Source organism: Kitasatospora sp. NPDC059599 (assembly GCF_042735125.1).
In the GTDB taxonomy this organism is placed as follows: Bacteria; Actinomycetota; Actinomycetes; order Streptomycetales; family Streptomycetaceae; genus Kitasatospora.
The window spans coordinates 1-54113 of the sequence record NZ_JBHWCL010000051.1 but is presented as its reverse complement, the minus strand read 5'-3'; the positions used below and the strand labels follow the sequence as shown (position 1 = coordinate 54113).

General features: G+C 72.1%; 50 protein-coding genes and 1 pseudogene. 31 read left to right on the top strand and 20 right to left on the bottom strand.

Features of this window, described 5'->3' with window-relative positions; all coding sequences use genetic code 11:
- Positions 1–124: 124 nt before the first annotated feature.
- Both ACFV04_RS19505 and ACFV04_RS19500 read right to left on the bottom strand, forming a co-directional pair.
- A complete protein-coding gene (locus ACFV04_RS19505; protein WP_380530490.1) occupies positions 125–940 on the bottom strand; it encodes a relaxase/mobilization nuclease domain-containing protein in 816 nt (271 codons plus the stop codon).
- Positions 937–1275 carry a hypothetical protein gene (locus tag ACFV04_RS19500; protein ID WP_380530487.1) on the bottom strand — a complete coding sequence of 113 codons (339 nt, stop codon included), beginning with the start codon at positions 1273–1275 and terminating at the stop codon, positions 937–939. Before ACFV04_RS19500 ends, ACFV04_RS19505 begins: the two co-directional genes overlap by 4 nt.
- Before the next feature lie 1126 nt (positions 1276–2401).
- On the opposite strand from ACFV04_RS19500, the gene tap reads away from it, so the two are divergent.
- From tap to ACFV04_RS19475, 5 genes are all read left to right on the top strand, one after another.
- On the top strand, positions 2402–4885 hold the full coding sequence (gene tap / locus ACFV04_RS19495; RefSeq protein WP_380530484.1) for a telomere-associated protein Tap: 2484 nt from the start codon (positions 2402–2404) through the stop codon (positions 4883–4885).
- 77 nt (positions 4886–4962) lie between these two features.
- Complete coding sequence (gene tpg / locus ACFV04_RS19490) at positions 4963–5508, top strand: telomere-protecting terminal protein Tpg (protein ID WP_380347754.1); 546 nt, start codon at positions 4963–4965, stop codon at positions 5506–5508.
- Between the two features lie 510 nt (positions 5509–6018).
- On the top strand, positions 6019–7464 hold the full coding sequence (locus ACFV04_RS19485) for a hypothetical protein (protein WP_380530481.1): 1446 nt from the start codon (positions 6019–6021) through the stop codon (positions 7462–7464).
- A gap of 101 nt (positions 7465–7565) precedes the next feature.
- Positions 7566–8480 carry a hypothetical protein gene (locus ACFV04_RS19480; RefSeq protein ID WP_380530478.1) on the top strand — a complete coding sequence of 305 codons (915 nt, stop codon included), beginning with the start codon at positions 7566–7568 and terminating at the stop codon, positions 8478–8480.
- Between the two features lie 57 nt (positions 8481–8537).
- On the top strand, positions 8538–10556 hold the full coding sequence (locus ACFV04_RS19475) for a hypothetical protein (protein WP_380530475.1): 2019 nt from the start codon (positions 8538–8540) through the stop codon (positions 10554–10556).
- A gap of 66 nt (positions 10557–10622) precedes the next feature.
- On the opposite strand, the gene ACFV04_RS19470 is transcribed toward ACFV04_RS19475, so the two are convergent.
- From ACFV04_RS19470 to ACFV04_RS19440, 7 genes are all read right to left on the bottom strand, one after another.
- The gene (locus ACFV04_RS19470; protein ID WP_380347748.1) at positions 10623–11072 is read right to left on the bottom strand and encodes a DUF4913 domain-containing protein; all 450 of its coding nucleotides are present in this window, start codon (positions 11070–11072) and stop codon (positions 10623–10625) included.
- Entirely contained in the window at positions 11069–12805 is a 1737-nt protein-coding gene (locus ACFV04_RS19465) for a type IV secretory system conjugative DNA transfer family protein (RefSeq protein WP_380530471.1), read from the bottom strand. Before ACFV04_RS19465 ends, ACFV04_RS19470 begins: the two co-directional genes overlap by 4 nt.
- Positions 12802–14271 carry an ATP/GTP-binding protein gene (locus ACFV04_RS19460; protein ID WP_380347744.1) on the bottom strand — a complete coding sequence of 490 codons (1470 nt, stop codon included), beginning with the start codon at positions 14269–14271 and terminating at the stop codon, positions 12802–12804. The genes ACFV04_RS19465 and ACFV04_RS19460 overlap by 4 nt, the downstream gene beginning before the upstream one ends.
- On the bottom strand, positions 14268–15767 hold the full coding sequence (locus tag ACFV04_RS19455; protein ID WP_380347742.1) for an SCO6880 family protein: 1500 nt from the start codon (positions 15765–15767) through the stop codon (positions 14268–14270). Before ACFV04_RS19455 ends, ACFV04_RS19460 begins: the two co-directional genes overlap by 4 nt.
- On the bottom strand, positions 15754–17097 hold the full coding sequence (locus ACFV04_RS19450) for a hypothetical protein (RefSeq protein ID WP_380530467.1): 1344 nt from the start codon (positions 17095–17097) through the stop codon (positions 15754–15756). The genes ACFV04_RS19455 and ACFV04_RS19450 overlap by 14 nt, the downstream gene beginning before the upstream one ends.
- 1 nt (position 17098) lies before the next feature.
- The gene (locus ACFV04_RS19445; RefSeq protein ID WP_380530465.1) at positions 17099–17656 is read right to left on the bottom strand and encodes a hypothetical protein; all 558 of its coding nucleotides are present in this window, start codon (positions 17654–17656) and stop codon (positions 17099–17101) included.
- Between the two features lie 299 nt (positions 17657–17955).
- Positions 17956–18291: a hypothetical protein gene (locus ACFV04_RS19440; protein WP_380530462.1), complete on the bottom strand. Its 336-nt coding sequence runs from the start codon at positions 18289–18291 to the stop codon at positions 17956–17958.
- 226 nt (positions 18292–18517) lie between these two features.
- Here ACFV04_RS19440 and ACFV04_RS19435 point away from each other — a divergent pair, with 226 nt between their 5' ends.
- From ACFV04_RS19435 to ACFV04_RS19345, 19 genes are all read left to right on the top strand, one after another.
- Positions 18518–19534: an NlpC/P60 family protein gene (locus tag ACFV04_RS19435; protein WP_380530460.1), complete on the top strand. Its 1017-nt coding sequence runs from the start codon at positions 18518–18520 to the stop codon at positions 19532–19534.
- Positions 19531–20133 carry a hypothetical protein gene (locus ACFV04_RS19430; RefSeq protein WP_380530457.1) on the top strand — a complete coding sequence of 201 codons (603 nt, stop codon included), beginning with the start codon at positions 19531–19533 and terminating at the stop codon, positions 20131–20133. The genes ACFV04_RS19435 and ACFV04_RS19430 overlap by 4 nt, the downstream gene beginning before the upstream one ends.
- A gap of 22 nt (positions 20134–20155) precedes the next feature.
- Entirely contained in the window at positions 20156–21004 is an 849-nt protein-coding gene (locus tag ACFV04_RS19425; protein ID WP_380530454.1) for a hypothetical protein, read from the top strand.
- 95 nt (positions 21005–21099) lie between these two features.
- On the top strand, positions 21100–22314 hold the full coding sequence (locus tag ACFV04_RS19420; protein ID WP_380347728.1) for a hypothetical protein: 1215 nt from the start codon (positions 21100–21102) through the stop codon (positions 22312–22314).
- A 535-nt stretch (positions 22315–22849) separates the two neighbouring features.
- A complete protein-coding gene (locus tag ACFV04_RS19415; RefSeq protein ID WP_380347726.1) occupies positions 22850–23491 on the top strand; it encodes a hypothetical protein in 642 nt (213 codons plus the stop codon).
- The gene (locus tag ACFV04_RS19410) at positions 23485–24396 is read left to right on the top strand and encodes a hypothetical protein (protein ID WP_380347724.1); all 912 of its coding nucleotides are present in this window, start codon (positions 23485–23487) and stop codon (positions 24394–24396) included. Before ACFV04_RS19415 ends, ACFV04_RS19410 begins: the two co-directional genes overlap by 7 nt.
- A 101-nt stretch (positions 24397–24497) precedes the next feature.
- Positions 24498–25208, top strand: a complete 711-nt coding sequence (locus ACFV04_RS19405; protein WP_380347722.1) for a flagella basal body P-ring formation protein FlgA — start codon at positions 24498–24500, stop codon at positions 25206–25208.
- Complete coding sequence (locus tag ACFV04_RS19400) at positions 25208–26044, top strand: hypothetical protein (RefSeq protein ID WP_380530449.1); 837 nt, start codon at positions 25208–25210, stop codon at positions 26042–26044. Before ACFV04_RS19405 ends, ACFV04_RS19400 begins: the two co-directional genes overlap by 1 nt.
- Before the next feature lie 22 nt (positions 26045–26066).
- Positions 26067–27662, top strand: a complete 1596-nt coding sequence (locus ACFV04_RS19395; protein WP_380530447.1) for a CpaF family protein — start codon at positions 26067–26069, stop codon at positions 27660–27662.
- A complete protein-coding gene (locus ACFV04_RS19390; protein WP_380347716.1) occupies positions 27659–28609 on the top strand; it encodes a type II secretion system F family protein in 951 nt (316 codons plus the stop codon). Before ACFV04_RS19395 ends, ACFV04_RS19390 begins: the two co-directional genes overlap by 4 nt.
- Complete coding sequence (locus tag ACFV04_RS19385) at positions 28606–29490, top strand: hypothetical protein (RefSeq protein WP_380347714.1); 885 nt, start codon at positions 28606–28608, stop codon at positions 29488–29490. The genes ACFV04_RS19390 and ACFV04_RS19385 overlap by 4 nt, the downstream gene beginning before the upstream one ends.
- A 52-nt stretch (positions 29491–29542) precedes the next feature.
- The gene (locus ACFV04_RS19380) at positions 29543–29797 is read left to right on the top strand and encodes a hypothetical protein (protein WP_380347712.1); all 255 of its coding nucleotides are present in this window, start codon (positions 29543–29545) and stop codon (positions 29795–29797) included.
- A 31-nt stretch (positions 29798–29828) separates the two neighbouring features.
- Positions 29829–30251, top strand: coding sequence for a TadE/TadG family type IV pilus assembly protein (locus ACFV04_RS19375; RefSeq protein WP_380530443.1), 423 nt, complete (start codon positions 29829–29831; stop codon positions 30249–30251).
- A complete protein-coding gene (locus ACFV04_RS19370; protein ID WP_380530441.1) occupies positions 30248–30682 on the top strand; it encodes a TadE family protein in 435 nt (144 codons plus the stop codon). Before ACFV04_RS19375 ends, ACFV04_RS19370 begins: the two co-directional genes overlap by 4 nt.
- Positions 30682–31155 carry a pilus assembly protein TadG-related protein gene (locus tag ACFV04_RS19365; protein ID WP_380530438.1) on the top strand — a complete coding sequence of 158 codons (474 nt, stop codon included), beginning with the start codon at positions 30682–30684 and terminating at the stop codon, positions 31153–31155. Before ACFV04_RS19370 ends, ACFV04_RS19365 begins: the two co-directional genes overlap by 1 nt.
- Positions 31155–34628, top strand: a complete 3474-nt coding sequence (locus ACFV04_RS19360; protein WP_380530435.1) for a LysM peptidoglycan-binding domain-containing protein — start codon at positions 31155–31157, stop codon at positions 34626–34628. Before ACFV04_RS19365 ends, ACFV04_RS19360 begins: the two co-directional genes overlap by 1 nt.
- Entirely contained in the window at positions 34625–35224 is a 600-nt protein-coding gene (locus tag ACFV04_RS19355; RefSeq protein ID WP_380347701.1) for a prepilin peptidase, read from the top strand. Before ACFV04_RS19360 ends, ACFV04_RS19355 begins: the two co-directional genes overlap by 4 nt.
- 181 nt (positions 35225–35405) lie before the next feature.
- Positions 35406–36002: a hypothetical protein gene (locus ACFV04_RS19350; RefSeq protein WP_380530432.1), complete on the top strand. Its 597-nt coding sequence runs from the start codon at positions 35406–35408 to the stop codon at positions 36000–36002.
- Positions 35996–36961, top strand: coding sequence for an ATP/GTP-binding protein (locus ACFV04_RS19345; RefSeq protein WP_380530429.1), 966 nt, complete (start codon positions 35996–35998; stop codon positions 36959–36961). The genes ACFV04_RS19350 and ACFV04_RS19345 overlap by 7 nt, the downstream gene beginning before the upstream one ends.
- A 28-nt stretch (positions 36962–36989) precedes the next feature.
- On the opposite strand, the gene cas6e is transcribed toward ACFV04_RS19345, so the two are convergent.
- From cas6e to casA, 4 genes are all read right to left on the bottom strand, one after another.
- A complete protein-coding gene (gene cas6e / locus ACFV04_RS19340) occupies positions 36990–37874 on the bottom strand; it encodes a type I-E CRISPR-associated protein Cas6/Cse3/CasE (protein ID WP_380530426.1) in 885 nt (294 codons plus the stop codon).
- Positions 37875–37878: 4 nt separating this feature from the next.
- On the bottom strand, positions 37879–38736 hold the full coding sequence (cas5e, locus tag ACFV04_RS19335; RefSeq protein ID WP_380530423.1) for a type I-E CRISPR-associated protein Cas5/CasD: 858 nt from the start codon (positions 38734–38736) through the stop codon (positions 37879–37881).
- Positions 38736–39875, bottom strand: a complete 1140-nt coding sequence (gene cas7e / locus ACFV04_RS19330; protein ID WP_380530420.1) for a type I-E CRISPR-associated protein Cas7/Cse4/CasC — start codon at positions 39873–39875, stop codon at positions 38736–38738. Before cas7e ends, cas5e begins: the two co-directional genes overlap by 1 nt.
- 70 nt (positions 39876–39945) lie before the next feature.
- Entirely contained in the window at positions 39946–42018 is a 2073-nt protein-coding gene (gene casA, locus ACFV04_RS19325) for a type I-E CRISPR-associated protein Cse1/CasA (protein WP_380530417.1), read from the bottom strand.
- A gap of 597 nt (positions 42019–42615) precedes the next feature.
- Between casA and ACFV04_RS19320 the strand changes: the two genes are divergently transcribed.
- From ACFV04_RS19320 to ACFV04_RS19310, 3 genes are all read left to right on the top strand, one after another.
- Positions 42616–43164 (top strand): hypothetical protein, encoded by a 549-nt coding sequence (locus ACFV04_RS19320; protein WP_380530414.1) that lies wholly within the window; start codon positions 42616–42618, stop codon positions 43162–43164.
- Positions 43165–44406: 1242 nt separating this feature from the next.
- Positions 44407–44916, top strand: coding sequence for a MarR family transcriptional regulator (locus tag ACFV04_RS19315; protein ID WP_380347685.1), 510 nt, complete (start codon positions 44407–44409; stop codon positions 44914–44916).
- Between the two features lie 11 nt (positions 44917–44927).
- Complete coding sequence (locus ACFV04_RS19310; RefSeq protein WP_380347683.1) at positions 44928–45335, top strand: hypothetical protein; 408 nt, start codon at positions 44928–44930, stop codon at positions 45333–45335.
- An 834-nt stretch (positions 45336–46169) separates the two neighbouring features.
- On the opposite strand, the gene ACFV04_RS19305 is transcribed toward ACFV04_RS19310, so the two are convergent.
- From ACFV04_RS19305 to ACFV04_RS19285, 5 genes are all read right to left on the bottom strand, one after another.
- On the bottom strand, positions 46170–46490 hold the full coding sequence (locus ACFV04_RS19305) for a hypothetical protein (RefSeq protein WP_380530410.1): 321 nt from the start codon (positions 46488–46490) through the stop codon (positions 46170–46172).
- 359 nt (positions 46491–46849) lie between these two features.
- A complete protein-coding gene (locus ACFV04_RS19300) occupies positions 46850–48067 on the bottom strand; it encodes a ParB/RepB/Spo0J family partition protein (protein ID WP_380530407.1) in 1218 nt (405 codons plus the stop codon).
- A complete protein-coding gene (locus tag ACFV04_RS19295) occupies positions 48064–49263 on the bottom strand; it encodes a ParA family protein (protein WP_380347675.1) in 1200 nt (399 codons plus the stop codon). Before ACFV04_RS19295 ends, ACFV04_RS19300 begins: the two co-directional genes overlap by 4 nt.
- Before the next feature lie 290 nt (positions 49264–49553).
- On the bottom strand, positions 49554–49724 hold the full coding sequence (locus ACFV04_RS19290; protein ID WP_380347673.1) for a hypothetical protein: 171 nt from the start codon (positions 49722–49724) through the stop codon (positions 49554–49556).
- A 220-nt stretch (positions 49725–49944) separates the two neighbouring features.
- A complete protein-coding gene (locus ACFV04_RS19285; RefSeq protein WP_380530403.1) occupies positions 49945–50100 on the bottom strand; it encodes a hypothetical protein in 156 nt (51 codons plus the stop codon).
- A gap of 133 nt (positions 50101–50233) precedes the next feature.
- On the opposite strand from ACFV04_RS19285, the gene ACFV04_RS19280 reads away from it, so the two are divergent.
- From ACFV04_RS19280 to ACFV04_RS19265, 4 genes are all read left to right on the top strand, one after another.
- Entirely contained in the window at positions 50234–50440 is a 207-nt protein-coding gene (locus ACFV04_RS19280; RefSeq protein WP_380347669.1) for a hypothetical protein, read from the top strand.
- Between the two features lie 1114 nt (positions 50441–51554).
- Positions 51555–52148 (top strand): replication/maintenance protein RepL, encoded by a 594-nt coding sequence (locus tag ACFV04_RS19275; protein ID WP_380530400.1) that lies wholly within the window; start codon positions 51555–51557, stop codon positions 52146–52148.
- Positions 52142–52522 (top strand): hypothetical protein, encoded by a 381-nt coding sequence (locus tag ACFV04_RS19270; RefSeq protein ID WP_380347666.1) that lies wholly within the window; start codon positions 52142–52144, stop codon positions 52520–52522. Before ACFV04_RS19275 ends, ACFV04_RS19270 begins: the two co-directional genes overlap by 7 nt.
- 435 nt (positions 52523–52957) lie before the next feature.
- Positions 52958–53170, top strand: coding sequence for a hypothetical protein (locus ACFV04_RS19265; RefSeq protein ID WP_380347664.1), 213 nt, complete (start codon positions 52958–52960; stop codon positions 53168–53170).
- Between the two features lie 267 nt (positions 53171–53437).
- Here ACFV04_RS19265 and ACFV04_RS19260 read toward each other — a convergent pair.
- Both ACFV04_RS19260 and ACFV04_RS19255 read right to left on the bottom strand, forming a co-directional pair.
- A pseudogene (locus ACFV04_RS19260) lies at positions 53438–53722 on the bottom strand (transposase); the annotation flags it as partial.
- Positions 53677–54057: a helicase associated domain-containing protein gene (locus ACFV04_RS19255; RefSeq protein ID WP_380530493.1), complete on the bottom strand. Its 381-nt coding sequence runs from the start codon at positions 54055–54057 to the stop codon at positions 53677–53679. The pseudogene ACFV04_RS19260 and the gene ACFV04_RS19255, both read right to left, overlap by 46 nt.
- Between the last annotated feature and the right edge of the window lie 56 nt (positions 54058–54113).

Sequence of the window (54113 nt, the reverse complement as noted above, 5' to 3'; positions counted from 1 at the left end):
CGCCCGGAGCGCCAGCGACGGGCCAGGGCCCGCCCGGAGCGCCAGCGACGGGCCAGGGCCCGCCCGGAGCGCCAGCGACGGGCCAGGGCCCGCCCGGAGCGCCAGCGACGGGCCAGGGCCCGCCCTATGAGTGTTCTGCCGTCTCCGGCCTGGCAGGTTCCCCATCGAGGGCGCCCCGCAGCTCGTTCCAGCTCAGGTCCTTGGCGACCTTGGAGGCCGCCACCCAGATCTGCACACCCACCGCGTCCAGCCATCCGGCGACACTGAAGGAGTAGCCGCGCATCTCGCCGGCGGGGGTGATGTGGGCTCTCCAGAGGACTCCGGCCTTCCCCAGCGCCTGCTCGAATGCGGGCCGACCGCCGGCCCCCGCAGTGTCGCGGGCAACCCTGACCAGGTACCGAACCTGCTCGCGCTCCGGATGCGTGCTGCCGCGCCGTTCGCTGGCGGTGCGTTCCTGCATGGTGATCTGCGGGGCGATCCGGTCGCTCCGCAGCTCCGCGTTGACGAGTCGGTGGCGGCGTTCGATGCCGCGGACGATCGGCCGGGACTTCCTGAAGTCGAAGCCGTCCGGCACGAGGGTGCCGTCCCAGCCGAGCCGGCTGATCGTCAGGTGGATGTGGTCCTCGCCGTGACGCACCGCCACCCATGGGCAGCGGCCGTAGCCCATGGCCTGGACGTAGTGCTCGGCGATCTTCCCCCACTCGGCGTCGTCCATGATCCGGTCCTCGGGGGCCGTCCGAAGGGCGCATCGCCAGATGGGCCTGGACAGGCCTTGGCGGTAGGCGGTGTGGCGGTCGATCATGTCCGCCACCTGGCTCGAGGTGCCGACCACATTTCCCGCCACCAGACGTGGGTCGACGTGTTCCTCACGCCGGCCCGGGCCGAAGTCGTAGCGCAGGGCCGACGATGCCCGGCGCCCTTTCGTGATCTTCGCGATCATATGGACCCCTGACGGGGCTTCCGCTCGACAGGCGCCATTCCGCGTACCGCCATCGCGGCCTCCCCTATACCGGCGATCGCCTGCTCGATGTCCGCGCCGGCCTGGCCGCTGCCGCGCAGCAGCCGCACGAGCTCGTTGAGCTGGGCCGCCGCCTGCACCAGCTGCGCGTACGCCGCCTCATTGACCTCCGGAACCCTGGGCACGTCGCCCGGAACCCCCGGATGGCCCTGTAGAGCCTCCTCCACGACCGCACGCGTCCACGCCCCCAGCTCCTTCCGCTCGGTCGCGTCCCGGGCCGCCTCCCAGCGCCCCAGCTCCTCCTCGTTGAGACGCACACTGACGCAGTGCTTGCGGGCACGACCAGGTGTCCCCCGAACCACTTCAGCTCCTTCCTCTCAGTCGAGACGGCCCACCCCCGCACACCGGTCGGCAGCGCGGCTCGGCCCTGCCGCAGACGCGGCCCGGCGACAAGCGTACGGACACGCGCATACACGGCCCGGCCCGGAATGACGACCCCTCAAAACGCCATAAGCGAAGCGCATTGCCATAGCTCGCTCTCTTTTGGTCGTACAGGGGGTGGGGCCAGGGGAGGACCGAGGTGGCTCCGCGCTGGGGGCGTCAGAGGTCACCGTGCGCGGGCCGGGTCACATCCCTCGCCTGCCCTGGATTCCGCGCTCCCGGCATGACCGGGCGGTTGCTGCCGGCCGACAGGCTGTCGGCATGGGTTCGGCGCCGCGGTTGCGAGGCCGTCGGCCCCTGGGGCCGGCGGGCTGTCCATGGAGCGCCGACAGCAGGCGTCACCGGACCTCCGCCGCAAGCGCCCTGGCGAAGACCGCTGGGTCACACGGCGAGACCGCCGCTACCCGCCGTCGGCACGGCCGGATGGCGGGAGTAGCCCCGGGACCCGGCTGTCGCCAGCGGCAGCGGCTCCCGGCCGGACGGCCCGGGGCGCGATGCGCGACGTGCTCCGGTGGCCCACGAGCAAGGGCGACGCCTGCCACATCAGGCTGCACCTCAGGGACGGCTGGCACCCGGCGGGCCTGGGGTGCGGATGGGCCGCCAGGCCCCGGCTCCCGGCCCGACCTCATCCGGGCGGCGTGGAATCCGAGCGGTCCGGTACCGCTTCGGGCGATGCCGCGAATCCGGTTCGGGACACCGCAGCCGCTCGAGGTGATGGCCGCCCGGAACTGGCTGGGGTCGATCTCGCGACCAGGGCCGTCAATGCACGCCTGGCTTCCAGGGCTCGGAATGGCCCTTTGGCCGCCTCGGGCTCCCGGCCCTGGCTGCCCCTCCAAGGTGCGGACCAGCTGCCCGGACACCATGTGGAACCTCGGGAGCGACCGGGCGGCCGCCTGAGCAAGGCATCCGCCCCTGAGACCACCAGGGACGTCTCGGTGCGCCTCCAGCGATGTGCGTTCCAGAAGTGACTTTCAGACTAGGGTGTGCGGTGGAGGTGTGGTCGTGGGTGATGACCTGTTCGCGTCGATCGACGCGCTGCTGGAGCGTCCGCGCCTGGTGGAGGACCTGCCGATGCCTGCGGAGCGGGAGCGGCTGCGCAAGCTCGGCGAGTACACGCAGGAGGAGCTGGCGGCCGCGCTGAAGACCCGCCGGGAGACGATCGTGCGGTGGGAGGCCGGGACGACGCAGCCCCGGCCGCCCAAGCGCGAGGTCTACATCCGGTTCCTCGCGACGCTGGCGCTGCGGCACGGCACCGTGGAGCCCACCGAATGGCTGCACCGGGCGCAGGCCACCGGCCTCGTCCTTTCTCCGCCCTCGAGCCCTGCGGATACGGCCGGTGCGGCTGAGCCCGCGCAGCCCGCCGCCACGGCGGAGCCTGCTGAGGCCCGGGTTTCCGTCTCCCCCGCTCCCGCCCCGGCCCCGGTGGTCCCGGCGGCGTTCGGCGGGCAGCAGGACCAGGCCGTGGAGCTCGACCGCTCCCCGTCCGGGGAGCTCGTCACCGAGCCGCCCGCGCCGTGCGTACGGTGCGGGCGCCCGACTCCGTACCGCTCCGGCGGCCGCCCGGTGCACATGGGCGGCCGGTGCACGGCCGTGCCGGCCTCAGCCCCACCGGCCGCCGACACGACCGTCCACCGGCCCGCTCCGCAGATCCCGGCACCCCCGGCCGGAGCGCCCCACCGGAGCGCGCCGGTGGCTGCGCCGCGCCCCACCGGCACGTCGCGGCCGGCCGCTCCCTCACAGCCCTCACGCGCCCGCAAGACCCCGGCGAAGACCGCCACGGCTGCGGGCCCGGCCGGCTGGGAAGCGGCGGCCGCCGCGCGCTTCCCGTCGGGACCGCTCGCCGTCGTGGACACCGCCGCAGACGGCCGGGGCCTGGCCGCGTACCTGGCCGACGGCGGCCCGGCGCCCACCGCGCCGGGTGGGCGGACACTCGCCGAGGTGGTCGAGTGGGCGCTGGAGACGAAGCTCGGTCAGGGCCGGCTGCACCGGCACGGCAAGGACGGCGACGCCCTGGTGGTGCTGACCGACGCCGCCCTCGCCGAGCTCGGCCTGCCGCCGATGGGCCGGGACGAGAAGACCGAGTTCGTGCCGCGCCTGGGCCGCCTGCCCGACTCCCACAAGCAGGTGAAGGCCCTGACCAAGGCCGGCTGGCTGCTCACCCAGCGCGGCCTCGGCCCCTGGGCCCGCGTCTACCGCACCCCCGAGGACGGCAAGCGCGTATGCGTCCAGCTGTGCGTCCCCGCCTGGGGCGCCCTCGCCTCCGGCGGCTGGCAGATCCCCGACGGCCTGGACGCCCCGGCCCTGGCCCGCCTGCTCGGCACCTACGCCACCCGCGTCCTCACCCCCCGCGGCTCCACCGCCGTCTGCGGCCTCGAACTCGTCACCGCGCTGCGCCCGCCGACTCGGGCGGTACGCACCGAGGCGGGCTGGGCCTCCGGCCCGGTGGAGGGCTCCCGGCCCAAGGAGGCGTTCGACCCCGCTCCGCCGGAGGTCCCAGATGTGCACCCGCTCGCCGAGGACCGCGAAGCGGACGGCGAGCTGGTCACGGAGGCCTGGGACTGGCACCGCCCCTTCGGCGAGAACGAGCAGGCCGCGCCGTACGCGGTCGGCCTCGATGTGAACATGGCCTTCCTCGCGGCCGCGGGCAGGCTGACGCTTCCTCTCAGCAAGCCGGTGCACGAGCTCAGCCCGGCCTTCGACAAGAAGATCCCCGGCAGCTGGCTGGTCGACCTCTCACACGTGGAGACCGACCCGCTGCTCCCGAGCCCGTTCACGCCGGACGGCTCCCGCCCGACCGGACCGGCCTGGTATTCGACGGTGAAGGTCGCCTACGCCGTCGAGCTCGGCGCCGAGGTGCGGCCGGCCGAGGGCTGGCTGCGCCACGAGTCCGGCCCGTACCTCGATCCGTGGCACAAGCGCCTGCGCCAGGCCTACCTGGACACGATGGCAGCCCTGGGTGTCCCGCTCGATCTCGCCGGCCACGACCCGTTCGCGTTCCTGGACGCCATGGCCGGCCTGCGTCAGGGCGACGCGGCGGAACTGGCGGTCCTGACCGCGATCAAGCAGACCGCGAAGGGCACCGTCGGCAAGTTCCGCGAGCGCCCCCGAGGACACGGCTACCGGCCCGGCCAGCGCTGGGCCGCCCTGGAACGCCCGACCTGGGACCCGCTGATGCGGGCCCTGGTCATCGACACCGCCACCGTCGACTTCCACCGCAAGCTGCGCAAGATGGCCGTCGAGACCGGCCTGCACGCCTTCGCCGTCCTCTCCGACTGCGCCGTCTTCGCCTCCCCCGGCCCGGACGCCCCGGACGTCCTCGCCCGCCCCGATGGCACCCTCACCACCGCGCTGCGCCTGGGTGTGTCGCCCGGGCACGTGAAGTTCGAGGGCTCCCGGCCGATGCCGGAAGTCCTGGAGCTGCTCGCGGACGGAGTCAATCCCGGTCGGCACATCAAGAGCGGTGGCCGGGTCTCCCACGACGAGTAGCCGGACCGGGGAACGGGCCCGCACCATGACCATCAGCCAGCAGTAGCCGCCGCTTCGGCGGCCGGGAAGGAAGCAGCGTGAGCCGGGAGATCGACGAGGGTCTGGAGCGCGCCGAGCGGACTCGTCCGATCCCGCAGTCCGTCCAGGCCCGGATGCGGTTCCTCCTCAGAGGGGCCAAGGGCTCGACCAAGCGGCTCGCGACCGACCTGGGTGTCTCCCAGCGCACCGTGCAGCGCTGGCTCAAAGGGCAGGCGGTCCCGAAGCCGGCTGCCGCCGAGGCCATCGAGAGAAAGGTCCGGGCGGCTTGGCAGCCGCGAGTGAGGCAGCGTGTGCGGCGTGCGGCCGAGCAGCGGGGGTTCATGCTGCACATCTCCGCGACGTTCGGTTTCAGCGCGGCCGGGGGCTCCACGGACGACCCCCGTCCCCGGGTGATCACGCAGCAGATGCCCGGTGAGGTGGCACGCCGTCTCTACGCGGCGCGGGATGCCGGGGCTCCGCAGGCGGAGCAGGAGGCGTTGCTCGCGGACGCCTTGCGGGAGCACTACTTCGGGGACGGCGGGCGTCGCGCCGCCGGGCTCGACGTCGAGCTGAACGACGTCGCCTGGATGGACGTGGAGCTGTAGGGCTGCGGGGTCGTGTCGCGGAGCCCCGGCCGAGCGGTTCCGTCGGACGTTGGGCGGTCGGGCGGCGGACGGTGTGGGAACTGGGAGACTGGCCGTCATGAGTTCTGGCCGGCGCCCGTTGTGGCTGCCTTCCTCCGAGCAAACCGACGCCACGACCGTTCCGGCGGACGGCCAGGCCCGTCGGCTCGCCGTCGAACGTGCCCCGGTCATGGAGCGGCCCGTCGTCGAGCGGCCCGCCGTACCCGCTTCGCGCCGTCGCCTCGGTCCCGGCGGTCTGGCCGCCTCGGCAGTACCGGATGACCGGGACTGACCCGTCGCACCCGTACCCGGGAATCCGCGGGTTCGGGCTCGGTCTGTCTCCGTGCGTGCTGGGTGCGCGTCTCTTCGCGGCCGTGCCGTCCTGACCCGCCGCCGGGCGAACCGCGGTCTCCGGACGGGCCGACGGCGTGTCAGGGCGCGGTCGTCAAACCGGTCGTGGCCTGTCGGGGCAGACGGCTACGATCCCGAACCATGGAACAGAGTTTCGACTCGCGCGGAATCGGCTCCATCGGGGGAATCGACGCACGGGGCTCCGGCCCCTCGGACGCAATCGACGCACGGGGCTCCGGCCTCTCACGCGGAATCGACGCGCGCGGAATCGACACCTCCGAGGAAAAGGACGCGCGGGCAATCGCCCCCGCCGGCCCCGGGCCGTCGTGCCCGGAGTGCGGCACCCCGTTGCGGGCCACAGGCCCCGGCCGCCGGCCCGTCTACTGCGGCCGCTCCTGCTCCTCGAAGGCCTACCGCCGACGCCGCGCCGAAGAGCAGCGCAACGCCGTCGCGGAAGCCCTCATTTCGTCGCGCGTCGAAATTCCGGACCCGGCGGAGGATGGTGACCAGGAGCTGCTGGGCCTGGCCGACGGCATACGGCGCAGCGCGGCCCGCTATCTGGAGCGGCTCGGCGAGGCCGGCCGGGGTGGGCCGGACGCGAGTGGCGACCGGGCGCTGGGCCTGTTGGAGAGCAGTGTCATCAGCGCGGCGCAGGCCCTGGTGCGCAGGGCTCACGTGCTGCGCCACGAGATGGTGGCCGCCCGCGTGGAGGGCGCTGCCGGGGAGGACTCCGCAGGCCCCTCGGCTGGCGGTGAGGGCGCTCCGGTGGAATCGACGCGCGTCGGATTGCCCGGTGCCGCGGCCCGCGGCGACGGCCTCCTCGAATCGACGCGCGGCGATTCGAGCCGCGCTCCGGCCACGGCCGTCCCGTCCCCCACGCCCGCCGGTGCCGACGGACCGGCTCCAGCGGAGGCCGGCCCCGTCTCCGCCCTGGACCTCGCCGCCGCGACCAGCGTCGACGAGGTCTCACCGGAATCGACGCGCGTCGATTCCGGTGGCCCCGCGGCCCCGACTTCCCCCACCCCCGCGCAGGCGGCGGGCGACGCACCGACACCACTGGCCTCCACTGCCCGGACCGTGCCGGCCAGTGTGTCCGATGGGATCGCGGTAGCCCCGGGCGGCTCCGCCCTGGAATCGACGCGCGTCGAATCGGGGGCCGGTTCAGGAGACACCTCGACCGCTCCCGACACCCCTTCCGATTCGACGCGCGTCGAATCGGGTGGAGCGTCTGTCGCGAAGCCGGACACCGCCGGTTCACCGGAGCGGCTGCGCCTCGCGCTCGCCACCGAGAGGACGTCGACCGCGCCGGTCCTGCGCGGCCTGGGTGCCCCGACCGCCACCTGGAGTGCGCAGAACGGCGCGTTCCTGATCGAGGGCTGGGACGACCGCACCGTGTTCGCCGTGCGCAGGCGGGACCGGCAGCTGGCCGGATGGGTCGAGACGTCCGGCGCCGGCTGGGCGTCGTTCATCGACGGCCGGGCGGTCATCGACTCCGACGACGGCCTGCCCTGGCTCGCCGAGGACGAGACGTACGCGGTCTCCTTGCTGGCGATGGCACTCGACCAGCACGGGGACCGGCCGGCTTGAGCGGAACAGGCCGTACCCGCTGATGCGGCGGCGCCCCGGAGCGGGACGCTGATTCGCCGTCACCATACGCTGGCCAGTGAGGATCACCGGAAGGAACCGCTGTGACAGATGCCAGGATCGAACCCCCGATAGACCGGCCCGGTACCGACGGGTCCGTCGCCGCCGAGGTACCGGAGGCGGTGTCCGCACCGGAGGCGGCGGACGAGCCGGGCGCCACGGACGAGCCGACCTCCGCCTTCGGCGACCTCGTCTACGACGACCTGCACAGCTCCTTCGGCGCGTTCCGGCTGTACCTCTCCGAACGCCTGTCACCCGACGCCGCCGACCTCGTGGCCCGGGAGTTCGACGCCCACATGACTGCCCTCGCGAAGACCCGGGCCGCCCTGGGCCTCGACGACGACGTCCCGGCCCCGTCCGAGCCGTCCCAGCCGCCGGTGCCCGAGCGGACGGACCTCGCGCGGGCGGACAAGGTGTTCCCCGAACTGGCCCGCCGGTACAAGGGCGCGTTCAAGCAGGCCCAGCAGCAGATGGCGCAGCACTACGCCAGGTCCGAGCCCGGGCGGGCCTGGCAGGATCTGAAGAAGGCCGTGGAGGGACCCGACCGGATCCAGGCGGTCGTCAAGGAGGTCGCCGGGGACCACTACCCGGAGATCTCCAAGGACGGGCGCTGGCGGGAGTTCTTCGGATCCGTGCTCCGGGACACCGCCGACGTGGCCTCCAAGGCGACGGCTCGACTGGCGCGGACCTTCGAGACCGACCGGGTGACCCAGCGGCTGCTGACCAGGTTCGCGACCGCGGCCGGCGAGTTCGCCGCCGGGCGTCAGGGCGAGGCGGCGGCGCAGCCCGCTCCGGCCGCGGCGGCCGAGAAGGCCGCGGGCCGTGCCCAGGTCGACCTCGCCTCCCTGGGGATGAAGCCGGTGGCCGGTGTGGCCGCGCCCGCGGCGGCGCCGCCCGATCCGGCCCGGCCCGCGCCGACGGCGGCCGCGCCCGCCCGGGGCAGTGGTGCGGAGATCTGATGGCGGCGCGCGGACGGGACGCCGTGGCGCGCCACAGCGACGAGGGAGGGGATTGACGTGATCGACCCGTACGAGCGGGTACACAGCGGTGAGGTCGAGATGGCCGTCGCCAACAGCGCCGACGCGATGGTCAAGCTGGCCCTGACGCTGGCCACCATGGCCGCCGAGAACGCCGCCCGGGCGCGCCACGAGCGGTGGGAGCGCGAACGGGAGGCGGCGGCCGAGAAGCACTGGCGCGAGCGCGCCGCCGCGGAGCCGTGGCTGCGGGCGCCCTACGACGAACGGTTCTGGGACGACCTGGAACCGACTCCCGAGGGGATGCGCCCGCTCGGCCAGGCCTGGCAGACGGCCTACGAGTGGGGCGGCTCCGATCCGCAGGCCGCCGCCGCGCTGCACCACATGCGGGCCAAGATCCACGAGAAGTACGGACTGCTCGTCCCGGACGAGATGCTGCCGGTGCGGGACCTGTCGCGGGCCATCGCCCTGTCCGACCCGAACCTGCACGAGAGGGCGCGGGCCGGCCGGGAGGCGGCCGCCGAGAGCGGTCAGAGCAGCTACCTGTACGTCATCGAGGACCCGGCATCGGACACCCAGCTGGCCACCGGCGAGGTCCGCGGGCACGACTGGGAAGCCCCCGACCTCGTCGCCGCCCACGCCCACGAGCAGTGGGCCGCCGGATCGGACGCGCCGCTCGGCGACAACCTGGTGATCCGCGTCTACGAGAACACGGGCGGCCCCGTCGGCGGCCGGGATCCGCTCGCCGTGGTGGAGGCGCGGCGGGTCCCGGAGATCCTCGACGCCGCGGAGGAGCGCCAGCGCCGGGTGGTGTCCGGCGCGGAGGAGGCCGGCGCCGGGGAGGTCCTGCACGCGGTCGGCGCCGAGCACCGGCGGGCCGGTGAGCGCGCGGAGAAGTGGCAGGAGGCACGGGACCGCCTGGCGGACACGGATCCGGCCGAGTTGCCGGAGGGGGAGCACACCCGGCAGGTCGACGCCCTCCAGCGGGAGATCGTGCGCGAGCGTCTGCACCAGGCGCGGCTGAGCCTGCACGGGCAGGCCGTGGAGGCCGAGCAGCGTGGTGAGGACCCGGACCTGGTGTACGCCGGAGCGTCACTGCGTGCCCGGCTGGACCAGGGCTGGATGGCCGAGGCGAGCCCGGCCGAGGCCGCCGGGGTGTGGAGCGAGGTCAACGGCTGGCAGCACGGGGCGGCCCGGGACCAGGCGCTCGACGCGGTGAACGAACAGCTCGTCAACCACTACGGCATGGAGCTGCACGGGGACGTCGACCGGGCCGAGGCGGCGCGCGCGTTGGAGAGCATGGCCGACGTCGGGGAGAAGAGCGAACCGGACCACGTGCGCCGGCAGGCGCTGGAACTCCAACGTCGGGCGCTGGAGAAGAACGACCGGGCTCTGCGGAACGAGGACAGGATCGCGCAGATCAAGTCGGGACCGCAGCCCGTGACGCCGAAGGCCGCAGCCCGGCAGGAGGCGAGGATCGACGGCCTGGCCAAGGGCGCGGACCAGCTGCGGGCTTCGGCGGACATCGACAGTCGCGCCGCGGTCGTCGTCGAGGCCCAGGCCGACCGCCTGGCGGCGAGCGATTCGAGCGACCCGAGTGCCCTGCCCCCGGGCATGACCAGGGAACAGGTGACCGAGGCGCACCAGAGCGACTGGGGCGACGACCCGCAGTGGGCCGGGTACTCCACCACCCCACCGGCCGCGGGCACCGCCGCCGGTGCCGGGACCGCGCCGCCCGTCCCGGAGGGGCCGGCCGCCCCGGCCGCCCCCGCCCCCGCCCCCACGCCGGCCCCGGCGCGCCCGGCCCAGGGCCGGGCCGCATCGGCGTCCGGGCGCAGCAAGGGTTCCCAGAGGGCCCTCGACGCCAAAGCCGCCAGGGGCAAGCAGCGGCTGTCCCAGGGGGCGCGGACGGCGCTCGGCCCGACGGAAAAGGAAGCCGGCAAACGCATCGACCGGACCCTCGGACGGACGTCGGCGACGCCCCCGGCCGCCCCGGGCACCGCGGCTCCCGGGGCGCACCGCGGCACGGCCAGGGGGAAGGGCAACGGCCTCGGGGGGTAGACGGAGGACGGCGGTGGGTTCCGGGACCCCGTGGTCCCGGAACCCACCGCCGTCAGCGGTGCGCCGTCAGTCCTCGGGGATCCGCTCGGCGGCCGCCGTGGTGCTGAAGGCCGTACCGAGCCACATCCGCGGGTCCGCCGGGTTGGTCGGCAGCGGCTGCGGCGGGTGCTCGGAGTGGCCCTCGACCGGGGAGCACGCGCTGAACGGGCCGCTGTCCGGGTCCAGCAGGACGTGCAGTTGCGGGTCCGCGTGGTGGATCCACCAGGTGGACATCCCGAGCGCCGGGTCCAGGCGCAGGCTCTCCCACGCGCGCCACATCGCGTTCAGCCGGGAGATCGCCTCCGCGTGCAGCCACCAGTCCGGGCACCAGGTGAGCGTCACCCCGTTGAGGCGCCGGGCCACCATCGGGGCGAGGTAGTCGACGACGAACTCCTCGACGGTTCCGAACACCGGCTCCGGCGGCGCCTCCTCGTCCTCGTCCTCGTCGTCCCACAGGTCGAAGTCGTCGTCGCTCACGACCGGGCTCCCGGGTCGTACTTGGACAGCGAGGCCTTGACCGCCTCGGCGTGCCTGGTCTCCCACCACGGCACGGTCTCCACCAGCGCGGGCGGCGCGCCGGAGGCCAGGAGCAGCGCCCGGCCGGGCGGCATCGCCGCGAGGTCGGAGACGTCGAGCACGCGCTCGCGCCGGGTGCTGTGGCTGGTGGAGCGGCCGCCGAACAGCCCGCCGCCCTGGTTGGCGCCGTAGGACGCCGAGTAGGTGTCGACCTCGTACTCGCCGGCCAGCGTGCTGAGGTCTCCGAGGAACTTGGCGTCGGAGACGCCGCCGCCGTACACGCGGCGGTTCGCGCTGGACCAGAGCTTGCCCATGCCCTTCTCGCCCCAGACCTCCACGCCCTGGTCCCAGGACTGCAGGATCGTCATGAGGATGATGCCGCGCGAACCGTAGTGCGAGTACAGGTCGGGCAGGTCGGCCCACCGGCAGACGTTGGCGGCCTCGTCCAGCACCCCGACGATGGGGACGGACAGGCGCCCGCCCGGCATGGTCGTGGCGGCCTCCTCGGCCGCCTCGACGACGGCGACGGTGAGGGCGGTCACCAGCGGGCCCGCGCTGTCCTTGCCCTCGCGGGAGAGCGAGTACAGGGTGTCGGTGCTCACCGCGAAGTCCGCCGGGCTGAACTCGGGCCGGGCCGGGCCGCGCCCGGGGGTGATCCAGGGGTGGACCGCCGGGTTCACCAGGCAGGAGGCCATCTGCATGGCGGTTCCGTAGATGCCGCCGCGCTGCTTCTCCGGCGCGGTGATCACGCCGTTCAGCGAGTCGGCCGGCAGGTGGTGGCCGGCCTGGCGCAGGATCCGCTCGGGGGTGTCGTCCTTGGGCCGGGTCAGCCAGGTGTAGACCTGGGTGATGGGCTTGCCGTCGACCGCGGCGGCGAGCATCAGGTACGCGAGCAGGTCCTGGCCGGCGGGGGTGAAGTAGGCGTCGGTCTTCGCGCCGGCGTCGGAGGAGCCGCTGGCGAAGTGGGCCGCCATCTTCCGCGCGTTGGCCACGGAGGTGACGTAGCTGAGGGGGTTCCACCACCAGGTGGGGCTCTCACCCGCGCGGTTCTGCGGGTCGAACACCCACGTCTTGCCCGTGGCCTCGCGCACGCCCCTGGTCGCGTCCACGATGTCGCGCTTGTTGGAGGTCGCCAGCACCGCGCCGGGCGCGTCGCAGATCGCGGGGATCGCGCGGCGGGTGGTCTTGCCGGTGCGCGGCCCCCAGATGTCGACGTGCATGTCCTCCCAACTGCCGAACAGCTGCTGGCCGCCGGGGATCGACCGTCCGATGAACACGCCGGGCAGGTCCGACTTGGTGCCCAGCCGGGCGGCTGTCGCGGCCGCGCCGCGGCGGTTGACCGGGGCCAGGTCGTTGCCCCGTCCGAGGTGCCGTCCGGCGCGGTCGACCTTCGGCCGCTTGCGCCGGCGGGTCGTGCGCCAGGCGGCGAGCACGGCGGCCAGGACGACGACGACCGCCTCCGCGGCCGCGATCACGGTCGCGTACGTGCCCGGCCAGCGGTAGGAGCCGTTGAACAGCCCGATGACGAAGGCGAACGGGTTGGCCGGCGGGGCCGGTACGCCCGCCGTCTTCGCCCCCAGCAGCGCGGCCAGCCATGCTCCGACCGCGCTCGCCACGACCAGCAGCAGGACGCCGAGCGCGATGAACGGCCCGGCCTCGGAGACCGGGCCCCGGCGCCCTTCGGTGGCCGTCATCGCACGCCCGCCCAACGCCGGTTGGTGTCGTTGATGGCCAGCTCCGCCTGGGTGAGCTCCACGGAGACCGGGATGCCCGGCCGGCCGCCGACCTTGACCAGGAACTTCCCGCGCCCGGGCGGGGCCGCCTCGGAGTTCGTCGAGGAGTCCCAGGCCGGTGGGCTGGACCAGCCCACGACCATCTCCTGCTCGGCGCGGCTCATCCCCACCACCTGGGTCAGCTGTGGCATCTCCGCCTCCGGCAGACCGCCCGTGATGACCATGCCGGCCCGTTCCACGAAGCCCTTGGCCTTCATCCGGTCCTCCTCCGTCGGGAGGGCGAGCAGGTCACTCATGGTGTGAGTGATCATCGCGGTGCCGACACCGCGCTGCCGGTTGAGGCGGGTCAGGGCGTCGACGCGGTCGACCAGGCCGCGCCCGGCGCGCAGGACCCGCCACAACTCGTCCATGATCACGAAGTAGTGGCGCTGGGGGGCGAGGCCGGCGTCGGCCAGTGCCTGCACCGCGGAGATGGTGCCGAAGCCGTAGCTCCAGCACGTCAGCAGCGCGGCGGCCTGCAGCAGCGCCTCGCTGTCGTCGATCGCCGAGACGTCGAACACGACCGGCCGGTCGACCTCCATCGGGACGCTCGTGGGCCGCGCGAACATGTCGCCCAGCCGCCCGCCTCCCAGCAGGGCGGTCAGCGACGACTCCAGGCCCTCGGTGATGTCCCGGTAGCGGCCGAGATTGCCACGGTCCAGTGCCAGGTGGCGCAGCGCGTCCGGGGCGTCCTTGACCACCTGGAGCAGGTCCGCGAGCACCGGCACGCCCTCGTGCCGCTCGTCGAGGACCGTGAGCGCGCCCGAGACCAGCGTCTCCTCGCGGTCCGTCGGCGGCTCGCCGCGGAGGATCGTCAGCAGCGCGGACACCGTGTTCAGCCGCCGCCCGTGGATGTCGGCCAGCACCGCGCGGCGCCGGTCACCGGTCAGTCGCTGGGCGGCCGCCTGGGCGGCGCCGGGGTCGAGTGCGTTGAGGTAGCCGCGCCCGCGCCCGAGGCTGATGACCTGGCCGCCCAGCGCCTCGATCAGGTCGACGTAGTCCGGCTTGAGGTCCCCGAACACCATCGGGTGAGTGCCGAACGCCGCCAGACCGAGCGCCTGGCGGCGCACGATCGTGCTCTTGCCCAGACCGGGCCGTCCCAGGACGAACTCGCTGGGGTTGAGGATCAGGTTGGCCCGGGTGAACCAGCTGATCGGGTCGCAGCACAACGAGGCACCGGTGATGGTGTTGCGTCCGATCGGCACGCCGACCATCGGGGTGCCCGACCCGGCCACGAACGGCCAGAGTCCGCAGACCTGCACCGTGGTGCCGCGCCATTCGGCCGGTGCCTCGACGTAGCCGACCGAGCCGGCACCCCATCCGGACCAGCCGCGCATCCCGGGCCGACGCGGCCTGGCCGGCGCGGGCGTCTTCTGCTTCCTGCTCACATCGCCTCCCGGACCGCCTGGGGCACGCGCAGGTGGTTGGGCAGAACGATGCCGATCGGCAGCCCCGCCGCGAAGGCGGAGGCCTGGGAGCCGAGCGCCGGACGCAACCGGATGCGCGAAGGGGTGGACAGGTTCTCGACGACGGCGTCCGCCTTCGCCAAGTGGTCGCGCTCCATGACGGTCGCGGTGACGATCATGCCGAAACGGACCAGGCCGGCACCGGTCGCCTCCTCCTGCGCGGCCTGGTCGGCGGCGCGGACCGCCACGGAGTCCCGGGCCGCGGCGACGGCCGCCTGCTGTGCCTGGAACAGCGCGTCCTTGCGGTCGTTCTCCACGATCCGCGCGGCGGACGCCGGGTCGTGAGGCCGGTACAGCAGGCTCACACGCTTGCGCGTCACGTCGGGGTGCGGAAGGAGAAGCGAGGCGAGCACGTTGGAGAACACCTCGCCCCGGGGGGCCTCCCCCATGAACCAGACCTTCGACCAGGCGCCGTCGTGCCGGTAGTGCGACCAGAACTCCTCGGTCGCGACCGGGCCGGCGTCGTCCCAGGTGATGCCGGTGCCGCCTGCGGCCCGGCCTTCGGCGACCAGGGTGGCCACGCTCGGGTCGTAGGCGACCCTCACAGTTTCGGCGAGGTCGCCGGCGGTCATCGGGCGGGCCGCGCCGGCCCCCGTCATGGCCAGGCCGGCGGTCAGGCCGGGCAGCCGCGCGCCGATCTCGTCGGCCATCTGGTCGACGTCCCGGCGCGGCGCGCTGCCGCGGGCCGCGCCGGAGAACGTCAGCGCGATCTGCGTGGTGAGCAGCGCCGACCCGGCGGGGTAGGAGTCGACGATCTGTTCCAGCACCTGCCGGGCCAGCGGCGGCGCTTCCGGGTGGAGGTGGCCGTGGACCTCGGCGCTGAGACGGCTGCCGGGGTCGGGAGCAGCCTCCACCGTCACCGACGCGGCCACCAGACCCGGCTCGTGGGCCAGCGAGGACAGCCACTGGCCCCAGTGCGCCACCCAGGTGTCGACCTGGTCGGAGTCGACCAGCGAGGCACCGTCGGCGTCACAACTGATCACCACGGAGTGGTGGTTGAGGCTCGGCAGACTCACCATGGCGAACGGGCGGTTGTGTGCGTCCTGGAACTGCGCCAGGCTGGAGGCCGCCGCCAGCCCCGGCAGCTGGCAGGTCCCGTATGGAGTACGGCCGATGATGCCCGACCGGTAGATGCGTTTACCGGCACTCTTCCCACGCCACCACGCCACGCGCGCAGTCCCCCTCTGCAGGCCGTTCCGGCCGAACTTGTCCTTGATCAACAGCGGTAGCAGGCTGAGCCCCACGAGAACGCCGGCTCCGATGGCCAGGAAGAAGTCGATGGCCATGAAGATGACCACGAGGATCATCCCGGCCATCATGACCATCGTCCCGGCCAGGCCCAGACCTCCGATGCCGGGCGACCTGGGCTTGCGCCAGTTCCCGTAGGTCCTGGGCCGGCCGATATCAAGCGCTGCCACTGGGCCCCCCGCTCTGCTGTCCCGCGTTCGCCGTGTTCTCGGCGCTCTGCTTGATGGCGGAGTGCGTCTTCTGGGCAACCTCGGCTGCGGCTGCCGCAGGGTGGGCCTTCGCCGCCCCCGCCGCCCCCGCCTGCCCGGCACCCTGTGTGGCAGCTCCCTGCGCGGCAGCTCCCTGGGAAGCCGCGCCCTGGGCGGGTGCCTGCTGGCCCTGGGACGCTCCCTCGGCGGCTTGCCGGGCGGCGCCCTGGGCGGGTGCCTGCGCACCGGAGCTCTGCGACCCCTGGGAGGAGCCTCCCTGGGCGGGCACCGACTTGGAGCCGCTGGGGTTGGAGCCGCCCTTGCTCGATCCCTGCCCTGAACGGGCGGATCCGCCGCCACCGGAACCGCTCTTGCTGCCGCCGCCGACGGCCTTCGCCCCGCTGGCGAGCGCCCCCATCGCGGCCGCGCCGCCTCCGCCGCCGCCCCCGCCGCCGGCGGCGCCGACCACCGGGGTGATGAAGCGCATGAGTGCCGGAAGAGCGACCACTGACAGGAGCATCAGCACGATGCCGGCCACCGACGTGACCAGCCCCCCGGAGTCGGGGTCCGTCTTGAGCGAGGCGATCATGCGGAAGGCGGTCGCGTAGATGATCGCCGCGACCGGCTTGTACAGCAGGAACGCGATCAGCCAAGAGACGGTCTTCTGGAAGGTCTGACGTCCGGAGGGTGTGCTGGAGACGGCGGCGGTCAGGGGCAGAGTGCCGCACAGCAGGATGAGCATGGCGGTGCGGACCAGCATCAGGGCGACCTGGGCCAGGCAGGCCAGGGTGGCGAGCAGGGCGAGGATCAGGGCGAGGATCGGCCCGCCCTGGTTCTCCGAGGCGACGGTGAGCCAGCCCACCACGGCCCTGCCGAAGTCCTGGTCCGTGGCCTGGTTGATGATCCATGAGGAGAACTGGTCACCGGCCTCGGTGAGCATGCCGATCGCCCCGAGGGCCATGCTTGTCGTCACGGTCATGGTGAAGAGGCCCTTGGCGACGTCCACGGCCGGCTCTGCACGGCGCTGGATCGCCAGTCGGCCGGCCGCGAAGAGGATGGACATCACCGCGATCCAGGTCGTGATCCAGAGGGTGTGCGCCCACACCCACTGGATCGGACCGTTGTCCTGATTGGACTGCACGATGTTGCCGGTAGGCACCTTGATCCACCAGGTGGTGACGGCTGCGGCGACCTTTCCCGCCATGTCGATGCACCAGTCGATGATGCTCTGCACAACGCTCATGCCGACGTCGCCCGCCGCGTCACTCAGGCAGTCGCCCCAGTTCATGGGGTTGAGGCAGCTCCCGGACATGTCAGCTCCCCATCCGGAACGGGACCATGTCGGTCACGGTCTTCTGCTGGCCGAACGAGGAGCTCTGCTGGCCGTTGGGCGTCATCTTCTGCTTCCAGTCGCCGCCGTCCCACACCGCAGTGAGCACGACGGTGCGGTAGGCACCGCCCATGGGGAACTTGATCGCGAAGGTCACCACGGCGGTGTCGGCCGTGTACGAGTTGACCTGGTAGGCGGCGTACTGGCCGATGGTCGAGAAGGCGGGGCTCGGCTTGGACGGATTCACCCGGTCGGCCGTGACGAACTGCAGGTAGGAATCGCGCTCCGGCCCGGGGGCCACCTGCTGGTCGATGACGGGGCGCCAGTTGTCGGCGGCGGAACTGCGGATCGAGGTCTGGGCGAGGGCCAGCACCGCACCGCGGGGGGTGTGGGAGTAGCAGCGAGCCACCTCGCCCGAACGCACGGCGGGCCCGGAGGATTGCGACTCGGGCAGCTGGTAGCCGTGGAAGTCCTTCCAGGCGAGCTCGCCCGGGGCGAACGTGTTGCCGATGCTCAGCGGAGTCTGGTTCGTGTCGGACAACTGAGGGCAGGGGGCGCCGCTGCCCGAACCCGCCGTCGGGGTCCCGGCGGTCGCTCCCGGGACGCCGGGGGTACCGGTGGGGACTTCAACAGCCGTCGCCGGAGCGCCGCCGGCGGTCTTGCCGTTGTCTCCGCCGCTCAGGGCCACCCAGCTTCCCAGTAGGGCGACGGACCCCAGGAAGGCGCCGGAAGCGATGAACCGCCTGTTCGTGAAGGGGTTGCGCGGGCCGTCCGGCCCGCTCAAGGAAGTCTGATCGGGCATGACGGTCTCCCCGTGGGTCTGCAGGCCGTGGTGTCGGCTCAGATGAGCATCCCGACGAGACCGGACGCCGCGCCGCCGAGGATGCAGGCGGCGAGTACCCAGGCCAGCGAGGAGGCGTGCTCGCCGCCCTGCCCGCGGCTGTGGGAGACGGCCATCTTTCCGGCGGTCAGCAGGATGCCGCAGACGCACAGGGCGAAGACGACCCAGGCGACCCACTGGAGGACGGTCTTCAGCTTCTCGGCGCCGGGCGGCGCCGAGCCGGTTCCCGGGTCGACGTCGAACTTCGGTGCCGGGGTGTCCGCCAGGATGTGTCCGGCCCCGTGGGCGACATGCTGGACGCCGTCCGCGCCGGCTTGCAGAAGGTCGAACATCATCTCGGTTCCCCCAGGGTCTCGATGGGCAGGACCGGGGCACCCCCGGTGAGCAGCGCAGAGCGCATCCGGCAGATCATATGTTGATTTCAGCCGTTCAGCCGACAGGCTTTCAGCACGCACGTCGCTGCTGGGAGACCGCTTGACGGAGGATCACTTGATGCGCACTGATGTCCGAATGTCCTAGGGTGCGAATCTCCGTCATGCGACCTCGGGGGGAAGACGCGGCGTGAATGGGAGCCTGGGCAAGGTGGTCGTGGCCTTTTTCGTCGGCTGCGGAGTCGTCGTCGCCATGTTCGGGTTCTTCGTGGTGGCCGCTTTCGGAGGGGGACCGCCTCCGAGTTCGGGCGGCTCGGGAGCGGGGGGGAACCTCGACACCTCGAAGGTCCCCCCGGAGTACCTGGCGTGGGTTCTGAAGGCCGGTGTGTGCGAGGACGTCCCCGGCGCGCTGAGCCCGGCGGTCATCGCCGCGCAGATCGAGGCCGAGTCCGACTGGATCCCCGACCGGACCAGCCCCGCAGGTGCGCAGGGGATCAGCCAGTTCATGCCCGGCACGTGGAAGGACTGGGGGAAGGACGAGAACGACAACCACGACGGCGGCTCCCCCTTCGACCCGCCGGACGCGATCATGGCCCAGGGTCGGTACGACTGCTTCCTGGCGGGCGAGGTCCAGAAGTACGTCAAGGCCGGCAAGGCCAGCGGCGACATCACCGACCTCATGCTGGCCGCCTACAACGCCGGCCCCGACGCGGTGAGGGACAAGCACGGAGTCCCGCCGTACACCGAGACCCTGGGGTACGTACAGAAGATCCGCGGCCTGATCAGCAAGTACAGCCTTCCCCTCGCCGGTGGCGGGCCGTTCGGGGACGCCGTCATCGAGGCCGCCCGTGCCAAGCTCGACCTCCCCTATGTCTGGGGCGGCGGGGACGAGCACGGCCCGACCGGCGGTGGCTACGACTGCTCAGGGCTGGTGCTGTACGCCGTCTACCAGGCCTCCAAGGGCAAGATCGACCTGCCGCACAGCAGCGAGATCCAGGTGACGATGGGCACCGCAGTCGACCGCAACGCCATGCAGCCCGGCGACATCATCGGCTTCGACCTCCACAACAACGGCGACTACGACCACATCGGCATCTACATCGGCAACCACCAGATGATCCACGCCCCTCACACCGGCGACGTGGTCAAGGTCGCCACCCTCGACTGGTACGAGAAGTACCCCTGGAAGGTCAGGCGATTCGGATGACCTCGTCCCTGAAGCGCACGGCAGCGGCCGCCCTCCTGGCCGTCCTCGTCACCGGGTGCTCCCTGGACGGCGGCCCGCTGCGCCCCCGGCCGGTGCCGCCCTCCTCCCCCACCACCGCCCCGGTCGCCGCGCCGCTCGCCCCCGGTCGCGGCGGGACCCCGGCGGCCGGCCTGCCCGACTTCGGCACGGTCGACGGCGGCGACCCGGCGGCCGTGGCCAAGGCCGCCCTCACCGCCATGTGGACCGTGGACACCGACATCGACGCGTCCCCGATGGACGCGGAGAAACGGGCCGCCCCCATGTTCACGGCACGACGGGCGGACGGAGCCGCGTCGATGAGCCCGCGCGCCCAGCCCGGCAACACGTGGAACACATGGGCGTCGCACCATGCCTTCACCACCGTCCGGGCCCAGCAGTCCCATGAGGACGGCGGGCCGACCGACGGCCCCACGACCGCCTACCAACGGTGGGTGGTCACCGCCACGCCCACGGGCCGCGACGGATGGACCGGCCCGCCCGAAGTCCACGTCGCGCTCGTCGTCCTGCTCCGCGACGACACCGCGCGGCCCTGGCGGCTGGACACCCTCAACCTCGGATGACCTGCTGGAGGAACGACAAACCGTGGGAAACGACCTACAGGTGCCCGGCTGGCCGCTGGTCACCATCGTGCTCGGCGCCGACGGCGACGCCCTGGTGGACGGGAACCCCGTCCCGGTGCCACCCGGTGAGGAGGCACGCCCGGCTGCGTTCGCGCACGCCGTCGCCACCGCCGCGCGTCTCGGCAGGCCGGTCCGGGTCAAGCTGACCGACACCGACGGCGCGGACTGGATCCTGGCGGCGCACCCCGACGGCGCCGAGTCGACGCTGGAGAAACCGGCGTCCTCGCGGCGGCGCGGCGCCAGGCCGAAGAAGGCCCCCAAGCCGCCGAAGCCCGCCAAGGAGCCCCGGGCCAAGGACGCTCCCCCGACGCGGGCGACGCCGCCGGGGCCCGCCGGAGCCGACCGGCTCGAAGAACCGCCCGCCGCCGGACCGCAGGCGCGGCCGCCCGCCGCCGCGACGCCCGCCCCGGCCGTCCCGCCCACTCCGGAGAGCGCCCTCATGGCGGCCGTCGAGGCCGGCGACTGGATCACGGCGGCCGCCCAGCTCAAGCAGCTCAAGGCCGACCCGCGCCAGGTCGACCGGGTCGCCGAGGCCGAGGCCCAACTCGCCGCCGTACGCGGAGACCTGGCGACAGCCACCGTTCAGTACACCGCCCTGGCCCTCGCCCGGACCCAGTCCGTGGGGGTCGACCACCCGAGCACCCACCGCGCCGCCGACCACGCCCAGGACCTGTGGGGCCGCATCACCGATCCCCGGCAGGCCCTCCAAACCGGCCGCGCCCTCCTGCAGCTCCGCCAGATCGTCCCTCCCGCCGACCCGGCCTCCCTGGTCCGACTCCGCCTGCGTCTGGCCCGCTTGCACGTCACCTGACGTCCGTCCTCACCGCCCCGTCCGTGATCACCGTCTGCGAGCGCGGGGCGTCTGATAGCGTCCGGCTCGTTGCCGTAACGAGGAGTGGGGAACCTATGCGCTGGCGTGCACGGACCTACGGCGGGGCTTCGGTCGCGGCAGTGATCGCCTTGGCGCTCACCGGTTGCGGCGCCGCGGACGGCACGAAGGGTTCCCAGAACGGCGGCTCCCCCTCCGGCGTGCCCGGGAACTCCACGAGCGACCCCGCCAAAGCGATCGGCGTGCCGGGAACCGTCACCGTGTCGTGGTGCGACGTGAAGCCGGGCGCCGGCGGTGCCCCGAACGCCCAGCAGCTGACGCTCGCCTCGTACTCCGTGGACGACGGGCGGGAAGTCGCCCGCGCCGTCTCCGTGCTTCCTCCCGGCGCGGACACCGGGGTCCTCTGCGACCCCAACGCGCACGACAGCGTTCCTCGGGCCCTGCGTCAGGCCTTCAACAAGGACTTCACGTTGGTCGCGGGACTGCTGCCGTCCCCTCAACAATCCGCGGGGAGCTCGGGTGGCCCGGCGGCCGCATTCTCGCTCGGGCCCCAGGGCGTGCCGGTCGGCGCCCCGTCCGCCGATCCCTTCACGGTGGGCGCCAAAGACCGCACACCAGCCTTCCAGAGCGGCACCTCGACCCTGTGGTACGAGAACCAGGACCGGCACGTTCTGAGCCGTGACCTCGGTCAGCAGGGCGCCTCCGCCACCGACCGCGGGCTCTCCCACGGACCGGCCTTCGCACTCGCGGGGGACCGGCCCTGGTCCCGTGTGCCTCTCGGCAACACCGTCGACAGCGTGGCCGTCAATCCGGCCGGCACGGCCGCGGCCGCCGGGGGCAGCCACGGCAGCGGCGTCTGGCTCAAGGACACTGCGGCGCCCGGGTACGGCGACCAGTACGTCGAGTCGGCCCGGTTCGGCCCGAACACCTCCGCCTCGGACTCCAAGAGCCTGCCCGGGGGCGACACCGTCCCCCAGTGCGCCCCGAAGTTCTGGACCGACGACCACAGCCTCTTCTGCGCCGGCAAGGGCTTCTCCCTGGTGGTGCTCTCCGACGCGTTCGACTCAGTGCAGAAGGTCGAGCCGCTGCTGCCCGAGAACGACCGCGACAACACCGCCGTCGTCCCCTCTCCCGACCTGAAGTCGGTGGTGTTCCTGTCGCGGCAGGGCCAGGACGTCGCCGAGCTGTACCGCCTCGACCTCACCCCCGGCGCCACCCCCAAGAAGCTCGCCTCCATCCCACCGAACAGCCCCCGCGTGAAGTCGGAGCTCCGCCTGGTCGGGTGGCAGTAGCCCGGCCCCCGGCGCGGACCTGGGGGCCGGGCCGTCGCCGGTTCGCACCGTGGGAGCCGCCGCCGCCCGCGGAAGCTTGAGACCTGCGTCACAAGCACCCTCAAGACGAGCGGCGGAGAGGGCCACCGGGAGGGTGCGCCGGTGCGCGGTTCCCGTCCCGGCCCGGACGCGACCGCAGGCCGGAGCCGGTGGGGATTCGCCGCCCGCGGGAACTGCGGGGCGCGTCCGCCGCGTCGGAATCCTTCGGAACAACTCCACCGATGTCAGTGTTTGACGGTTCGTCATTTCCGAGTCGCGCACCGTGTCCGACTCCGGGGGTGTTCCGGGGCCGGTGATCGCGGGTACGCACGAACACCACGCTTTCCCCACCGGCCCGTTCGAAATTCATGTCCATGTCGACAAACCGGCGATCCCCCGAGATCTCGACCACCGCAAAGCGACTGGCGTTCACCAGGGGGAACAGGCCAGAATCACCGTGGCAGTGTGATGATCTAATGGAAAGTCAATAGTCACTCGATAAGCGTGGGGGGACGCGTTGCGAGACAGGACCGGCCGGATCGGGAAGGAAACGATCAAGCCGTCACGCCACATCACCGCGTGGGTTCCCGCCGTCGCGGGTGTCCTGGTGCTGGCGGCCACCGCCACCGCCTGCGGCGGAGGGTCCGACAAACCCGCCGAGGCCGCGACGACCACCCCGGCGGGTCCGGCCCCCGCGGCTACCACGTCCGCGCCGCCCCCCGCCCCGACGGCGGACCCGACGGTCAAGGCGGGCACCGACGTCCTGGCCGCGTACAAGGCCTTCACCGATTACAAGGTGACGGCGTTGAGGTCCGGCCACGCCGACGTCAACAAGCAGTCGGCGGTCGCCATGGGGGACGCGTACAAGTCGCTCGCCTCGACGATCTTCGAGTCCCAGCAGAGCGGGGTCGTCTTCAAGGGCGACCTGGTCAGCGCGCCCGCCGTGGAGGCGATCGATCTGACGGCGTCTCCGGGCAAGGCCACGCTGACCGACTGCCTCGACGTCTCCCACTGGGAGCCGGTGTACTCGAGCAACGGCAAGAGCGCCGCCGCTCCCTCGCAGGCGACCCGTTTCGTCGTGAACGTCGGCGCCCAGCAGATGCCGGACGGCACCTGGCGGATCTCCCAGTACACGACCGACAAGGCGCGGTCATGCTGAGACGGGGCATGGCCACCCTGGCGGCGGCCTCGGTCGTCGTCCTCGGTCTCGCGGCCCCGGCGAGCGCGGACGGCGGCTGCCCGCCCGAGACTGACGTCTGCATCATCGTCAAGGACCCGGGCAAGCCCCCGGGAGGAGGCGACGGGGGCGGGGGCGGCGGGAACGGCGGAGGCTCTGCCACCTGCACCTGGCAGACCCAGACCGTCCCCTGCAACTCGCCCGACTTCGGCTGGTACAACGCCCAGGACGGCTGCTACTACAACCTGATGAATCCGCAGCCGGATCCCAACAACTGGGTGTGGGTGGGCCATCAGCCCGGGGACGGCGCCATCTACGGCCGTACCTGCCCGTTCGGTTACGAAGGCGACTCGGCTCCCAACGGCCCCGTGTGGCTGCAGAACCCACCGCCCGGCTTCGGCGGCGGCCCCACTCCGGCGCAGCTGGCGCAGGAGATCTTCGCTTCGATGACGTTCGATGTGCCGGACATCGGTACCGCGCCGGACCGGGGCGGGAAGGGTGTGATCGGGATGCCGGTGTGGCTGTGGGCGAAGGCGTCCAAGACGAGCTGGGGCCCGTGGGTGGAGTCGAAGTCCTCCGGCGCACTGTCGGTGTCGGTCACCGCGAAGGTGACCCGGATCGACTGGTCGATGGGCGACGGCGGCTCACGCAGCTGCGCGACCGCCGGAACGCCGTACACGCCTGAGAGCGGCGCCGCGACGTCGCCGGACTGCGGCTACCGCTACACCACGACCAGCGCGGGCAAGCCCGGCGGAAAGTTCCCGGTCAGCGCCACCACCACCTGGACGGTGCACTGGGAGGGCGGAGGCCAGCAAGGCGACCTCCCCACCATCACCAAGACCTCCACCACAGAACTCACCATCGGCGAAGTCCAGGTCCTCAACTAGCCCAGGTCCTCGGACAGAGGTCCGTTCAGTCCGCGGGCCCGGGCCGTTCCTCGGCCCGGCCCCGGACTCTCCTACTCGTTACTCCTCGGGGGATGTAGCTCTTGAGCAGCACCGTTACCGGGTCTCACGGCGCGGGCGCGCCGGCCGGCCCTTCCGCCGTGGCTCCGGCGGCCCCGCCGCGCGCGTTGACGGCCCGGCGCCGGCGCCCCGCGCTGATCGGCCTGTCCGTGGCACTCGTGGCGGCAGGCGGCCTCCTCGGCGCCTTCGCCGTGCTGACGACCGGGCAGCACAAGGCGGTCGTGGCATTGGCCAAGCCGGTGGCCGAGGGCGCGGTGATCACCGACGCGGACCTGACCGAGGCGTCGATCACGTTGGACCCGGCCGCGATCAAGCCGATCCTGGCGGTCGACCGGAGCACGGTGGTCGGCAAGCGGGCGGCGAACAGCCTGCACGCCGGCGCCCTGGTGACCAAGGAGGACCTGACCGACGCGCCGCTGATCGCCGCGGGGCAGCAGCTGGTGGGTGTCCTCCTCAAGCCCGGGCAGCTGCCGTCGACGCCGCTGACCCCGGGGCTGGCGGTGCTGGTGGTGTCGACCCCGGGTGAGGACTCGGCCGCCGGGGCCGCGGCGAACGCCGCGAACGCCGCGCCGCCGGCGACGATGAAGGCCAAGGTGGTGCGGGTCGGCGACCCGGAGACCACGGGGAGCAGGACGGTGGACCTCGCGGTGGCGGGCACCGACGGACCGGCGCTGGCCGCCCGTGCGGCGACGGGGCGCATCGCGCTCATCGTCGCCGCCAAGGGCACGGGCTGATGGCGGTCGTCACGGTCTCCGGCTGCACGGGTGCCCCGGGTGCCACGACCACCGCGCTGGCGCTGCTGCTGTCGTGGCCGCTCGAAACGGGACGCCGGGCGATCCTGGCGGAGTGCGACCCGGACGGCGGCGCGGTGGTGCTGGGGGCGCTGTCCGGGCGCACCCCCGGTTCGTACGGGCTGCGCAACCTCGCGGTGGCCGACCGTCAGGGGCAGTTGGGCGAGGCGTTCTGGCGCCAGCTGGTCGACCTGTCGGACGGCGACGCGGACCGGCTGTTGTTGCCCGGGATCACCGATCCGGCGCAGACGGCCGGACTGGCGTACACGTGGGAGCGGCTGGCCGGACTGTTCACCGCGATCGAGAACGTGCAGCCCAGCCACGACGTGATCGTCGACCTCGGCCGTTCGGGGGCGTACGGCCTGGCGTCCCCTCTGGTACGCAAGGCGGATCTGCAGCTCGTCGTGGTGCGCGGCACCCTGCGGGGTGTGCAGTCCGCGCAGGTGCGGGTGCGGGCGCTGCGCGAGGACCTGGAGGCCAACTCGCCGGGCTCGGACGGCCTGGGCGCCGTCCTGGTCGAGTCGGGCCCCTACAGCGCGGACGAGGTGTCGCGCGAACTCGGCGTGCCGGTCGTCATGACACTGCCGCATTCCCCGAAGGCGGCCGCCGTGCTGTCGGACGGCGAGGACGGCGGACGCGGGTTCAAGCGCTCGGACCTGATGCGGGCGGCGCGCTCGGGTGCCGAGCGGGTCTTCTCCCTGACCGCGCAGCGCCGCGCGCGGCTGGCCCCCGTTCCCCGTCCCGATGCCGTGGGAGGACAACCGAATGCTCAGCGGTAAGCCTCTTCACCCCGATCCGAGCGTGCGACCGACCGTTCAGGAGGACGAGGCGGCCGGTCCGTCCGCGCTGCCCGCCGGGCTGCGCTTCGGACCGGTGACGCCGGCCCCTGCGGCCGCCGCCACCGTGGCCCTGCGCGCCGTGGAACCCCCGGCCGCCCGGCGCGGCCCGGCCGCGCCGGCCGCGACGCCGCAGGCCACCGGCCGGCGTTCCGCTCAGCCCGCCCCCCGGGCTCACCGCGCGGTGCCGACCGACGACATCGACCACGCCGTCGCGGCCCAGCTCAAGCGGCAGGTCGCCGACCGGCTCTCCCGCGAGCTGGAACGCGACCCGTCGATGGAGCAGGCCACCCAGATGCAGCGCGGCCGCGCGCTGATCAACGAGGCCGTGGCCGTATGGGCGACCGCCGCCGCGGTCGAGAGCGGCCTGCCCGTACCGCCGGAGACCGCCCGGCGGATGTCGGGCGCGGTCTACGACCTGCTGTTCCGCGCCGGTCGCCTCCAGCAGTACCTGGACGACGACCGGGTGGAGAACATCCTCGTCAACGGCCATGACCGGGTCTACATCGACTACGGCGACTCCCGGCGCGTCAAGGTGCCGCCGGTGGCGGAGAGCGAGGAGGACCTGCGGGAACTCCTGCGGGACCTCGCCCGCCGCAGCGGATCCGGTGAGCGCACGCTCTCCACCGCCAACCCCTTCCTGGCCCTGCGGCTGGAGGACGGCTCCCGCATGCAGGTGATCAGCGAGGTCACCCCGCGCACCTACGTGACGATCCGCCGCCACCGCGTGCGGGACATGGATCTGAACGGGATGGTCGAGCTCGGGTCGATCGACAGCACCCTCGCGGTGTTCCTGGCCGCCCTGATCCGGGCGAAGAAGAACGTCATGGTGGTCGGCACCCAGGGCGTGGGCAAGACCAGTCTGCTGCGGGCGATGGCCCGCGAGATCCCGGCGGAGGAGCGGATCGGCACGCTGGAGACCGAGTTCGAACTGTTCCTCCACGAGGACGACGGCCAGGAGCGCCAGATCGTCCCGATGGAGGCCCGCGAGGGCAACGGCGAGCGCGTCAACGGCCGCGCCGCGGGCGAGATCACCGTCGGCGACCTGATCTACCCGGCGCTGCGGATGAGCCTGCGCCGCATGGTCGTCGGAGAGGTCCGCGGCGCCGAGGTCGTACCGATGCTGCGGGTGATGACCAACGGAGAGGGCGGGTCGCTGTGCACGCTGCACGCGCGTGAGCCGCACATGACCTTCGACCGCATCGCCGAGCTGTTCCTCGAGTACGGGCACGGCATGACCGAGGCCCTGGCGTACCGTCAGTGCGCCAACGGCCTGGACTTCGTGGTCTTCGTGAAGATGATCGACGAGACCGGTATCGGCGGGCGGCGCCACCGCTTCGTCAGCCACGTGTTGGAGGTCACGGGCATGGGCGAGAACGGCCGCCCGTCCACGAACACGATCTTCGGCCCGAGACCGGAGGTCGGTGAGGAGCGCGCCGTGCCGCTGATGCACCCCAGTTGCCTGGGTGACCTGATGCGCGTCGGATTCCCCGCGCCGCTGCTGGACAACCCTGCGGGCACCTGGGCCCGGCCGCTCGACCTGATGGTGAGGATGGCGTGACGCGACTCCTGTTCGGCCTGGTCGCCGGGATGCTCGTCGTCGGCGGACTCGTGGGCGCCGCCGTCGGACTCGTCGGCACCACGGCACCGCCCGCTCCCGGACCCGCCTCGCGTCTGCGGGCCGCCCTGACGTCCGGCGAGCACGACGTGCGGGCCCGCGCCCGGGCCCGCACCCGACTGCTCGCCTCGGTGGTGGGCGGCGTGCTGCTGTGGATCGTCACCGGCTGGTTCGTCCTCGGAATGATTCTCGTCCTGGTCGTGGCGGGCCTGCCCTGGCTGCTCGCGTCCACGGGGAACAACAAGACCCGGATCGAGCAGCTGGACGCGCTCGCCGAGTGGACCCGGCGACTGTCCGACGTGCTGATGCTGGGCATGGGCCTGGAGCAGGCGATCATCTCCAGCCGCAAGACCGCACCGGTCGTGCTGCAGGAGCCGGTGGGCGAGCTGGCGGCCCGGCTGCTGTCCGGCTGGCGTCCCGCCGACGCCCTGCGGGCGTTCGCCGCGATCCTGAGCGACGCCACCGCCGACAAGGTCGTCTCCGCGCTCATCCTCAAGACGAGCGACCGGGGCCCCGGCCTGGCCCAAGCCCTCAACGACCTCGCCGACAGCATCCGCGAGGAGGTCCGCCAGCGCCGGGACGTCGAGGCGGACCGGGCCAAACCCCGCACCACCGTGAAGTGGCTGACCTGGATGACCGTCGGCATCCTCGTCCTGGGCAGCTTCGCCACCGATTACATCGAGCCCTACAAGACGTTCCTCGGCCAGATGGTCCTGGCGGTCATCCTGCTCGGGTTCGTCGGCGTGCTGAGCTGGATGCGATCGCTCGCCTCCTACCGGCCCACTCCGCGCTTCCTCATCGCCGACCCGCGTTCCAGCGTGAAGCTCCAGCAGACCTCCGCCCCGGTCCCCGGGCACCACGGCCCGGTCCGGGAGGTGAGCGCACGATGATGGTCGACCCGATCGCCGTGATCGGCGGCGCCCTCGCCGGCGGGGGCGTGGCGCTGTTCGTCCGGGCCCTCGTACGGCCGCAGCCCAACCTGGCCGCCACCCTGGACGCCGTCAACAATCCGCGCGCCGCCGACACGACCGAGCTGACCCGTGACGAGCGCGTCGGCGCCTGGCTGGAGACGCACCTGCAGCAGGTCCCCGGGGTGAGCATCCCTCGGACCAGCCTGGCCCTGGTCGGCCAGAACCCCGGTCGGTTCCTGCTCACCAAGGCGGCGATGGCCTTCATGGGCCTGCTGGTGCCGTCGCTGGTGTGCGCCCTGTGGGCGGTCGCCGGGCTGACCATGCCGGTACCCGTACCGGTCGTGGTGTCACTGCTCCTGGCCACCGTGCTGTGGTTCGTCCCGGACCTGGCGCTGCGGGACCAGGCCAAGCGGGCCCGGCAGGAGTTCTCCCACGCGATCGCGGCCTACCTCGAACTGGTGGCGCTGGAGCGGGCCGGCGACGCCGGGCCGGCCGAAGCCCTGGAGAAGGCCGCCGCGGTCGGCGGGAGCTGGGCCTTCGTGCGCCTGCAGCAGGCCCTCACCCGGGCTCGTGTCGACAAGATCGCCCCCTGGGAGAGCCTGCGCCAGCTCGCCGCCGAGCTGGACCTGCCGGTCCTCGCCGACGTCGCCGACATCATGCGCCTGTCCGCGAACGACGGTGCCGCCGTCTACACCACTCTTCGAAGCAGGGCGAAGAGCCTTCGCACCGAGCTGATGGCGGGACAGACCGAGGAGGCCAACGCGGCCTCCGAAGCGATGACCGCGCCGGGCGCCCTCATGGCCGTCCTGGTGATGGCACTCATCGCCTTCCCGTCCATCATCCGCATCATGACCGGCTGACCGGCCCGTGCCACAGACGGGACACGCACCACACTTCAACGGGAGGAACCCCATGAACGACTTCGGTACCAAGATCCGCTCGATAGTTTCGGCGGACCCGGAGAACCTGCCGGCCCTGGCGGTGATCGACGTCCTGTCCGCCCGGATCCGGTCCCTGCGCGAGGAGGACGCCGAGCGCGGCGACATCAGCATCACGACGGTCATCGTCTGGGTGGCCGTCATCGCCTGCGCCATCGGAATCGCCGGCGCCATCGCGGTGCTCGCGTCCAAGTACAAGGGCAAGATCGAAAACTCGGACAAGGGATGACGAGCCCGGACAAGTGGCTATCCGTCAAGTCATGAGCAAGCGGGAAGAGGGGGGCCGCCGCCGGTGGCGACGGCCCCGTCTCACGGACGACCGCGGGGACGTCTCCCTCGAAATGGCCATCGTCTTCCCGCTGGTCATCGTTCTGACCATGCTGGTCGTCCAGGTGGGCCTGTGGTACTACGCCCGGGAGATCGCCCTGTCCGCGGCCCGTTCGGGCGTCGCGGCCGGGCGCGGCCACCAGGACTCGCCGGGCAAGGGCACCGCGCGCGCGAGGGAGGTCCTCGACCGGACCGCGGGCAGTTCGCTGCTGCAGGCGGACGCGAGTGTCTCCTCGACCGCCGACCGGATCACCATCCGGGTGACCGGGCGCGCTCCGAGCCTGCTCCCGTTCCTGTCCGGCCCCTCCGTCGATCAGAGCGCGTCCGCGCCCCGAGAGCACTGGACCGGTCATTGACCCTCCATAACCTTGCCCCGCGCCGGGACGAGGGCAGCGCCTCCATCGAGGCCGCGATCCTCGTCCCGGTCCTCATGCTGTTCATCGCCCTGGCGTTCATGGCCGGACGGATCGCCCTCGCGAGCCAGGCCGTCGACTCCGCCGTGGAGGACGCCGCCCGCGACGCCTCCATCGCCCGCAGCCCGGCCGCGGCCGCGTCGGCCGCGTCGGCCACCGCCGGCCAGACCCTGGCCCGGCAGGGCCTGCACTGCCAGGGCTCACCACGAGTGACGGTCGCCGTCAATCTCGGCGCCACGGGGACGGGCGGCACCGTCACCGCCACAGTGGTCTGCGACGTCGCGCTCGGTGACCTCGCCTTCCCGGGCATGCCCGGGACCCACACCATCCGCAGCACGTTCACCTCTGCCATCGACCGGTTCGTGGAGCGCTGATGACCGACCACACGACGGCCACCCGAGGACGACCGGGCGACCGGTCCGCGGGTGGCCGCGACTCCGGAAGCATCGGTCTGTGGGCCGCGATCCTGGTGCCCTCCCTCCTGCTGATCATCGGGCTGACCATCGACGGCGGCGGCAAGATCCGCGCCGACGAACGGGCGGAGCGCATCGCCCAGGAGGCCGCCCGCACCGGAGGCCAGCAGCTCGACGCCGGCAAGGCCATTCCGGGCAAGGCCATCGCCGTCGACCCGGACAAGGCCGTCGCCGCCGCGCAGGCCTACCTCCGTGCCAACGGTGCCACCGGATCCGCCCACCCGGCGGACGGCAACCGAAAGCTGGTCGTGACGGTCGACGGCCCCGCCTACAAGACCAAGTTCTTCTCGCTGATGGGCGTCGGCGAACTCGCCGTCCACGGAGAGGCGAGCGCCACCCTCGTCTACGGAGTGACCGGACCGGAGGCTCCCTGATGTCCCGACGACCCGCCGCCCGCCGCAACCTGCTCGCCGACCTGCTGCGCATGCTCGCCTCGCTGGTCGCGCTGGCGGCTCTGCTGGTCGCGCTGCCGATCGGCCTCTACGTGGCGACCCGGGCCCTGTTGCCGCTCGGCCTGACCGGTCTCGGCTCGCTGGACGACCTGCTGACCAAGCAGGACACCGGCGGGCTCGCCTTGCTGGTCCTCGCCGTCATCGGCTGGATCGGCTGGGCGCAGTTCGCGGTGTCCGTGCTGCTGGAGGTGCCCGCGCAGCTACGCGGGCGCAGGGCCCCGAAGCTCCGCGGGTTCGGGCTGAGCCAGCGCGCGGCCGCCGGCCTGGTCGGCGGGATCCTGATCCTGCTGCCCACCGCCGGTGGCGCCTTCGCCGCCACGGCCGCGCCCGGGCTGCCCGCTCCCGCGCAGGCCAGGGTGGCGGTGACGGCGTCCGCCGCCTCGGGGCAACAGGCCGAGGCGGGCCCGGCGGCCGACCAGGTCCGAAGCGGTGCGGTCCAGGCCGCGTCGGACCAGCGCGTCTACACCGTCCAGGACACCAGCCCGGCCGACAGCCTCTGGAGCATCGCCGAGCACGAGCTCGGCGACGGCGCCCGCTGGCACGAGATCGCCGCCCTCAACGAGGGCCGGACGATGCCCGGCGGAGCCGTGTTCCACGCCTCGGGCGACATCCAGCCCGGCTGGCAGCTCTTCCTGCCGGGGACCGGTGGCGCGGGCGCGTCCGCGCAGACGGCGGGTGCGCCGACGACCGTGACCGTGCGGGCCGGCGACACCCTGTCCTCCATCGCCGAGCGAGAGCTGGGCGACGCCGACCGCTACCCCGAGCTCGCCGAGGCCAACGTCGGACACACCATGCCGGACGGGCGGCAGATGACGGCGGCCGACGAGATCTTCCCGGGCTGGACCATCACCATCCCGCAGCCGGCTTCCCCGGCCGCCGTCTCGCCCTCCGGCCAGGGCTCCGTGACACAGCCACCCGTCACGCAGCCGTCCCAGAGCCCGGCGCCCTCGGCCTCCGCTCCGACGGCCCCGGCGCCGACGGCGCAGCAGCCCGCCACGCAGCAGCCGGCTCCGTCCGTACCGTCGGCGGCACCGAGCACCGCGCCCGCGCCGACTGCGGCACCGTCGACGGAGCCGGCGGCCTCGCCCTCGACCGCCGCCCAGGCTCCCACCACCGCGCCGGCCCCGGCGCAGAGCCCCGCGCAGCAGCCCTCGGCTGCGCCGACGGCGCAGGCCTCCCCCTCGGCCGCCGACTCCTCCGCCCCGTCCGCCGGCGCGGAGGCCGCCCAGCCCGCCGGGCCCACCACCGCCGCGCCGACGTCCGAGGCCCCCGAGGCGACCCCGGCGGAACTGACCCAGAGCAGTTCCGCCGTCGACATCGCCGCCATCGCCACCTGGGGCGGCCTGGTCGCGGCGGGCATCGTGTCCGCGCTGGGCCTCAAGCGCATGCTCCAGCAGCGCGGCCGCCGCCGGGGCGAGCGGATCCGCATGCCCGGGCCGGCCACGACCGCACCCGCGCAGCCCGCGTCCGTCGACCCTGTCGCGCAGGCCTCCCAGCGGCTCGCGGACCTGGAGCTGCGCCTGCGCGCCAGCGAGGACCCCACCGGTGCGGACCTCGTCGACCGTGCCCTTCGCACGCTGGCGGCCCGGCTCGCCGAGCAGGGCCGCCCGCTGCCGCGGGTGGCGGCCGTGCTGCTCGGCCCCACCGCGCTCGATCTGGTGCTCCTGGAGGACCCCGGGCAGCCCGTCGCGCCGTTCACGCCGACCGCCGACCCCGCTCGGTGGACGTGCCCCGCCGCCGGCGCCGACCTGCTCGACGCGGAGAGCGCCCGTCACGTCGTCGCCCCATACCCGGCCCTGGCCACGCTCGGCCGCGACGGTGACGACCTCGTACTGGTGGACCTGGAGACGCTCGGCGTCCTGCTGCTCGACGTGAACGACGCGCGGCCGTTCGTCCGCGCTCTCGCCGTGGAGCTCGCCTCCGCGCCGTGGCGGGACGACCTCGGTGTCCTCCTGGCCGGCCTCGACGAGGGCCTCGCGCAGCTCGACAGCGGCTACGGGCGGCTGCAGCCGGTCGCCACCCTGGCCGAGGCCCTCGCCGACCTGTCGGGCTGGAACCAGGTCATCCGTCAGGCCCTCACCGACGCCGGGATCCCGAGTGTCCGGCACGCCCGGACGACGTCGGCCACGCCTGATTCGTGGACCCCGCGCATCGCCGTCAGCGCCGTCCCCCTCACGGCCGCAGACGCGGCGGACGCCGGACGGCTGCACACCGACCCGGTCTGCGGAGCATTGATCGCCCCGGCCGACCACGACGTCCTGCCCCAGGTGGTACGGATGCCCGCGCTCTCCGGCGGCCCGCTCACCATCGCGGGTCTCACCCTCGGCCACCTGGTGCCGCAACGCATCACGGACGAGGACTTCGACGCCCTGATGGAGTTGTTCGGCCTCACCGGCGAACCCAGCCGGGCCCCGGAGCCTGAAGAGGTCCCGGTGACGGAACCGTCTGAGACCGTGGTGGTCCCCACCGCCACGGTGGTCGACCGGAGCCCGGTTCCCGTGGTCCCCACCGCCACGGTGGTCGACCGCGGCCCCACTCCCGTGATCCCCACCGCCGAGGCCGCCGAGGAGGCGGAGGAGGTCACCGCGGCCTTCCCCGAGTCGGCGGGCACGGCCGTTCCGCCCGCCGACGGTTCCGGGCTCCCGGATCTCCCCGACGCCACCGGCCCCGTGGTCAACATCCTCGGCCCCGCGCACCTGACCGGCGTCGACACCGGTTCGATCCAGCCGACCGCCGCCACACGCCTGACCGAGGTGGCCGCGTGGATCGCCCTGCACCCCGGCGGATCGCTGCAGCAGCTGACCGTCGACCTGAACCCGTCCGCCCCCAACACGGTCTCCTCGGCCGGGCTCGTGTCCGCGCTGCGGCGCTGGCTCGGCAGCGCCGGGGACGACACCCCGTACCTGCCCCAGGACACCGGTGCGGGCCTGCGCTTCGGCCCGCACGTCACCTCCGACTGGGACCGGTTCCTCCAGCTCACCACCCGCGGTACGCACCGTTCCCGGCAGCAGGCTCTCGACCTCGTCGCCGACCGGCCGTTCGCCGGTGTGCCCCCGCGCCGCTACATCTGGGCCGAGGGCTACCGGCAGCAGATCATCGCCGCGGTCGTGGACACGGCCGCGCAGGTGGCCGAACACTGCCTGGAGGTGCGTGACCACCTCGGGGCCCTCAAGGCGGCCGACACGGGGATCCGGGTCGAGGCCGCGGCCGAGCCCCTGTACCGCCTGGCCATGCGCGCAGCTCACCTGGCGGGCGACCGCGAAGGGGTGGAGCGCTACGCGGACAGGCTCGAAGCCGTTCTCGACCAGCTCGGCACCGAGATGGAGCCGGCCACCTCCGAACTGCTGCGCACCATGCTGAGCGCCGACCCGCGCCTGGCCGGGTGGCCGTCGTGACGGGTTCCGCCGGCCCCACGGCACCGGCCGGGGGCCGGCTGAGGCTCGACGCCGAGAGCACGGCCGTCCTGCGCGAGCACGTCGTCGCGATCGGCGCCGCCGCCGCCGTCGCGGGGGCGGCGCTCGCCTGGCGCCTGGGCTCCTCCCCGCTGCTGCCGGGCTGTCTGGCCCTCGCGGTCCTCGCCAGTGTCCTGGGCGCGATCGACCTCGCCCTGCACCGCCTTCCCGACGCCCTCACCCTGCCCGCCTACCCGGTGTTCGCGCTGCTCCTGGCCTATCCGGCCGCGCAGTCCCCCGAGACGGCGCTGCGGGCCCTCCTCGCCGCCGTGGCCCTTCCGGCGTTCTACCTGGTGGCCGCGCTCCTGCCGGACGGTCCGGGCCTCGGCGACGTGAAGGCGGCAGGACCGGTGGGAGCCCTGCTCGGCTGGACCGGCTGGCACGCCGTCGTCATCGGCACGTTCCTCGCCTTCCTCCTCACCGCGCTCGCCGGTATCGCGCGGCTCGTCGCCCGCCGGGCGAGCGGGCGCACCCGGCTCGCCTTCGGACCGTCCCTGTACGCGGGCGCGGTGCTGGCGCTGCTGCTGTTCGGCCGCTGACCGCTCACGATGTCCGCCCGTATGCCGCGCGGCCCCCGCGAATGCCGGGAAGACGCTGGCGCCGCCGGTGGGATCTGACGAGAATTGCGGGACGCATGGGCAAGCCTGATGGTCCATCGGTCGCCATTGACGCGCACAACGGGGGGCGGAATTGTACGAGGGAATCAGCCCAGGCAGTCCGGTGGTGCTCCGCAAGGGGCCGGGCACCGTCCGACGGCCTCTCGCCGCCGCGCTGGTCGTCGGGATCGCCCTGACGATGAGCGCCTGCTCCGGCAAGGACCACGAGCCCGTTGCCCCGGCATCCCCGTCGGCCCCGGCGACACCGCCCCCGTCCACCGCCACGTCGGCCGCCGGTCCCGCGGGCAAGGACACGGCGGACGTCCTGGCGGCGTACCAGGCCTACACCGAGGCCAAGATCACCGCGATGACCACAGGCCAGGCGGACCCGGACAAGCTGCTCGGGGTCGCCACGGGCAGCGCCTACGACGGCCTGGCCGGCGACATCACCCGGGCCCAGCAGGCCGGCATCCTCTACAAGGGGACCGAGGTGACCCACCCGCAGGTGACGGCCGTGAACGTATCCGATTCGCCGCACAAGGCGACCCTGACGGACTGCGTCGATGTCTCGAACTGGACGGCGGTGTTCTCCGCGTCCGGGAAGAACGCGGCGGCCACCGGAACGCCCGGCCGTCTGTACGTCGACGTCGAGGCGGTCCAGGCCGCGGGCGGCACGTGGCGGATCAGTGCGTACTCTCCGGACCGGAGCCGGACGTGCTGAGGGGCCGGGCGGCGCTGACCACCGCCGTGACCGTGGCCGCGCTCGCAGCCGTGCTCCCGGCCTCCCCGGCCGCCGCCGACGGCGGACAGTGCCCACCTGGCAGTGTGATGATGGCGGACGTCTGCATCGCCGTCACCGACAACGGCGGTGGGGGATCGGGCGGGAACGGCTCCGGCGGGGGGAACTCCGGAGGGGGCGGATCCGGGGGAAACGGCGCCCCCCAGCCCTGCATCTTCAACGGGGTCACCGTCCCCTGCTCGAACGGGTGGGGCTGGTACAACGCGGAGGACGGCTGCTACTACCGGCTCTCCCAGCCGCAGCCGCCCGCCGGAGACCCGCTCTGGGAAGGCCACCAGCCCGGTGACGGAGCGGTCTACGGCCGGAGCTGCTACCTCGCGGCCGCCGGCGGAGGGATCGCCCAGGGACCCAAGGGCGGCGTGGGCTGGCGGGCGACTCCCCCGCCGGGCTTCGGAGGAGGGATCACACCGGCCACCCTGGCCCAGACGATCTTCGCGACGATGTCGTTCGACGTGCCGGAGATCGGCACGGCGCCGGACCGGGGTGGCAAGGGTGTGATCGGGATGCCGGTGTGGCTGTGGGCGAAGGCGTCCAAGACGAGCTGGGGCCCGTGGATCGAGTCGAAGTCCGCCGGCGGACTGTCCGTGTCGGTCACCGCGAAGGTGACACGCATCGACTGGTCGATGGGCGACGGCGGGACACGCTCCTGCACCACGCCCGGGACGCCCTACACCCCGGACCTGGGCGCCGCGACGTCCCCGGACTGCGGCTACCGCTACACCAGCACCAGCGCCGGCAAACCCGGCGGCAAGTTCCCGGTCAGCGCCACCACCACCTGGACCGTCCACTGGGAAGGCGGAGGCCAGCAAGGCGACCTCCCCGCCATCACCAAGACCTCCACCACAGAACTCACCATCGGCGAAGTCCAGGTCCTCAACTGAGACCTGCGGAGGCCGCTTGTGTTCGGCTTCACCACAGGTCAGAAGCCTTCGGTGGCACGGCCGGGGCCGGTCGGACCTGGCCGTGCGGGTCCCAGACGGTCAGGCCGCCGACCGCTGACCGCCGGCCATCGGTCAGCGGGTTCCGGTGGGCGGTGGGCGGTGGGGCGAGGGTGAGCAGGCCGCAGCCGTAGGCCTTGGAGGGGCCGATGCCGCCGAGGAGGGCGGCCTGCAGGAGGCCGGGGTCGGTGATTCGGAGGTGTCCTTCGAAGGTGGCGGTGGTGAGGGTGACGGGGGTGCGGGTGCCGGGCTTGGTGAAGGTGCTGCGGCTGCGGTCGGTGATCCTCACCTCGCGGGCGGGTGGCGCGTCGGCGGGGGTGTCCGGGGCGGACGGTTCGAGGCCCGGTGCGGGGTGGTCGGTGTGTGCCTCGGGAATGGTGAAGCCCCAGCGGGTGGTGCGGTCCAGGAACCAGGTGAGCTGGTGGGCGGCGGTGCGGTGGGGCATGCGGTAGGAGCGGTGGTGGAGTTGGTCGGCGGTCTTGGTGCGGTGCGGGCTCGCCTTGTCGGGCGTGGAGGTGTTCTGGACGGGGCTGGCCTTGAGGCGGAAGGCGAACTCGCGGCCGGCGGCGAGCCGGCCGAGCAGGGGGCTGTAGTCGCGGATCGCGTAGTGCTCGCCATCGGCGTCGGGCCATCCGGCCTGCTCGACGATGTGGGTCCAGTCGGGCTTGGAGGGGGTGAGGACCAGCAGCACGGGGCGGCGCGGGTGGTCGGTGTCCAGGCGCCACAGGATCCGGTCGCCGGGGGCGGTGTCGGGGTTGCCGGCCGTGACGGCGCCGTGCAGGGCGCGCGGGTTGGCGAGCAGGGTGCGGCTGGCGGCGCGCAGGGGGTTGATGCGGACGCGGGAGAGGTAGGTCATCGGGTCACCAGCCCAGCAGGGCGAACGGGTCATGGCCGCCGGCCGACGAGGCCGGCTGCTCGGTCCGGTCTGACGGGGGCAGGCCGGTGGGGACGTCGAGCCAGGCGCGGCGGATCCGCCGGGTGGTGAAGCCGCGTTCGCGGGGTGCGAAGGAGCGCGGGACGTCCTGGAGGGTGTCGTCGCCGGAGGGGTCGTCGAAGGTCGCGGCCAGGTCGATCCGGTGCGGCGAGAACGGCTCCGGGCCCCGCTGGGCCCGCCGCCGGTAGGCGTTCATGGCGACAACGCCGGCTTGCCAGGGCTCGCTGGCCAGGACGTCCTCCAGGTTGGCGTGACGCACCGTGCCGAGGGCGATCGGCTGGGTGGGGACGCAGGAGCGCCGGCCGAGCGCGAGCGGGAAGGCGGGGCGGCGGACGGCTTCGGCGAGCGTCGCGATGAGGCCGGCCGGGCCCTGGAGGGCGGCGAGGAACACCGCGTCCTGGAGGTAGTAGCGGTGGGTGACGTGGGTGTCCTTGGCCGGGGAGGTCGGCTTCTGCACGCCCTTGGCGTTGACGCCGGCCTGCGGCAGCGGCCGGCCCCGGTAGTCGCTGACGGTGTGGTAGTCGCGCAGCAGCATGCCCGGCTGGTCGACGCGCACGCCCAGGCGCAGGCCGACCAGGTCGGTGATGTCCGCTTCGCGCGGGCGGCCTGCGGCGGCGGCGAGCAGGCCGACGACGCCGGACTTGGTCGGCTGGGGCCGGGTGTCGCGGCGGTTGAAGGCGCTGCGGTCGCCCCAGGACTGGAGCGGGCCGGCCAGGCGCAGGACGAGGACCGCCTGCTCCTCATCCTGCTTCGGGGGCGGTGCGGGGGTGGGGTGGTCGGGCATCAGTTGTCGTTCACCCGCTCGGTGAGGGCGGTGCGCAGTCCGTCGCGCAGCTCGGCGAAGGTGCGGTTCACGCCGAACGCCTCCGTCAGCTTCCGCCCGGTCCCGTCGGTGCCGGCGTCGAGGGTGTGGCAGATACCGACGTAGAGCGGGGTGTCGCCCCACTGCTCGGTGGCGGTGGTGAACTCGGTGGCGAGGCGACGCGCGGACTCGGCGACGATGCCCTGGCTCGCCGGGACGGGGTTCTCGTAGGCGGAGACGAGGTTCACGGGCTGGTCGGCGCGGACGACGACGGTGACCAGGCTGGGGCGGGTGCGGTGGGCGAAGGAGTTGCCGTAGCCCGTCGGTATGGAGCGGGCGAAGGAGTCGACGAACAGGTCGACGGCGTCCACCGTGGCCTTGTCGTCCCCGAGGTTCTCCCGCAGCTGGTGCAGGCCGACGGTCGCGTAGCGGTAGAGGGTGGCGGAGTTGAAGCCGATGGTGCCGATCATCCCCGCGCCGGTCTCATCTGCGGTCTGCTCGTCGTCGACGGCCGTGTAGTAGTCGAATTCGAGCTCGGCGGCATGGGTGGAGATCGCGTGGGCCACCTGCGTCGCGGCGTCGATGTTCAGGCCCGGGACGTCGGCGACCATCCGCCCGAAGAGCGCGACGTCGGCCGGGTGGCCGCCCTGCAACCGCTCCTTGACCGGCAGGGCCTTGACCGCCTCCTCCAAAGCCTTCGCGTCGAGGGCGGCGAGGTCCGCGGCCGTACCGGCGACCAGGTCGACGATGCCGTCCAGCTGGCGGCGCCCGTAGAAGAGGAGGTAGGCGGTCTCGCCTTCCTTCTTGCCGGCGGAGATCCCGGTCGACTTGATCAGCGCGCCGGCGATCCGCCGCGCGTCCTCGGCCGCGACGCCGCTTCGCTCCGCGATGCCCTTGGCGAGCTGGACGGCGATCCGCTTCGTTCGGGTGGCCAGGTCCTGCGGGTCCCGGCTCTCGGCGAAGTGGATGCGGGTGGCGCGCTTCCAGGCCTGGGAGGAGACGCGGGAGCGGCGCTTGCCGCCGAAGTAGGCCTCCTTGGGGTTGCCGTTGTCGTCCCGGTTGAGGTTCGCCGGCGGGACGGTCTGCAGGATGTGCACGTCTATGAAAAGGCGGTCGGTCATGCGCTTCTCCTCGAAGGAACGATGGTCCGGTGGTGATGGGGATGCCAGGGCTCCGGCCGCTCAGCGACGGTCAGTCGCCCGCGGGCGTCCGGCCCTTCCACACCTGGTAGTCGAGGGCCCATGTGAGGCGGACCCGGGGGCGCCGGTCCGTGTGGTGCCAGGCCTGGATGTCGGCCGTCAGGTGGTCGTGGTCCAGGGGCTGACCGGCGGTGCGGAGCTGGGTGACCAGGCCACGCAGGTGGACCAGTAGTGCGGACACGCTGGTCGCACCGGCGAGCTGGGCGACCCGGGTGTCGAGCGCTTCCTCGCTGACCTCGCCGCTGCGGCGCAGGGCTAGCAGGGCTTCGCCGAGCCTCACGCCGCGTCGGTGCATCGGCTCGGACCGCCCCCGCTGGTGGAGGTCGTAGAGAGCCCGCGTCGAGGGGTCGGCCTTCTGTCCGTCGGAGACCTCGTCGTGTCGCGCGAGGACGTCGTCGGCCTCAACGGTGCAGAGCGGCCACACCCCGGGGTGGTCCATGGCGGGACGGGGGAGGATCCCGTCGAGCCGACGCCGGAAGGCCGCCCCCGCGGTGCCGAGTTTGTAAGTCTGCGGTTTGCCGGACTTGTCGGCCAGGATGACGGTGCGGCCCGCGAAGGTGGTGCCGGATGCGGCCAGCAGGAGTCCGTTCGCCGTGTCCCAGGCGTGGCGGTACGCCAGGTGCTCCCAGGCGAGCCTGCCGCGCTCCAGAACGTCGTCGTCGGTGCCGGCCGCACGGACGCCGGCGAGCAGGCGGCGCACCAGGGGGTCGAGGGTGTGCAGGAGGACTTCGCCGGGGCGTTGGCCCTTGTCCCAGGGGATGGGATCGGTTCCGGCGGCCCGGCGCAGATCCGCGGAGAGGTTGTTGACGGCCTGGGCGAGCTGTTCCGCCTGCTCGGCCACGTCCAGGAGGAGTTGGTGGGCTTCGCTGTCCCGATGGAGGGCGAGCAGGGGCAGCGGAATCGTGTCGTGGACGACGTCCTCGACGACGGAGGACTGGGTGCCGTAGACCACGCCGAAGGTCTCGACCCGCAGCGGGTAGTCGGCGGGCAGTTTGCCGATCTCCTGGAGGGCGCCGACCTCGTCAAGGAGGGCGCTGGTCTCGAAGGAGCCACCCGTGCTCTGGCGGGTGGACGCGAGGAGTGCGTCCAGGCCGCGCCAGGCGGCCTTGCCCTGGGTGTGGCGGCGTGGTCTTCGCTCGTGCGGGGCCGAGGAGGACTTCTGGCCGGGTGCCGCGTACGTCCAGGCGGTGTGCGGTTCCAGCCCGGGTGTCTGCGTGAGCCGGTCTCCGGCGCCGATGACCACCCGGGCGACCCGCAGCCGGCCGGCCTCGTCCTGATGCGGGACGAGGCGGATCCGCCGGGCCTGCCACGTCCATAGGTCGAGGAGGCCCTCAGCCTCACGGAGCTCCCACGCGGGGCCGTGCGGCCCGCGCTTCCACTGCGGAACGCCGAGGGCCTCGGGCTGGGTGACCGGGAGGTTCAGCAGGAGGGTCTCGTACAGGGTCCGCCCGGTGGGGATGACGACGCCGAGCTGGCCGAGCGGGCCGGTCGGGTTCCCGGTCGTCTTGCCCGCTTTGACCAGGGGATCGCCGACGGCGCCGGTCTTGATCGCCGCGGTGTCCCAGCAGTGGGCGTGCAGGAGCCAGTGCGCGGCCTGGGCCGGCGTCAGGTCGAGCGGGTCCGCGTCCGACCGGCTGGCGAACAGGGGGACGTTGTTGCCGCTCGCCGCGGTCGCCACGAGAGTGGCGGAACCCTTCGTCTCGCCCTTGGCCGTGCGCAGTCCCGCGACCTGCCCGAACGGCGCGACGGGATCGAAGAGGTCGAACGCCGCGCGGTGTGTCCCGAGATAGGTCCGGAGGCTGTCCAGTTCGGCCTCCGCAAACCGTCCTCGAGCGAGCCGGGCGCCTTTCTCCCGCGGCGTCCGGGGTACGCCGCTGGCGTCGGCGACGACAGGCAGCAGAACCTGGCGCAGGACGGCCGGCAGCTGGGTGGAGAACTCCACGACCAGACCCTCGAGTTCGTGGGCCCCGGTGAGGGCCTCGGCGATCCCCACCGTCACGGGAGAGCCGCCACCGACCGGGCGGACTGTCAGCCACGGTTCCTCGACCAGGCCGTACCCAGGCACGCGCCGTCCTCCCCACTAACCGTGTCCGACTGATCGCCGCCTCATCGTGGCATCCCCGAATCCGATCCGTCGCTCGGCCCCGGGGCCATGTCGTCCATGCTCCGGCCCCGCGGTTCGGGAATTCCTGAAATCGAAAACCTGAACTGATCTGGCGTACTCTGAGGTGCATCATCGCAGGTCGGGAAGTGACGGTCCCACATGTGCGGGGATCTTCCAGTGGCCACGGCATGCCGAGTCCACGAGTCGTCGTCGGCCCCGCGCACGCGGGGATCACTCCCCTCTACGAACGTCACAGCCTTCCCCCGTCCTGTCGGCCCCGCCTACGCGGGGATTGTCCGACCGACCACTGGGCTGGCTCCAACGCAACAGTGTCGGCCCCGCCTACGCGGGGAGTGCTCCCGTGGGCCCGGGCAGTGGGCCGTGTGTCGTCCCCGCATGTGGGGGGACGACCACCGGCCTGGGGCCGGGCATGGGGCGGTGTCCGGATTCCTGGTCCACGGCCCGGTGTCAGCACACGGTGGTAGCCATGGATCCGTGGATACTACGGAATCGTTCCCGTCATCCGTCGAAATCGCATTCAGACACGGGGGCCAGGCCATGGCCGACATGGAGTGGGAACACGCCCGGGATCTGTTCGAACAGGCGGTTCGCGGTTCGGGCCCGCAGATGCTGTGGCGGGTGGTCGAGGCATGCGGGGCGACCGCCGAGGCGGCCTTCTGGATGCGCCGAGCCGCTGCCTCGGAAAGCGAACCGGGAGGCATCAGCGTCGATCCGGACGTGCTGCGCATCGGGACGAGCCGCCCCGGCTCCGCGTTCCACCAAGACTTCACGATCGCCGTCGGGTCGGACGATCCGGCTCGCGCGGTTGCGGCACTCACGGCTGCCGAACCCCGCCTGATGTGTGTGTTCGAGGACGGCAGCGAACTCTCACCGGAAGAGGCCGAAGACGTCTGGGACGATGACCGTCCTCCCTACAGTCCCAGCTACGTCACCGTCGATACCGAGGTCCCCTGCGTCCGGATGGACTGCAAAGGCGGGGTCTTCCCGCAGATGGCCCGCACCGCGCTGCGCGTCGTGGCGGACGAACTGCGAAAGGCGGGAGTACAGCGTGCCCGTCTCTTCAGTCCGGACTGTTCGAACGAGTAGAGCTACTACCGCCTGATCAGGGGCACCGGTCAGGTCATCCTCCCCGATAGACCGCCACGGGCGGTACCAGGACCTGGCCCTGGTACCGCCCATCAATGCCGTCGGCCCCGGCCCGATCTTCTTCGACGTTGTCCCCTTGAACCTCACATGGGCAAACAGAGCGGAACACCTCAGCCTCGAGCGCTTCCGCGAGCCGGGTCCGGGTGGCAACTACAACGGTGTTGCGGACAACAGCAGACCGGGTGGTTGGTCACGGAGCGCTCCGCTACCGCACCCTGGCCAGCGCCTGGATGCGCTGGACCATCCATCGCTGCCGCCTGCCCTGCGGCGTCGGCCCGGCGTCAGGGCCGTGGCCGGCCCGGCCGTCGGCCCGTCGCCGCACCGGCCGGACCGTGGACGGTCCGGCCTGGGCAGTTGCCTTGACTCTGTTGCTCGAGGCTCCACGAGTGCTGAGGCCTGGCAGCTGAGGTTCTATTCCTTCGCCGCTGCCAGCTATCGCTCGGGTCAGTGACGTCGGGTCAGGACGTGGGTCGGCCAGAGCTGAGAACACGGCCTGGTACAGGGTGCTGGGACAGGAGCACCGGCAGTGACCAAAGGACACAGGATGGAACGGCCACCTCTTTAGTAAGAGGGCACGGGCCGAATACCCCCTCTGACCTGCTGGTTTGTAAATCCTTCTGTCTGTGTATAGCCGACACTTCGATGGTGGATCTGCCCTGTGGATCCGGACACTAGTGGTCGAAACTTGTGATTACCTCGAAGAATTTCCAGTCGTGGAGACTAGGTGACGTTGCCGCGGAATGAGTCGAAACTGTCGTGAACCTGGGACAGTTCTGCCGATTATGTCGCAGACTCACGACAGAAACTTGCGCCTACCTCGAACTTTGCTTGTCGCCGACGAAAAGATTCCCTTCCCGGTCGCCCGCCAGAGCGGTACGGCTGAGACTTCGAGTCATCCGCAAGTATCGCTGGATGTGTCTTCCGAGGGCCGGAGCAGCCAAACCGGCGAATCGGCACTCAGGCTCCTGGAACCGTCGGTCCCGGGACCGCCAAGTGACGCGTTCGGCGAACAGGACTTGCGATCCGCCGCACAAAAAGTTCGAGACACCCGCAAGTTAATGTAGTGTCAGGTAACCGACTCGAACGGAGGTACGCGTGAGAGCAGAACAACGGACCGCTCTTTCTAAGGCGACACCGGGGTACCGGACGGTCCGTTCTGCGGGAGAGCCCGAACTCATCAGCATGCTCGACCGGTTCGGCGAGCAACTGGCCATCGACATCGCGACGCAGCCGGCCGTGGCCACGGTCGAAGAAGTCACCGTCAAGTTCCGCCCGCGGCGGGTGTCACACGACATGGCCGGTTCGATGGGCTACTCCCTGACGAGCAACTGGTTCCTGGCCAAGGTCCTCGCGCGGTGCATCGTGGCCCACCGGCTCAGCCCTGTGGAGGTCGCGGTCCTGCTCCACATGATGGGTTCTCAGAACCGCGGGACCATCGTTCAGACCCAGGTCGAGATGGCCTCCGAACTGGGGGTGGCACGCAGCAGCGTGAACAGCGCGATCGGCCGGCTCTGCGAGCTGAACTACATCCGGCGGCACAAGAGGCGCGGTCACTACGACGTGAACCCCCGGCTGTGCTTCCGCGGCAACGGCGACGAGCAGAACGGCGTCCTCGCGCTTGTCCGTGCGGAAAAACTCGCCAGCGAGTTCCCCGATACCATCGGGCCTGACGACTTCGCCCGAGAGAGCTGAGGAGGACCACTATGGAGATCACCCCCTCCGGCGTGCTCGGCATGATCCCCCGACTCAAGCTGACCCCTTCCGCGATCGCGGTCCTGGGCATCATGTCCGACCTCCAGCTGCCCGGTGGCGAGGTCAACCACAGCCAGGTCGAGATGGCGCAACGTCTCGGGATGCTCGAGTCGGCCGTGAGCCGCGGTATGAAGTGCCTCGTGGACCGGCACCTCGTCATCCGTAGCGGCGAGGGGCGGGGGCACAGCTACCGGCTGCACCCGTTCATCGCCAAGTACAGCTCCGAGGCCGAGATGGAGGCCTCGTTGCGGGCCGCGGCGGTAGAGGTCCGGGAGGGCCGGCTGCCGGACATCGCCGCGCCCTTGTACCGCAAGCAGCCTCCGCGTGCGTCCGGACGTCCCAAGCTGGTCGCCGTCTGAGTCTTCGCGTCATCGCGGACGCCGGACCCCGCACCGACGCGTCGGTGCGGGGTCCGCGTGCACCGACGATCGAGTCGGTGTCAGTGGCCCGCGTTACGCTCCCCGGCCCCTGAGGAAACCTCGGAAGGCCGCCCCTCGACTTCGCCCAGGAGGCGGTCCTCCGGCGCCGACGCCGACGCAAACGGGGGCCTCTGAGTCGGTAGGTGGTTCCGTTGGTCGGTCCCCTGACGCCGGTCCGGCCTGAACGCCCCCGACGGTGCTCATCGCCCGGGAGATGGGCGGAGCCTGCGCGGTCGGTCCGATCGGCACGAGGATCAGGCCGCGCAACTCGCCGAACGCGCCCGCCCTGTAGATCGCCGTCGAACACGTCGCCGCTCGCCCTCATGATCAAAATTCCTGGACGTACCCTGTGGCGGTCTGTCCGCAAGCCGGGAAGGCCTACGGCACCGGCCATGCCGCGAAAGGCGCCTCGGGGTGGCTTCCTGCGGCTCACCCTTCAGTGCTGGACATGCCAATCCTTGCCAGACGGCTCGCCGTCGTGGTGTTGGCGTCCTGTCGGTCCGGCAGGCCTGCGGTGTAAACGCCGTTTACACCGTTACCGAGGGGATCCCGCAGCCCGGTCCGGTGCGACCGGCACACAGACAGCCCGGATACAGCGAGGAAGGTCGGCGACGGAGGGGAGGACGCCGGTCGGTGAGGGCGGTCACACAGTTGCCGCGTTGATCGTCTGAGGAGACGGGCTGGGATCCCTGTAGCGAGCGCGGCGGGCGCTGACGGATACGCCCGTGGTACGGGTGGCGGGCACTGCCTCGGCATGGTGCGGACCGTCGGACTTCATGCCACGTCCCACAGATGACGGACACCGCGTTGCTCGGGGGCGCGTCGGACCTCCGCGGCGACCATGACGAGCAACTCCATCACCCGCTCGTCACGACCGTGCCCTTCGGTCACCTCCACCAGCCCGAAGCGCCCATCCGTGCTCAGACGCGCGGCGAGCGCGTCGATCGCCTCGTCCACCCGCCCGGCCCCGACGAGCACCTCAGCAAAGGACCGCCACGCGTCGCCCGCGTCGCCCTCCAGGCCCGTCGGACGCGTCAGCCCCAGTGCCTGTTCGACACGGCCCCGACGCAGCAGAACGTCGGCGCCCAGCCTCACCGCCGGCTGCCACCCAGTGGCGGCGAACGGCTCCCAATCTCTCCCCCGCTTCGCACCCCGGCGGCGCCCACCGTCCCAGGCAGGGCTTGTCCGCGAGACAGCCAGCCGGGGGTCGGCACCATCGGGACAGTGGATACCAAGCTCTGTCGGCGCCCCTTGGGGCGGACTTCATGTCCCGAACGGCCCTGCCCGGCAGAGCGGCTCGGGACAGTGCCGAAGCCACATGCACTCCACAGACGACACAGGTGCGGATAGACGGGCGAGCAGGCTGGTCCGCGCCGGATGCCAGGGTCCTTGGCGAAGCAGAACGGCCGGGGCACCTCAGGATGCCCAGGTCGTCGGGTCGACGTCCGTGCCGATCAGCCGCCGGTCATCCGCTCCGGCGGGTACTCCTCGAGCCGGTCCAGCACCTTGGTGACGACGACCCTCAGCTCGTCGGGCTGAAGGAAACGGCAGAGCCAGGTCGTCACGTTCTCCAGGTCACGCCAGTCGGGCACCCCGGCCCCGCCCGACGAAACCGTTGTCCTGCCGGCCTGCTGGGCCTGGCGTACCGGATCCGCCGAGAGCTCCGCAGCCGAATACGCGACACGGTCGCGCTCGTCGGTGCCGGCGTCTCGCTGGTCCGGTAGGCCTGCGGTGTAAACGCCGTTTACACCCAGAAACCGTTCCTGCGAACCGCCGCCCGACAGCTGAACCGCGGACGGCGTGTAAACGCCGTTGACACCACCGCCGGCGCCGTCGATCCCGGCAGCGGGTCCCGAGGCACGATCGGTCGCCTCCTCCCCCGACGGACGATCCGCGCGCTTGGCCGCCCGTGCCGCCTTCGCGGCCTGCTTGTCCGCAGCCGCCTGCTTCGCGGCCTCGGCCCGCTTGAGTTGCTGGGCCGGGGTGATCTTCCCCGACCGTGCTTCGGCACCGATCCTGCGCGCCTCCTCAACGGCCAGCTCTCCGGTCCCCGTCCGCTCCTGAAGCTCGGGGGAGAGGTGGAGCAGGGCCAGCCGTTGTCCCACCCATGCACGGGATTTGCCCAGAGCCCGCGCGACGGCGGCCTGATTGCCCTCGTAGACCGTGTTCAGCAGCTGCTCGATCGCCTGGGCCTCCTCGAACGGCGACACGTCCTCGCGGTGGGCGTTGGCGATCAGCGCCGCCTCGACCATGTCCGAAGCACGCGAAACCAGGTCATCGTTGAGGTCCACACGCAAGGTCTCGAGCCCGGCCCGCTGAGCGGCCCGCAGACGGCGGTTCCCGTCGAGCGCGACGAAGTCCGCCTCCCCGATCGCTTCCGACTGATCGGGGTGCGCGTCGAGGAAAGCCCCACGGCTCACCACGGTGACCGGAACGATCTGCCGACGCGTCAGACTCTCGGCGAGCTCGTCGATCGACTCGCTGTCGACGGTCTTCCGGGGGTTGAGCGGATTGAAGACGATCGAGGACACCGGCGCCGACGACGCACGCCGTACCCGGCCCGTGGCGTCCAGTGCCTCGCTGCGCGCCCGCACCTCGTCTCCGCGCGACGCGCCCTGAGCGAGTGCCCCGAAGGACCCGCCGCCACCCTGCAGCTTCTTGGCGATGCTCACGACAGCCTCCGTCGGATCTCGCGCATCCGCTGCGCCTGAGTGGACGTGGGTGCGTACATGAGCAGCGGCTGCTTGAGGTGCACGGCCTCGCGCTGCTCCTTGAGGTCGGGGACGACGGACAGGACGGGCGGTGTGCCCAGGGACTGCCAGTTGTCGAGTGAGTGGGTGGCGACATAGCCCTTGCGCTTGTCGAACTTGTTGACGACGAGGCCGAGCCGGTCGATGTCGACCTCGTAGTCGAGGCTGACGGTTCGGATCTGGCTGTCGAGCATGGCGTAGGCATCCGCGGAGGAGTCCTCGGCCTCCACCGGGACGAGGACGCCGGAGGTGCCGGGTGCCTCGTTCTTGCGGCGGTGTCCGTAGTAAAGGCCGGCGTCCATCGCCAGGCCGAGGTTCGGCGGGGCGTCGATCACGATGACGTCGAAGTGCTCTTCGAGCGGGGCGAGGGCGCGCTGGAGGCTGGTCTCGCGGGGACCGCGGACGGATCCGAGGCGGGAGTCGAGCAGGAACGCGTCGAAGCTCGACGGCAGCAGGCTCAGGCGGCCTGCGAAGTGGTCCGGCTCGATGGCCACGACCTGGTCGATCAGCGAGCCGGCCACACGGTCGCGGTCGACCATGTGGGTCACCAGGCTCTCCTCACCCGGCGGGATCTGCTTGACGCCGAGCTGCGAGGTCAGGTGGCCCTGCGGGTCGTAGTCGACGAGCAGGGTACGCAGCCCCGGCAGCGCGGGCAGCTTCGAGGCCCCCGTGCTGGCGGGCAGGCCGAGCGCTATGGCCTGGCCCGTCCCGGCGGCAATGGTGGTCTTGCCTACCCCGCCCTTCTGGTTGCAGACGACGATCCGCCGCGTGTACCGGGGGATCGCCAGCTCGCTCAGGGAGACGTTGTGCGAGTCGATCCACACGCGAATCGCCTGGGCCAGGCCCTGGACGAAGGAGATCCCCCGACCCGTGCAGTCGTCCTTGAACGCGTCGTACAGGCCGGTGGGGAGCCAGGTGTTCCAGCTCTCGGCCCCGGCCGTGTCGATGGTGGGGTTGTCGTTGACCGGTCGGAGGCGCCACTGCTCAACGGCTTGGGTGACGGCGTCCTGCATGTCGATGCCGAGCTGCGCGGCCCGGGTCTTGAGTTCCTGACGGAGGGCTACAGGCAGCTTGGACGCAACCTTTTCCCGCCCTCCCTCGGAGTTTTGAGACGTCATGACGTCACCATAGTGGCGCCATGCGGGTTTAGGCACATCGCGCGGCCGTGTCTTCGGGATTCTCTTCCAGCCTGGTGTAAACGGCGTTTACACCAAGGCGCACGGGGGAGCCCGAGGCACGACGGCACACGTGCTCACGTCGCCCCGAGCCGTGGAGCACGTGCGGATTCGACTGACCTTGTACCCGTAACCCAGCGGCAGCCTGCGAAACAAGGCCCCGGCCATCCGCTCAATAGGGCGATGGCCGACAACGCCAGGCCATCGCCCGCCGCTGTCACTACCAACGTCGGTTACACACGATCGAGGGGCGGTCCCAGATCGCGGGAGACGATGGTGGCGGTCCGCTCGCCGACCATCACGCTTACCGGGAGCTGCGCCGCCAGATGAGGGAGAACTCCGCGGCCCGCCAGGCCGCGCTCGACGAAACCGCCGCGCAGCGCGAGGAGATCCTGCGCCAGCATCACACCCGGCTGCGCGACCCCGACAACGGCCCGCCCTTCAACGACCGAAGACAGACAGCTCCGAGCCGGCGCCCATCGCCGCTGGCGCCTCCGGCGCCGGGCGGGCGCCCTCCAGTAGGTCGGACATGCGGTGCTTCTCGGGGTCGGGCGGGTCGACGGACGCGCTGGGACCTACTCGACGGCAGAGGGGAGGTCGGCGCTCCGCTGCCGGTCGGCCTCGTCAGCCGGCCAGCAGCCCGGTGGCGATCCGGGCGCGGTGCGGCGCCAGCTCGGCGGCGATCGAGGCGCCCTCGGCGGCGGTGACGGTGGCGTCCCCGTTGCCGGCGTGGGCGGCCAGGGCGATCCGCAGGTGGGTCGGCGGGTGGGAGCCGTCCACGGCGGAGCGGTCACGGGCGCTGAGCCGCAGCAGGTGCTCCCGCTCGACTGCGGGGACGGTGGTGAGGTGCTCGCGTACCCGTTCCCAGAGCAGGTCGGGCGCGGGCGGCGCGGGCGCGTTGAGCGGGGGAAGGGTGCTGGAGGTCGGCCATGAAGTGGGCGATGTCTGTGTAGTAGGCGTAGTCGCGGTCGCGGGTGAGCTGGTCGAGGTCGCGGATCGCGGTGTCGAGCGCGCCGTTGTCGTTCAGGACGGCGTGGTGGAAGCAGTGGGCGAGGGTGGTGCGGGTGGCCCGCCCGCCGGAGGCGCGGACTTCGGCGTCGAGGATGCTCGCGCGGTCTAGGAAGTCCTGGCCGCTGGTGCCAGCGTCGCGGATCAGGGCGGCGGTGTGGGCGGTGAGGCGCGCAGGCCGGTCAGGAGCTGGGCGGTGAGGCTGAGGTCGTCGTCGGCCGTCTCGGGGTCGGTGAAGGCGCGGACGAAGGCGAGCTGGGCCGTGGTCCATGGAACACCCGCCGTTGGCTCTTCCCGGTGGGACCGGGAACGGGCGGCAACTGCGAGCCGATGCGGACCCCGGCCCCGTAGGTAGCTGGGCGCGGAGTGCTCCGCCCCCGCACCCGTGGCCAGCGCCCAGGCGGCGCTGGACCCGCCCTTGCTGCCGCCTGCCCTGCGGTGCCGTCCCGCCGTCAGGGCCGTGGCCGGCCCAGCCGTCGGCCCGCCACCGCACCGGCCGGACCGTGGACGGTCCGGCCTGGGCAGTTGCCCTCAGATGAATAGCCGGTGTCCCCTGCGGCCGAGGCGACCTGCCGTCGGGCCTGCACCAGGTGCTGCGGCCTGCCCGCCCCCGAACGGTTGCTGACGTCACCACCTGCCGACACCGGCGACCTCAATTACTTGAAAGCACCGTCCGGTACGACGTGGGGCCCGCACCGGCCCTCGTGGGATACGGGCACCAGCCAGCAGACCTCGCGGAAAGGGCCGTCAAGGCCCTGGGTCCGGCGGCAGCCGGACTTCGGTGACTGGCGCACGCAGTGGCCCTAGCCAGTACCCAGACGTACACGCCAGGCCTGGGCTGCGGCAGCGGCACGGGGCCGCAGCCCGCCGGAGGCAAGGCTCGGGAGAGCGCGACGGAGACCTTTATATATAAGAGGCCGGCCTGGAAATTAGGCTTCTGACCTGCAAACTTGGAAAAACAAAGGTATGGCTGGGCCGACATTTGAGGCTCCCGGAAGTCACTGAGTGCCGACATTAGGACCCAATGTTTCGCAGAATTGCGAAACATTGGGTCGACGTGGCCCGACATCCCCGAGGTGCCCGCATGATCATCCGACCTGGCCAGATGATCCGGCATGCCCCAGGTCGATCCGCCGCGACACGTGTTTCGCACTCGCGCGCAGCATTCTTCGCACTGCTGCGAAGAACGTGTAGCGTGCTGTCGACACGAGCAAAGGATCACGGTCTTGGCAGAGCGCGACAGCACCCGCAGGCAAGCGCCCCAGCGCACCCGCCAGCCGAGACTCCAGCCCGCCGGTCCCCAGCACCAGCGCGACCTCGCCGCCGAAATCGTCCGGGGCTACGCCGGACACCTACCCAGCGGCGTCTATGAAGCCCGCACGAAGTTCTACCGCCGTGCACCCCACGAAGTTCTCGGCTCCGACGGCTACGCCCTTCTCAGCCGCTACTTCGCCCGCTACGTTCTCCCTCAGGCGCTCATGTCAGGAGAGATGACCAAACTGCAGTGCGCGGTCCTCTCCAACATCGTCGGCCGGGCCGAGCGCGGCGTCTGTCACGCCATTCAGCGCGAGATCGCCGACGAGATCGGCACCAGCCGCTCCAGCGTCAGCCCCGCCCTCAAGCACCTCGCCGCCCGCAACTACATTCGCAGCGTCGGCCGGGGGATGTGGCAGCTCAACCCCCTCATCGCGTACAAAGGCAACGGGGACGAGCAGCAGGCGTTCCTCGCCGAACTCCGCGATCTCGCGCTCGAGAACGGATTCCCTGACATCATCGGGCTGGCGGCCGCCAAGACCGGGGACAAGGAGTCGACATGCTGATGGTCACTGACCTGTTCGGGCTCCTGCGGCGCCTCGAGCTCACCCCCACCGCGACGAACGTCCTGTCCGTGATGGTCGAGCACCAGGACCCCGGCGGCGTCGTTCCGCTCGCCCAGCAGGACATCGCCGCAGAGCTGCAGATCCTCCCGTCGGTTGTCAGCCGCGGGATGGCTCTCCTCGTCGAACGTGGCCTCGTCCTGCGCAAGGGCTACCGCTACCGCCTCCATCCCGCGATCGCAGGCTACAGCTCCGAGCTCGAAATGCAGGCCGCCATGACCCGCGCCGCCCGCGAAGGCGTCCCGCCCATCCTGATCCCCGACTACCAGGCCGCCCCGCCCAAGGCCGGCCGCACCCGGCTACGCGCGGTTGGCTGACCCCGCACTTGTGTCGGACCCCGGAGCTAGCGTGCACGGCAGAAACCCAGAGCCGTAAGACAAGGTGCAGCTGCCTTGACGCTGGGTCCCGCCAGCCGACTTCGGCATCCGCGCATAGCCAGCGAGACCTGTGGCGGCCCGGGCCAACCGCCCGGGCCGTCTTCGTTGGCCTTCCCAGCAGTGCCAAAGCACTGTCACTCGTGCTAGCGGTCTGGCCCCCACACAGGGGCCAGACCAGGAGGCGTGTGCGGCGGATCGGTAGATCGCCAACCGCGGCCAGCGCTGCCCGGAGGGCAGGCGTGGTAGCGGTTGACCACTCTGTTATGGCGATCTGAAGCGCGGACGGCCTGGCCCTGCTGGCCAGGGCCAGATCGCTACCACCGGTGATAGCGGTTTGGTCTACCCGGCTCCGTCCGGGCTGCGACACTGTGGATCATGACCGACCGTCGCCCCCTCGCATTGCCCGCCTTCTCCGAGCCCGCCGTCGACGCTCCCGTGCCGGCCCAGTCCGGCGTGCGCCGGCTGCCGGTTGAGCAGGGCGCCGACTTCCGCCAGCCGCCCGGTGAGACTGTGGACGCGCCTGCCCCGGCTCGCCGCCGCCTCTCGTCCGGCGGCCTGACCTTCTCCGACCCGGACCGGCAGATCTGAGCGCTACCATCACGGGTAGCGCGACTGTCCTGTGGAGGGTACAAATCCCCGGTCCGCCGACCGTGTCCCGGTAGCCTGCGGCCAGGCGCCCGCCGTGTGAGTGGGTGGGGTGGTGCCAGCAGATTGAGCGGCGTCGACCAAGTGTCGGCGTCGGTTGAACCGTGGTTCTGGATCACTTTCCGTTCCGTGCCGGGGCCACGGAGGGTCACCGGAGCCGCGATCATGAACGGTCGTGGCTGACGATCTCCTCCAAGACCTCTGGGCCGCAAGGAGGACGCGCTTGCGCAGGAGGTCGAAGCCGGCGCGGCCGAACATCTGGCGCTTGATCATTTTGATCTTTTTGTTGTGGCCCTCGACCGCGCCGGAACTGTAGCTCAGGGTCAGACCGGCGACGACCGCATCAAGGTCCTGCAGGAGATCGGTGGCGAAGCTTCGAAGGGCCGGGACCTGATCCTGCTGGACGCGCGTGATCCAGTCCTTGAGCTCTCGTCCGCGGCGGTCGTTCATCAGCTCGGCGAAGGCCCTGATGTACTCGGCAGCGGTGGCCAGCACCGTGACGCGGGCGAGGACCTCCTTGAGCTGCCAGGCGTCTTCGTCGCGCAGGCGGCCGGGATCTGGGCGGCGGCCCGCAGCTCGGAGAGCCAGGTGCCGATGGCGTACCCGCCGACCGAGGCCCGTGCCGGCGCCGCCAAAGAGCCGCCGTGCTCCTTCGCCCAGACCCGCGCCCAGTCCAACCCCGCGTCGAACCGCGCATCCGACACCGACCAGATCATCCCGAGCGCGTCCAGCATCTCCACCCGGTATGACGCCAGATCACCATTCGCATTTTCGCCTCGTCGGTCCGACAACCACTTTCCAAGCGGGTAGTTTCCGTTCTCCCCGACCATCGCGGAATAAGGAACGTCAAGCCCGCCGGTCTCCTCGAACCACCGCCGCGCGTGAC

Bases quoted from the DNA above. Each gene is read 5' to 3' on its own strand.
- ACFV04_RS19295 (WP_380347675.1), bottom strand. From the start codon at position 49,263: ATGACGTCTCAAAACTCCGAGGGAGGGCGGGAAAAGGTTGCGTCCAAG.
- ACFV04_RS19505 (WP_380530490.1), bottom strand. From the start codon at position 940: ATGATCGCGAAGATCACGAAAGGGCGCCGGGCATCGTCGGCCCTGCGC.
- cas6e (WP_380530426.1), bottom strand. From the start codon at position 37,874: ATGACCTACCTCTCCCGCGTCCGCATCAACCCCCTGCGCGCCGCCAGC.
- ACFV04_RS19375 (WP_380530443.1), top strand. From the start codon at position 29,829: ATGAGCAAGCGGGAAGAGGGGGGCCGCCGCCGGTGGCGACGGCCCCGT.
- cas5e (WP_380530423.1), bottom strand. From the start codon at position 38,736: ATGCCCGACCACCCCACCCCCGCACCGCCCCCGAAGCAGGATGAGGAG.
- ACFV04_RS19360 (WP_380530435.1), top strand. From the start codon at position 31,155: ATGTCCCGACGACCCGCCGCCCGCCGCAACCTGCTCGCCGACCTGCTG.
- ACFV04_RS19255 (WP_380530493.1), bottom strand. From the start codon at position 54,057: ATGGTCGGGGAGAACGGAAACTACCCGCTTGGAAAGTGGTTGTCGGAC.
- ACFV04_RS19320 (WP_380530414.1), top strand. From the start codon at position 42,616: ATGGCCGACATGGAGTGGGAACACGCCCGGGATCTGTTCGAACAGGCG.
- ACFV04_RS19265 (WP_380347664.1), top strand. From the start codon at position 52,958: ATGACCGACCGTCGCCCCCTCGCATTGCCCGCCTTCTCCGAGCCCGCC.
- ACFV04_RS19400 (WP_380530449.1), top strand. From the start codon at position 25,208: ATGGCGGTCGTCACGGTCTCCGGCTGCACGGGTGCCCCGGGTGCCACG.
- ACFV04_RS19310 (WP_380347683.1), top strand. From the start codon at position 44,928: ATGGAGATCACCCCCTCCGGCGTGCTCGGCATGATCCCCCGACTCAAG.
- ACFV04_RS19420 (WP_380347728.1), top strand. From the start codon at position 21,100: ATGCGCTGGCGTGCACGGACCTACGGCGGGGCTTCGGTCGCGGCAGTG.
- ACFV04_RS19270 (WP_380347666.1), top strand. From the start codon at position 52,142: ATGCTGATGGTCACTGACCTGTTCGGGCTCCTGCGGCGCCTCGAGCTC.
- ACFV04_RS19380 (WP_380347712.1), top strand. From the start codon at position 29,543: ATGAACGACTTCGGTACCAAGATCCGCTCGATAGTTTCGGCGGACCCG.
- ACFV04_RS19385 (WP_380347714.1), top strand. From the start codon at position 28,606: ATGATGGTCGACCCGATCGCCGTGATCGGCGGCGCCCTCGCCGGCGGG.
- ACFV04_RS19430 (WP_380530457.1), top strand. From the start codon at position 19,531: ATGACCTCGTCCCTGAAGCGCACGGCAGCGGCCGCCCTCCTGGCCGTC.
- ACFV04_RS19450 (WP_380530467.1), bottom strand. From the start codon at position 17,097: ATGTCCGGGAGCTGCCTCAACCCCATGAACTGGGGCGACTGCCTGAGT.
- ACFV04_RS19315 (WP_380347685.1), top strand. From the start codon at position 44,407: ATGCTCGACCGGTTCGGCGAGCAACTGGCCATCGACATCGCGACGCAG.
- ACFV04_RS19440 (WP_380530462.1), bottom strand. From the start codon at position 18,291: ATGATGTTCGACCTTCTGCAAGCCGGCGCGGACGGCGTCCAGCATGTC.
- ACFV04_RS19410 (WP_380347724.1), top strand. From the start codon at position 23,485: ATGCTGAGACGGGGCATGGCCACCCTGGCGGCGGCCTCGGTCGTCGTC.
- ACFV04_RS19465 (WP_380530471.1), bottom strand. From the start codon at position 12,805: ATGACGGCCACCGAAGGGCGCCGGGGCCCGGTCTCCGAGGCCGGGCCG.
- ACFV04_RS19365 (WP_380530438.1), top strand. From the start codon at position 30,682: ATGACCGACCACACGACGGCCACCCGAGGACGACCGGGCGACCGGTCC.
- ACFV04_RS19290 (WP_380347673.1), bottom strand. From the start codon at position 49,724: ATGCTGGCGCAGGATCTCCTCGCGCTGCGCGGCGGTTTCGTCGAGCGC.
- cas7e (WP_380530420.1), bottom strand. From the start codon at position 39,875: ATGACCGACCGCCTTTTCATAGACGTGCACATCCTGCAGACCGTCCCG.
- ACFV04_RS19485 (WP_380530481.1), top strand. From the start codon at position 6,019: ATGGAACAGAGTTTCGACTCGCGCGGAATCGGCTCCATCGGGGGAATC.